Here is a 56,131-nt window from a genome sequence, read left to right on the forward strand (position 1 = left end):
GTATCCGCACGGTGCTGCGGCGCAGCGGGCGCGCCGATGCCCGACGCGAGGACCCCGTCGTACGGGCCGCCGGGATCGCCGTCGACCCCGAGCGGCACGAGGTGCGGTGCGACGGGGCGGCGGTGGAGTGCACACCGGCCGAGTTCGAGATCCTCCTCGCCATGGTGGCCGAGCCCGAACGGGTCTTCTCCCGGCGGCAGTTGCTGGAGTGCACCCGGGGCACCGACCGGGCGTCCACCGAGCGGGCCGTCGACGTCCACATCATGAACCTGCGCAAGAAGATCGAGGCCGATCCGCGCAGCCCCGCCCGGCTCCTGACCGTGTTCGGCGTCGGCTACAAGCTCAGCGGAGGACGCGGATGACCCGGCGGATACCCCTGCGCAAGCGCCTGCTGGTCCGGCTGCTGATCGCCTCGGTGCTGATCGCCGTGTGCTCGGTGGCGGCGACGGCCTGGCTTGCGGTGGAGACCACCACCCGGGCGCTGCGCGAGGAACAGGGCCAGGTCCTCGCCGAGGACATGGACGTCCTCGCCCGGCTCAGCGGATACGCCGCGACCCACCCGGACTGGCGGGGCGTCGAGAAGACGGTTCGCGAGCTGTCCGCGCGCACCGGCCGCCGTATCGCCCTCACCACCACCGACCGCCGGACCATCGCCGACTCGGCCCCGCCCGGCACCTCCCTGCCGCCACGCGCCGCCGCCACCGTCGACCCCCTGCACATCGACACCTACACGGAGCGCGGAGCGCAGCGCGGCGGCGTCGACCCCCGGGTCGTCGGGCCGTACCGGGTGACCGACGAGGAGCGCGCCAAGCTGGAGAAGCTCGCCTCGACGCGGCAGCGGTGCTTCGCCCGCAACGGCTACGACGCCGTCGTCGTGCAGACGCCGAGCGGCCGGCCGGTCGTCACCGACCACGACGGGCCCGTAGCGGGCGGGGTCGTGCCCGACGAGTGCGCCGACGGCCTGCTCAACACCACGACACCGACCGAGAACAAGGCGCTGGCCGACCTGTCGGAGCGGGCCGGGAAGTGTCTCGACCGGCGCGGACTGAACCCCGGTTCGCAGCCTTTCGGCACGGTCGACGTGACCGAGAAGCGGCTCGGCACCCGCTACCTCCTGGGGAAGGCCGAGGGGATCGACGACCGCACGGCCCTGCGGGACGCGGACCGCTGCGTCGACGACGCTCGACGCGCCCAACTCGATCCGTACGTCGCCCCCGTGGCCGAACTCTTCCTGGGCGGCGGCGACACGACCGCCGTCCGCTTCGACATGTCCCCGGCGAACAAGGCCAAGGTCGTCGGCGTCGCCGGACTCGTCCTCGCGGTCACGGTGGCCGTGACGGCGGCCGTCGCCACCCGGCTCGTACGGCCGCTGCGGGCGCTGACCGAGGCCGCCCAGCAGCCGCCCGAGCTGCATGCGCGAGTCCCCGTCACCACCCGGGACGAGACCGGCATCCTCGCCGCGGCCTTCAACGAACTCGCCGAGCGCCGCGAGCGGCTGGAGGCCCAGCGCAAGGCGATGGTCAGCGATGTCGCCCATGAGCTGCGCACCCCGCTCACCAACATCCGCGGCTGGCTGGAGGTCACCCGCGACGGCGTCGTCGACCCCGACCCGGCCCTGCTCGCCTCCCTGCACGACGAGTCCCTCGTCCTCCAGCGCGTCATCGACGACCTCCAGGACCTCGCCGCCGCCGACGCGGGCACCCTGCGCCTGCACCGCGAGCCGATCCCCGTCGACGAGCTGCTCGACCAGGTCGCCGCCGCCCACCGCGTCGCCGCCGACACGGCCGGCGTCACCCTGCACACCACGGCCGACGGCACCCCGTGGCTCGACGCCGACCCCGTGCGCATGCGTCAGGCACTCGGCAACCTCGTCTCCAACGCCCTGCGGCACACACCGGCCGACGGCACCGTCACCCTCGCCGCCCGGCGCGACGGCGACGACGTCGTCCTCACGGTCACCGACACCGGGACCGGCATCGCGCCCGAGGATCTGCCGTACGTCTTCGACCGGTTCTGGCGGGCCGAGAAGTCCCGCAGCCGACGGACCGGAGGCAGCGGGCTCGGCCTGCCGATCGTCCGGCATCTCGTCGCCGCGCACGGCGGTACGGCGGAGGCGGCGAGCGAGCCCGGCGCCGGATCGGTGTTCACCTTGCGACTGCCCGCGGCCTCGGCACCGGAGTGACGCCGGCCCGTCGGTCACCCGGCCCGCTGCCGCAACGCCCTTCGCTCGGCCTCGCTCGTGCCGCCCCAGATCCCGATGTACTGGTCCATCTCCAGGGCCCAGCGCAGACACTGCTCCCGGACCGAGCAGCGCCGGCAGACGGCCTTCGCCTGCTCCGTCTGCAGCACGGTCGGTCCGGATGTGCCGATCGGGTAGAAGAGGTCGGGGTCCTCATGGCGGCAGGCGGCGCTCTCTCGCCAGTCGTCCATCAAAGTCACCTGCGATCGTCGAACGTGCCCTCGGTGGTTGCATTTACTCGTTTTCGAGTCGCCTGTCGATGCGCAAGTGAAACCCGGTCGGATCCCGGCGGATCCGGTCACTGTTCGCGCATGCCCCACGGGGAGCCGTACTCGGTCAGCAGATCCAGGAAGGGCCGGGCCGGGAACGCCTCCGGGCCGAGCACGCCGGAGCCCGACCAGGCGCCGCCGGCGAGGAGTTCGAGGGCGACGACCGGGTTGACGGCGGTCTGCCACACCACGGCCTGGGAGCCGTACTCCTTCATGGACCACTGGTTGTCGACCACGTGGTACAGATACACCTCGCGCGGCTCGCCGTCCTTCACGCCCCGCACCCAGGTGCCCGCACAGGTCTTGCCGTGCATCCGCTCGCCCAGCGTCGCCGGGTCGGGCAGACACGCGGCGACGACGTCCCGGGGCGAGACCCGCACCGGCCCGTCGGCACCCGGCACGGTCACCGGCTCCGTGCGGTCCAGGCCCAGCAGGTGCAGAGTCTTCAGCGTGCCGATGAACTCCTCGCCCAGGCCGTACTTGAAGGTGACCCGGTGCGCGTCCACCCAGCGCGGCATCAGCAGCACCTCCTCGTGCTCCACGTTCACGCACTCGACCGGGCCGATGCCCTCGGGGAAGTCGAACACCTCGGGCTCACTGAACGGCTCGGTGGTGAACCAGCCGCGGTCGTTCTCATAGACGACCGGCGGGTTGAGGCACTCCTCGATCGTCGTCCAGATGCTGAAGGACGGGGCGAAGTCATAGCCGTCGACGGTGAGATTCGCGCCGTCGCGGACCCCGATCTCCTCGATCTCGTCGAAGAGCTCGTCGGCCGCGTACCGGGCGAACACGTCCGACAGCCCCGGCTCCACACCCATCCCGACAAGGGCCAGCGCCCCGGCCTTCTCCCACTCGTCCGCCTGCTCGAACTGCGCGTCGCCCAGCTTGACCCCGCACTCCTCGTACGGCCGCTCAGGGTGCGGGTGCGACAGCGACATCGCCATGTCGACATAGGTGGCCCCGGCGGCGCGCGCCGCCCGGAACAGCGGCATCACGAAACGCGGGTCGGTGGCATTGAGCAGCACATCGCACGCGTGCCGCTCCAGCAGCGCGGTGACGGCCGCCTCGTCACTGGCGTCGACACGCTCGGCCCTGAACCGTGCGTCACCGCCGAGCGCCGCCACGGCCGCCTCGGCGCGGGCGGGGTCGTAGTCGGCGACCACCATCGCCTCGAAGAACGGACGGCGGGCCGCGATCCGGGTGATGGCGGTACCCACCCCGCCGGCACCCACGAGCAGTACACGCATGGCAAGACTCCCTCGACTGAAGGTCTACGACGTGGTGGGGCCCCGCCGGAGATACAACGCGGCCCGGTCCCTTAAGGTCAATGGCGTTGGCATAAGGATGGAGGATCTCGTGCCGAAACCGGTCATACCGGAGGAGAAGCGGCGCCGACGACGCCCCACGAAAAGCGGCACGGTGCTGTCGGAGCGGCTGATCGTCGACGCGGCGCTACGCCTGCTCCGCGAACACGGCAGCGCCGGCCTCACCGCCCGCCGCCTCGGCCTCGCCCTCGACGCCGACCCGAGCACGCTCTACCGCTACTTCCGCGGCATGGACGACCTGACCCTCGCCATCGGCGACGCACTGATCGGCCAGGCACTGGAGGGCTGGACGCCGACGGGGGAGTGGTGCGAGGACCTGCGCACGGTCGGCCTGCGCATCCACGCCGCGTATGTGGCTCACCCTCAGGCGGCCGTCCTGACCACGAGCAGGGTCACGGGCCGGGCGAATGAACTGGCCGCCGACGAGACGGTGCTGGAGATCCTGCGCGGGGCTGGCTTCCCGCTCGCGGACATCGTCCGCATCTACCACGCCTTCATCGACCAGACGCTGGCGTTCGCGGCGCTGGACGCGGCGTCGTTGGCGTTGCCGAGCGCGGCGCTACAGGCCGACGAGGAGATGTGGCGCAAGACGTACGCAAGGCTCCCGATGGCGACCTATCCACGGATCGCCGAGGCGGCCCCACTGCTGGCGACCCGGATGGTGACGAGCGCATATCCGACGGCACTGGAGATGCTGCTGGACAGTGCATGCCGGTACCTGGACGTGCCCCTCAGGGGCGCGGGGAACTGCGCGACCAGCCACAACGAACCCGCACCCGCCAATGGGCCGATCGCCCCCCTCTCATAGGCGCAACGCTTCCCCCGCCGCACCCACCACCGCCTCCGTCACCACCACCAAAGCCGGCGAATCCAACTTCCACTGCTGCCAGTACAACGGAACATCAACCGGCCGATCCGGAGCCAACGACGCAAGCCGGCCCTCCCTCAGCAGCGGCCCCGCCTGCGCCTCGGGAATCAGCCCCCACCCCAGCCCGGCCACCACACAGGACAAGAACCCCTCGGACGTCGGCACATAGTGCCGCACCGCCCCGGCCGAACCACGCCGCAGCCCCCGCACGAACCGGTCCTGCAGATCATCGCTCCGGTCGAACGACATCACCGGCGCCCGCCCGAGCCCATCCCCCAACGGCCCCCCGAGATACCGCTCGACAAACCCCGGACTCGCCGCAGCCACATACCGCATCCGCCCCAACGCCCGCACGGAACACCCCGCCACGGCATCGGAGGACGACGTCACCGCGGCCATCACCGCCCCCTCCCGCAGCAGCGAAGCCGTACGGCTCTCGTCCTCCCGCCGCAGCTCGAAGCACATCCGAGCCTCCGCGGGCACCCGCGTGAGCGCCCCCAGGAACCACGTCGCCAGCGAGTCCGCGTTGACGGCGATCGACACCCGGGTAGGCTCCCCGGCCGCGCTCATCCCCAGCTCGGCCCGCGCGTCCAGCTCCAGCCGGGCCAGCTGCCGGGCGAACCGCACGACGACCTCGCCGGACTCGGTGGGCCGTACCGGTTTGGTCCGCACGAGCAGCACCCGCCCCGTGCGCTGCTCCAGCGCCTTCACCCGCTGGCTCACCGCGGGCGGCGTCACATGCAGGGCCGCGGCGGCGGCGTCGAAGGTGCCCTCGTCCACCACCGCGAGCAGCGTCCGCACCTGGTCGAGGGGAAGCTCGGTCAGCTCGGTCTTCATATCTGCTAAAGATACGTAAGAATCTTTAGCTGTACGCCAGGAGATCGCTTCCCTAGCGTCAATGGCATGACAACCGCCTTGACCACGGCCGCCGCCGGCTTCGGCACCGGCCTCTCGCTGATCGTCGCGATCGGCGCCCAGAACGCCTTCGTCCTGCGCCAGGGGATCCGCCGCGACGCCGTCCTCGCCGTCGTCGGCATCTGCGCCCTGTCGGACGCGCTGCTGATCACCCTGGGCGTGGCCGGTGTCGGCGCGGTGGTCGTGGCGTGGCCGGGGGTGCTGACGGCGGTGGCGTGGGTCGGCGGGGCGTTCCTGCTCGGTTACGGCGCGCTCGCCGCCCGCCGGGTGTTCAAGCCGGGCGGCGCCCTGCTGACCGAGGGCGACGTGGCGGGGTCACGGCGGCGGGCGGTGCTGACCTGTCTCGCGATGACCTGGCTCAATCCGCACGTCTACCTCGACACCGTCTTCCTGCTCGGCACGATCGCCGCCGACCGGGGCCCGCTGCGCTGGACGTTCGGCATCGGTGCCGCCCTCGCCAGCCTGTGCTGGTTCGCCGCGCTCGGCTTCGGCGCGCGGCTGCTGAGCCGCCACCTCGCCAAGCCGGTCGCCTGGCGGGTACTGGACGGGGTGATCGCCGCGACGATGATCGCCCTCGGCGCCTCCCTGATAGCCGGAAGCTGAGACGCCCGTCCGAACACCCGGCCGGTGCTGCCATAGTGATCTCCGGACGAGAAAGATGTAACGAGCATCCAGGGATCGCGTGGACACCAGCGAGAGCAGTACCGAACCCCAGGAGAAGGACCCCTCCCCGGTGCCGCCCGCGCGGCGCGGCTGGCGGCGCTGGGCCATGGACACCCGGCCGCTGCGCCGCCCCGCCTACCGTCGCCTGTGGTCCTCGACCGCCGTCACGGCCGTCGGCAGCCAGCTCACTGCGGTCGCCGTGCCCAAGCAGATCTTCGACATCACCGGGTCCTCGGCCTGGGTGGGCGTGGCCAGTGTCGCCGGACTGCTGCCGCTGGTGGTGTTCGCGCTGTGGGGCGGGGCGATCGCCGACAGCATGGACCGCCGCAAGCTGCTGCTGATCACCAACATCGGCATAGCCGTCACCTCGGTGCTGTTCTGGCTCCAGGCCCTCACCGGCCTCGACTCGGTGGCCGCGCTCATGGTGCTGCTCGCCGTGCAGCAGGCCTTCTGGGGACTCAACGCCCCCGCCCGCAACGCCTCCATCGCCCGTCTCGTCCCGGCCGATGAACTGCCCGCCGCGAACGCCCTCGGCTCGACCGTCATGCAGATCGGCCAGGTGGTGGGACCGCTGCTGGCCGGCGTGCTGATACCGGTCATCGGCCTGGCCGAGCTGTATCTCCTCGACGCCGTCGCCCTGTGCGTCACGGTGTGGGCCGTCGTACGGCTGCCCGCGCTGCCGCCGGTGAAGGCCGCGGCCGAACGCCGCGCGGGCGTACGGGAGATCGCGGAGGGCTTCCGCTATATCGCCCTGCACAAGGTGCTGTTGCTGTCGTTCCTGGCCGACATCATCGCGATGGTCTTCGGCATGCCCCGCGCGCTGTTCCCCCAACTGTCGAGCCAGACCTACGGGTCGTACGGCGAAGGGCTCGCCCTCGGCCTGCTGTTCGCGGCGATCCCGATCGGCGCGGTGGCCGGCGGGCTGTTCTCCGGCACGTTCTCCCGGGCCCGTCGGCACGGCTGGATGGTGATCGGCGCGGTCGTCGCCTGGGGCGCCGCCATCACCGCTTTCGGGCTGAGCGGCAGTCTGTGGCTCGCGGTGCTGTTCCTGGTGCTGGCCGGGGTCGCCGACATGGTCTCGATGGTCTTCCGCGGGGCGATCCTGCTGTCCGCCGCCAGCGACGAGATGCGCGGCCGGATGCAGGGTGTGTTCACGGTCGTCGTCGCGGGCGGCCCGCGCCTCGCCGACGTCCTGCACGGCACGGCCGGCTCGGCCTTCGGCGCCCGCACGGCCACCGTGGGCGGCGGCCTGCTGGTAGTCGTCCTGATGCTGGGCCTGGCCGCCGCGCTGCCCGCCCTGCGCCGCTACCGCGTCTGAGGCTCAGAGCACGCTGCGCCGGTGCTGCCCGTACTGCTCCATCAGCTTGCCCCGGGTCATCTCCAGCCGGTGCGCGAGGATCTCGGCGACGTACCGCACCAGCAGCATCCCGAGCTGCGTGTCCTCCTCGCACAGCCGCAGCACCGGCTCCGCCTCGAACTCGTAGGCGCGCACCGGGCTGAAGGCCTCCGCGCCGAAGTCCCACTGGTACGGCGGGAACAGCCAGGACCAGCCGAGCAGATCGCCGGAGCCGAGGCTGGCGACGGTGACCCGCTGCACGGACGTCACGCGCTGGTCGAGGGAGACGGCGCCCGAGCGGATCACCCAGAAGCGGTCGGCCGTGCCGCCCGCCTCGAAGATCCGGGCGTCCTCCGGGAAGGCGACCTCCCGGGCCAGCGACATCAGGCGCTGACGCTGAGGCGGCGGAAGGGCGGTCAGCAGTTTGATCGCTTTGGTCATGACACTGGGCTCCTCGCCGAGGACTGAGGTTCCGGTGCTTTCCCTGCGTCCATTTCAGCCGCTGCCGCCGCGCTGAGCACCTCGGCGGAGGGCGGTTTCGGCGGGGAATCCCGGGCGGCCGGTCGACGAGGGCATGAAAAAGCCCTGGCTGGACGGGGGAGACCAGCCAGGGCCGTATGCGGTGGCGCACGGAGGACGAGATCTGTCCACCCCGTGACCACGTATGTATGAACCGTAAACCATTTTGGGGGATGGTGCGAAATCAGAACCCTGCTACGTGACCGGTTTCACTTCGATCCAGGTTTCAGATCGGTTCGGACCTGTCGGTGGCATGCCTGCCCGGGGTCAGGATCTCGTCCAGCACCGTGAGCACGCTCTCGTACGCCAGCGTCCGTACGGCGGCCTCCCGCGCCCCCTCGGGGTCGGTCGACCGCAGCCTCTCGCTCCGTGCCCGCCACGTCCGCTCCTCCTGCCGGGCACAGGTCCTGGCACGCTGCATCCGCCGCAGCAGTTCGTCTGAGTCCACGACATCGGTCATGAGGTCCGCGTACCCGGTATCCACGGGATGAGCCGTCACCGTTCCGGCGCCTTCACGGGCACGCCCAACGGACGGGCCAGACCGGACACCCCCTCGTCCAGACGCTGCAGATGCCGCAGGACACGGTCGGTGACCCGGCCGTAGCGCGAGGTGCCGGGGACGGCCGGGCCGAGCAGCGAGGCGATGCTCGGCCCGGTCTCGATCTCGACCGCGGCGTGTTCGTCGCTCACCCGGGCGGCTATCGCCCCGATGTTGTGGTCGATGCGCGCGGCGGCCCGGCGCAGCCGCGGGTCCGCCGCGATCGAGGGATGCGTGGGCAGCAGCTCGGCGGTCGCGGCCAGCGAACGCGCGTGGTACGCGCAGGTCTCCAGCAGCGCGACGACATAGCGCGCGGTCTCCCGCCGGGCCCGTAGCGGCGTCACCGGATGCGTGAGGGGCTGGACGGCGGCGCGCAGGTCGGCCAGCGCCTGGTCCAGGTCGCGCGCCTCGTCCATCAGATCCACGGGCGGTCCGCCGCTGAGCTGGTCGACGGCACTGCGGGTGACGCCGCCGAGCCGCTCCAGCACGGTGACGAGGAGTTCGTTCGTACGGCGGTCCGTGCGCACCGGCAGCACGAACGCGGCCGCGATCACCCCGCAGGCCGCGCCGAGCGCGGTCTCCTCGATGCGCAGGACGAGCACCGAGAGGCTGTAGGTGTGCAGCAGGGTGTAGAGCAGCCCGAGCGCCGCGGTGACGAAGAAGGACATCAGCGTGTAGGACAGCGGCGCCGAGTAGAACATCGCGAACACGAACAGCAGCACCAGCGCGAACGCCGTCCAGGTGTGCTGCCCGACCGCGCCCGCCAGCACGATGCCGGCCAGGACACCGAGGACGGTGCCCAGCAGCCGGCGGTAGCCCTTGACCAGGATCTCGCCCGTGGAAGCGGTGTTGAGGAACACGATCCAGCAGGTCAGCACCGCCCAGTACCAGCGGTCGCGGGACAGCAGCTCACCGCCGACCATGGCCAGCGCCGACCCCACGGCCACCTGCACGGCGGCACGCGTGGTGGGCCGCCGCAGCCCGGTCTCCGCCTCCGCGGGCGCCTCCTCCTCGGCGTCGAGCACGGCGTCCTCGGCGTCAAGCTCCTCGCGGGACCTGGCCGTGGCCGGGGAGTCGTCCGACTCGTCCTGGGCCCCGCCCAGCGCGATCCGCAGCCCCAGTACGGCACGGGCGGCCTCGCCGACGGCACGGAAGACGTCCTGCACGGCGGGAGACGCCACCGGCAGGTTCTCCTCGTCGCGGTACCCGAGGAGCCGGTTGCGCAGATGGGACACGGAGCTTCCGGCGGCCTGCTCGACGGGCCGCAGCACCAGCAGGCGCAGCGCCTCCAGATCCCGGCGCAGGGTGTCGGTCGCCGCGTCCCGCACGGGTTGCCGCCCGCCGGAGGGGACGGGTGCGCCCGGCAGATGCAGGGCCAGCGTGTCGACCCGCTCGGCGCCGCGGGCGCGCAGCAACGACAGCCCCAGACGTTCGGCGGCGATCTCGGCGTCCGCCACCCGCCGCTGGACGAGCCCGGCCACCGCTTCGTCCGCCGTGCCCTCCTCCAGCCGGCCCTGGATCAGCAGCGCCGTCTCGTGCAGCCGCGCCGTACCCTCCCGCACATGCTCCAGCGCCCGGTCCGCGTCCTCGGGACCGGCGTCGAGCAGATCGATCTGCGCGGACAACAACTGGGCCAGCCGGGCGCGGAAGGCGTCGCGCAGCCGCTGCAGCACTCCCGTCGGAGTCTCGGGGACGAGGACGAACCGCATCAGCGCGCTGCACCCGAAGCCCACGGCCACCACGCCGCACAGTTCGGGCAGTTCGCCGACCGAGGCGCCGACGAAGAGGGAGACGAAGTAGATCTGAAAGCCGATGAGACCGAGCGCGGTGCCCCGGTCACCGAACCGGCGGCCGTAGACGGCACCGAAGATCAGCGCGACGAAGAACACGTCGCCCGCCACGACACTGCTGTGCAGAACCGCCGCCAGCGACATCGACGCCAGCGCCACCGGCAGACCCAGCGCGAGCGTGACCGCCTGCGGCCCGCGCTGCTTCTCCCGGATGGCGAAGGTGGCGACCATCGCCGCGAGGGCCCCCGCCACCAGGTGGCGCACATCGGTCCCCAGCAGAGCGAGCAGGGCGACCGCGAGGGCGATCGAGCCCGCCGTGCGCAGCCCGGCCGACAGCCTCAGCAGCCCCGGGTCCGAGGCCGCGACACGGTCACGCAACCTTGCGCGGACCGGACCTCCCGCTGCGCTCACGCTCCCGCGCTCTCCCCGTGCTCCGCGCCGCGACCGTCACCCCTCAGCCGTCCCCCTCGGCCGCCGCGCCCACCTGGGCACGCAGCTGCTCCGGCGTCAGATACGCGTGCACGAACTCGGAGTCCTTGAGCTTGGCCGGGCTGCGGGACTGGAAGCCGGTACGTACGAAGTCGTCCCCGGCGACCGCGTTGAGCAGCCAGTTCGTCATGACGCGGGTCTTGGCGACGTTGGTGCGCAGCGCCGACCAGTGGTAGCCGCGGGCGACGGCCATCGCGGGCAGGCCCTTCAGCTCGATGCCGATGGGCTTGGACACGGCGTCGCGTCCGCCGAGGTCGACGACCAGGCCGAGGTCCTTGTGCTTGTACGGCCGCAGCGGCTGCTCGCGCAGCGCGGCGATGACGTTGTCGGCGACGACCTTGCCCTGGCGCATCGCGTGCTGGGCGGTGGGCGGACAGACGGCGCCCTCCTCGTCCTTGGCCACATCGGGCACCGCGGCGGCGTCGCCGAGCGCGAACACCCCGTCGTGCCCGGGCAGGTTCATCTCCGCGTTGACCGCGAGCCGCCCCCGCACCGTCTCCGCGCCCAGGGTGCCGATCAGCGGACTGGCGACCACGCCGGCCGTCCAGATCAGGGTGCGGGTCGGGACGACCCGGCCGTCGGTGAAGGTGACCTCCTCGGGTCCCGCCTTCGCGATGGACACCCCGAGCGAGATCTCGATACCGCGCCGGCCCAGGATCTTCTGGGCGTCCGAGCCCAGCTTCTCGCCCAGCTCGGGCATCAGCCTCGGCGCGATGTCGATCAGATGCCACTTGATCAGACGCGGGTCGAGCCGCGGATAGCGCTTGACCGCGTTGTGCGTCAGCATCTGCAGACACGCTGCGGTCTCGGTGCCCGCGTAGCCGCCGCCGACCACCACGAACTGCAGCCGTGCCGCGCGCTCGTCGGGGTCCTGGCTGGCGTCGGCCAGGTCCAGCTGGGAGATGACGTGGTCGCGCAGATACGCGGCCTCCGCGAGCGTCTTCATGCCGAACGCGTTGTCGGTCAGCCCCGGGATGTCGAAGGTGCGGGTGACGCTGCCGGGGGCCAGCACGATGTAGTCGTACGGCTCGTTGACGGTGCGGTCGGTGATGGTGCGGACGACGCAGACCTTGGCCGCGAGGTCCACGCCGATGGCACCGCCCGGGATGATCCGGGTGCGGTACCTGCGGCTGCGGCGCAGGGACACGGCGATCGACTGCGGGGTGAGGACGCCGGAGGCGACCTGGGGCAGAAGCGGCAGATAGAGCTGGTAGGAGGACGGCGTCACCAAGGTGATCTCGGCCTCGTCGGGCGAGAGCCTGCGCTCCAGCCGGCGCACACAGCCGACTCCGGCGAAGCCTGCGCCAACCACCAGGATCCTGGGTCGTGTCACGGTGATCATCCCTTCTGCGGCTCCGGGCGGTTCTGCCTCGATCCCACCCCGGCGCCGGTCGTTCCGCCAGCCGGGTGCGGCAGGCAGCTGAACCCGACGAGAGCCACCCTGCCCCAACCTGCGCGGGGGCACACCGGTTCGGGAGTGAAAGAGATGTCCGCGCGATCTCTTGACGGGTCATTGGTCCGGACCTAACTTCCGTAAAGCTCATCCATGTAAGAGTCCACAGTTCATGGATATGAATCACCACGGTTCCCCCACACCCGACAGGAGGCAGGATGCTCCCACGCCTGCGCACCCTCACCACCGTCACCACGGCGCTGTGCGCCACATCCCTGCTCGCCGCCCCGAACGCGTTCGCCGAAGTCGAGCCAGGCGGCTGGCAGTCGGTGTCGCCCAGCTTCACCGAGCAGGAGCGCGGCTGCGGCCAGATCGACGGCCTGACCTTCCGGCTCACCTGCTCCACCGCCAGCGGCGACCAACGGGCTGAACGCCGCTATGCCACCTACACCGGCGGAACCCGCCAGTTCGAGGGCTACTTCCGCATCACCGGCCTCAGCGGCACCAGGATCAGCCTCAAGCAGACCTTCCACGAATCGGGTTCGGGACCGTACTTCATGCTCGCCGTAGAGCGCGGCGGCAGGCTCTACGCGGTGCACGGCGGCACCACCCTCTCCAACGCCGGGACCGTCGGCGCGACCGTCCGCGTCAACACCGTCCACCAGGTCGGCAACGAGCACCGCACCTACATCAACGGTTCGCTCAAGCACACCTACGACAGCCCCGGCGGCAGCTTCTACGACAAGTTCGGCGCCTACCGCACCAACAGCGGCAACGGCACGGCCACCGTGGAGTGGAGCAACGTCCGCTTCTGGCGCAAGTAGCGGCCGCCGTATGCGAGGAAAGGCGCTCATCGCGGCGTCGGCGGCGCTGATCCTGGCGCTGCCGGCCTGCTCGGCCGAGCCGGAGCGGCCACTGCGCGGTGTCCTGACGACACCCACCGACATCGACCTCGACTGGCGGGACACGCGGCCCGGGATCGCGGGCCACGTCCTGGAGTTCGCGACCGAGGAGGACGGCCCGTACACCGTCCTGCAATACCTCGCACCGCAGGTGACGAGCTACCGCCACCCCGACCTCATGCCGCACACCACCTTCTACTACCGCCTCACGTCCTACCGGGGCCCCACCGTCCGCCCCCACCGGACCGCCCGCGCCGACGGCATCCACCTCACCTGGAGGGACACCTCCTCCGACGAGGACGGCTTCCTGCTCGAACTGCGCAAGCGGGACGGCGACCGCTACGACCCCGTCGCGGTCCTCGCCCCGGACACCGAGGCCACCGACTTCGCCCCGCTGCCCGAGGAAGCGCACGCCGCCTACCGCGTCCGCGCCTTCGTCCTCGGGGAGCGCTCGAACGTCGTAAGGCTCACCTCGGGCGCATAGCCGCGCTCAGCGGAAGACGTTGTCCGCGTCGTCCCAGTGCGCGAACTCGTCCGACAACTGCTCCCGGGGGGCGCGCGAGCGGGCCTGGTACATCGCGTCGATCTGCAGCGCGTAGTGCCGCACGATCGCGTCCCGCCGCAGCTTCATCGACGGCGTCAGCAGACCGCTGGCCACGTCGAACGGCTCCGGCAGCACCCGGAACACCCGGATCGACTCCGCGCGCGACACCGCGCTGTTGGCGGCGGCCACGGCCCGGGCGATCTCCTCCCGCAGCGTGTTCTCCTCCCGCGCCAACCGCATCCGCGCATCGCTGCGCGCGGCGATCGAGTCCCGCCAGAACGCCAGGAAATCGGGGTCCAGGGTGATCAGCGCCCCGACACAGGGCCGGTTGTCACCCACCACCACCGCCTGATGCACCAGCGGATGCATCCGCAGCCGCTGCTCCAGGAGCGCCGGTGAGACGTTCTTGCCGCTGCTGGTGACGATGACGTCCTTCTTGCGCCCCGTGATCGTCAGATAGCCGTCGGAGTCCAGCCGCCCCAGATCCCCGGTGGCGAGCCAGCCGCCGCGCAGCGCGGCCCGCGTCGAGGCATCGTCGTTGACGTATCCCTGGAACACCGACGGCCCGCGCACCAGGATCTCCCCGTCGTCCGCGACCCGGATGTCCATGCCGGGCAGCGCCTGCCCGACCGTCCCCGACATCTCCCGCCCCAGCGGCTGCGCCGTGACACCGCCGCTGGTCTCCGTGAGCCCGTACCCGTCGTGCACGAAGATGCCGACGCCCTCGTAGAACAGGGCGAGCTCACGGTTGAGGGACGAGCCGCCGGACGACGCCAGCAGCACCCTGCCGCCCAGCGCGGCCCGGAACCTGCGGTACACCGTCCGCTCGTACAGGGCGTGTTGCAGCCGCAGATCGAAACCGGGCCCGGGACCGCCGCCCAGCCGATGCCGTTCCAGGGCCGCCGCGAAGTCCCGCGCGGTGTCGGCGGCCCGCTCGAACAGCGCACCCCGGCCGGCCTGCTGGGCCGTGCGCAGGGCGTTCTTGTAGATCTTCTCGAAGATCGACGGTACGGCGCAGAAATAGGTGGGCTTGAAGGTCTGCACGGCACTCGCCAGCGCCTCCGCCTGCAACTCGGCCTCGTGGCCCATGAGGATGCCGCCGCGGATGCACAGGGTCTGCACCAGAAGGCCGTACACATGGGAGAACGGCAGGAAGGCGAGGACGGACGCCTGCCCTCCCGGCGGCACCACCTTGTGACCCCAGCCGGCGAGCATCGTGTCGCAGGGGCTCGCCAGATTCCGGTGGCTCAGCGCGCAGCCCAGGGGCCGGCCCGTCGTGCCGGAGGTGTAGGCGACCACCGCGGTGGAGTCCGGCAGCACGATCCGGCGCAGCGACTCGACCGTGGCCAGCGGCACGAACTCGCCGCGCTCCACGAGCTGCTGGAGCCCGCCCGTGTCGAGCTGCCAGACATTGCGCAGCCGCGGCAGCGATCCGCACACCGAGCCGACGGTCATGATCGCCTGCTCGTCCTCGACCACCACGGCCACGCACTCGGCGTCCCGCAGGATCCACTCGACCTGGTCGCGCGACGACGTCGGATAGATCGGCACCACCTCGGCGCCCACCGCCCACAGCGCGTAGCTGAGCACCGTCCACTCGTACCGGGTGCGCGCCATGATGGCCACGCGGTGCCCCGGTGAGATACCGGAAGCGATCAGTCCCTTGGCGAGATCGGTCACTTCGTCGCGCACTTCGACGGCGGTGACCTCCTCCCAGATGGGGGAGGAGGGTTCCGGACGGCGCGCGAGCATCGGCAGAGTGGGGTTGATCGCCGCCGTTTCGAAGACGCTGTCGGCGAGGCCGCCGATCAGGGGCGTGACGGTCGGGGGAGCGAGGCCGAGGTCGCGCATGCGCTGCTCCAGATGTGTACCGGGTGTGACGTCACCGATGAGTTCCGTTATCGGCGCTGCCCGAATCTAGCCCAGCTGGGACCGGATGGTGTCCGGAACGGAGAACTCGTCAGTCACATAGAGGTCACATCCCGTACGGCAGCAGCCAGACCGTCGCCAGCGGAGGCAGCGTCAGCCGGATGTGCCCGTCCTCCGGTTTCACCGCGTCATGGTTGGTGACGTCGCTGCCGCCGTAGCGCGCCGCATCGGTGTTGAGGGCCTCCTGCCAGGCGATCACCGAGTCCGGCACGGCGAGGCGGTAGTCATGGCGGACCACCGGTGAGAAGTTGCTGACGGCGAGCAGCGGGGTGCCGTCGGCGCCGAACCGCAGGAACGCGAATACGTTGTCGTCGGCCGCGTCCCCCAGCACCCACCTGAATCCGCCCGGGTCGGTGTCCCGCTCCCACAGGGCCGGGGTCGCCCGGTACAGCATGTTGAGATCACCGACCAGGTCCTGCACCCCCCGATGGTCGCCCGCCGACGCGTACCCGGCATCTAGCAGCCACCACTCCGGACCATGCTCCTGCGACCACTCGGCGCCCTGCGCGAACTCCTGCCCCATGAAGAGGAGCTGCTTGCCCGGGTGGGCCCACATGAAGCCCAGGTAGGCACGGTGGTTGGCGCGTCGCTGCCACCAGTCGCCCGGCATCTTCGACACCAGCGCCTGCTTGCCGTGCACGACCTCGTCGTGCGAGATGGGGAGCACGTAGTTCTCGCTGTAGGCGTACACCATCGAGAACGTCATCTCGTTGTGGTGGTACTTGCGATGCACCGGCTCCTTGGCGATGTATTCCAGCGAGTCGTGCATCCACCCCATGTTCCACTTCAGACCGAACCCCAGGCCGCCACTGTCGGTCGGCTTCGTCACCCCGTCCCATGCGGTCGACTCCTCCGCGATGGTGACGACCCCCGGGTTGCGCCGGTAGACGGTCGCGTTCATCTCCTGGAGGAACCGCATCGCCTCCAGGTCCTCCCGCCCGCCGAACACATTCGGCGCCCACTGCCCGGAGTCCCGCGAGTAGTCGAGATAGAGCATGGAGGCGACGGCGTCCACCCGCAGCCCGTCGATGTGGAACTCCTCGCACCAGTAAGTGGCGTTGGCGACAAGGAAGTTGCGCACCTCGGTACGCCCGTAGTCGAACTCGAACGTGCCCCAGTCCGGATGCTCGGCCCGCCGCGAGTCCCCGGGCTCGTACAGCGGCTCCCCGTCGAACCGGGCCAGCGCCCAGTCGTCCTTGGGGAAATGCGCCGGCACCCAGTCCACGATCACCCCGACACCGGCCCGGTGCAGGGCGTCCACCAGGTACTTGAAGTCGTCGGGTGTCCCGAGCCGCGAGGTCGGCGCGTAGAAACCGGTGACCTGGTAGCCCCAGGAACCGGCGAAGGGATGCTGGGCGACCGGCATCAGCTCGACGTGGGTGAAGCCGAGTTCATTGACGTAGGCGGGCAGCTCCTCGGCGAGTTGACGGTACGTCAGCCCCGGGCGCCAGGACGGAAGATGGACCTCGTAGACCGAGAAGGGGGCCCGGTGCACGGGGACGTCACCCCGGTGCGCCATCCAGTGCTCGTCGCCCCACTCGTAGTGCGAGGCGTGCACGATCGACGCCGTGTCCGGCGGGACCTCCGACCGGCGTGCCATCGGGTCCGCCTTGAGGAAGCGGTGGCCGTGCCGGGAGGTGATCTCGAACTTGTACCGGGTGCCCTCGCCGATGCCGGGCAGGAACAGCTCCCACACCCCGGACGCCCCGAGCGAGCGCATCGGGAACGCCGTCCCGTCCCAGCAGGTGAAGTCCCCGGCGACCCGCACACCCCGCGCGTTGGGCGCCCACACCGTGAACCGGGTGCCGGCCACGCCCTCATGGATCATCGGCTCGGCCCCGAGCGCCTTCCACAGCTCCTCGTGCCGGCCCTCGCGGATCAGGTGCAGATCGAACTCGCCGAGGGCGGGCAGGAAGCGGTACGGGTCATGGACCTCACGCTCGTCCGACCCGTCCTCGGCGTACGACACCAGCAGCGTGTACGCGGGGATCGCGTCCAGCGGCAGCACGGCGGAGAACAGACCGCCGCCCTCCGAGACCAGCGCGGTGCGCTCGCCGCCGACCACGACGCTCACCGCGCGCGCGAACGGGCGCAGCGCCCGCACCGCGATCCCGCCGGGGACCGGATGCGCCCCCAGCAGTGCGTGCGGATCGTGGTGGGCGCCCGACAGCAGGCGCTCACGCTCGGCCGGATCGAGGGCGGGAGCGGTGGCGAGCCGGCCGGGTCCGGCCGACTCGGGCCGCGAGGTCTCGTGCAGGGCCATGGGGTCAGGCTCCTCTCACGGCGAGGCGTTCGATCGCCGCCATCGGTACGGGCAACCAGTCGGGTCGGTGCCGGGCCTCGTACAGCACCTCGTACACGGCGCGGTCGGTCTCATAGGCACGGAGCAGCCCGTGCTTCTTGCGCGGGTCCCACCCGGCGCGCAGGGCATAGCCCGCGCAGTAGGCCTCCCGGCAGCGGCGCGCCCACTCCGGGCGCCATGGACGGCGCTGCCGGGCGGCGTAGTCGAAGGAGCGCAGCATGCCGGCGATGTCCCGCACCGGCGAGTGCACACCGCGCCGCTCGGCCAGCGGACGGGACGGCTCGCCCTCGAAGTCGATCACGAACCACTCCCGGCCTGCCCGCAGCACCTGACCCAGGTGCAGATCGCCGTGGATGCGCTGGGCGGGCGGCCCGGGATCGCAGGCGGCGAGGGTGCCGAAGGCGGTGCGCAGCCCCGGGACATGCGGCTGGAGCGCGGGGACGAAGTGCGCGGCGAGCTCCAGGCGTTCGGTCATCGCCGCCGCCGTACGGCCGTTCTCGGCGTGGGCGCCGGACGGGAAGGCCGACGCCAGCGCCAGATGCACCTCCGCCGTCGCCATACCCAGCTGATGGGCCTGAGCGGTGAAGTCGTCACCGGAGGCCAGCGCGTCCAGCGCCAGTGTCCAGCCGTCGGAGGCGTCCCGCAGGAACGGCTGGAGCACGCCCAGCGTCGCCTCCCAGGGATGCATCGTACGGAACCAGGCCACCGGTGCCGGCACCCGGCCGCAGCCCTGCCGGGCCAGCGCGCCGGACAGCTCCAGATCGGGATTGACGCCGGGCTGGATGCGCCGGAACAGCTTCAGGATGAACGCGTCGCCGTACACCAGCGAGGAGTTGGACTGCTCCGCGTCGAGGAGCCGGGGCACCAGACCGGCCGGCAGCGACACGGACGGATCCGCCTCGAAGCGCAGCGGCCCCGCCGTGCCCGGGTGCCGCAGCCGGTCCAGGAGCAGCTGGGCCGAACGCGGGTCCTGAAGGGCGTCGAAGACCGTCAGACCGGCCAGCGGACCTTCCTCCGCACGGCCGATGAGCGCCTTGCCGAGACGCGGCGACAGATGCTGCCGTACACCGAGCAGGAGCTGGTAGCAGTCGCCGGCCGGGGGCGCGCCGCCGGGCGAGGGCACCGCCGAGTGACCGGCGTGCACCAGCAGATGCAGACAGCCCGGGAACAGCTCCGTCATCGACAGCAGCGCGAGGTCGGTGACGGGCCGGTCCTTGCCCGCGAACCAGCGCTGCCGTGGCAGCCACTCGCGCAGCAGCCCGGCCAGCGAGGCCATCAGGCCGGCGTCGACCGTACGGGTGGGTCGGGGAGATGCGGTCTTCTGCATGGTGACGCGTCCTTTCCTCGGCACACGCTCGAAGCTCACGCTCAAAGTCGTCTGCCGATGCGGGATGCGACTCGGGTGAGCCGGAACCAGTAGAAGCCGTGGCCCCCGAGGGTCAGCAGATACGGCAGTTCGCCGATGGCCGGGAAGCGCACCCCGCCGAACAGCTCGACCGGGTGGCGTCCGCTGAACTCGCGCAGGTCGAGTTCGGTGGGCTGCGCGAAACGCGCGAAGTTGTTCACGCACAGCACCAGGTCGTCCTCGTATTCGCGCAGAAAGGCGAGGACCGCCGGATTCGACGACTGGAGTTCGGTGTAGGTGCCGAGTCCGAACGCCGGGTTCTGCTTACGGATCTCGATCATTCGGCGGGTCCAGTGCAGCAGCGACGATGGTGAGGCCATGGACGCCTCGACATTCGTCACCTGATAGCCGTAGACCGGGTCCATGATGGTCGGCAGGCAGAGCCGTCCGGGGTCGCAGGTGGAGAAGCCGGCATTACGGTCCGGGGTCCACTGCATGGGCGTGCGGACGGCGTCGCGGTCGCCGAGCCAGATGTTGTCGCCCATGCCGATCTCGTCGCCGTAGTAGAGGATCGGCGAGCCGGGGAGGGCGAGAAGCAGGGCGGTGAAGAGTTCGATCGAGTGCCGGTCGTTGTCCAACAGGGGTGCCAGCCTGCGGCGGATGCCGATATTGGCGCGCATGCGGGGGTCCTTGGCGTACTCCGCCCACATGTAGTCGCGTTCCTCGTCGGTGACCATCTCCAGGGTCAGCTCGTCGTGGTTGCGCAGGAAGACGCCCCACTGGCAGCCGGAGGGAATCGCCGGGGTCTTCGCGAGGATTTCGGAGACGGGATAACGGGATTCCCGCCGTACGGCCATGAAGATCCTCGGCATGACCGGAAAATGGAACGCCATATGGCACTCGTCGCCACCCGAGGCGTAGTCACCGAAGTAGTCGACGACGTCCTCCGGCCACTGGTTCGCCTCCGCCAGCAGCACCGTGTCCGGATACATCGCGTCGATCTCCCGGCGGACCCGCTTGAGGAACTCATGCGCGGCGGGAAGGTTCTCGCAGTTCGTGCCCTCCTCCGCGTACAGATAGGGCACGGCGTCGAGACGATAGCCGTCGATTCCCAGGTCCAGCCAGAAACGCAGGGCGGCCAGGATCTCCTCCTGCACGGCCGGGTTCTCATAGTTCAGGTCCGGCTGGTGGGAGAAGAAGCGATGGAAGAAGTACTGCCCCCGGACCGGGTCGTAGGTCCAGTTGGAGGGCTCCGTGTCGACGAAGATGATGCGGGCGTCGGCGTACTGCTTGTCGTCGTCGGCCCACATGTAGTAGTCGCCGTACGGGCCGTCCGGGTCCTTCCTCGACTCCTGGAACCACGGGTGCTGATCACTCGTGTGGTTCATGACGAAGTCGATGATGACGCGCATGCCGCGCTGGTGGGCGGAGTCGACGAATTCCACGAAGTCGGCGAGGTCACCGAATTCGGGAAGGACCGAGGTGTAGTCGGATACGTCGTAGCCGCCGTCGCGCAGGGGTGATTTGAAGAAGGGCGGCAGCCACAGACAGTCGACGCCGAGCCATTGCAGATAGTCGAGTTTGGCGGTCAGGCCTTTGAGGTCGCCGACGCCGTCGCCGTTGGAGTCCTGGAAGGAGCGGACCAGGACCTCGTAGAAGACGGCGCGTTTGAACCAGTCCGGGTCACGGTCCTTGGCAGGAGTGTCCTCGAACGTGTCCAGCACGGGTTCGTTGACGGTCATGACGCTCAGGACCCTCCGATCTGCGGTGGCGATGCCTGGACGTGGAACACGTGCGCGGGCGCCGTGCCGGGTTCGAGGCGTACGTAGTTGGTCCTGCCCCAGCGGTAGGACTCACCCGTCAGTTCGTCATGCACGGACAGAGAGGCGTCCCGGTCCAGGCCGAGTTGCGGCATGTCCAACGAGACCGTGGCCTCCTGGGTGTGGTGCGGATCAAGGTTGGCGACCACCAGAACCGTGTCCGGACCAGTCCGTTTGCTGTACGCGATGAGCGCGTCGTTGTCGGTGTGGTGGAAGCGGAGGTTACGCAGCCGGTGCAGCGCCGGGTGGCACCTGCGGATCGCGTTGAGGCGGGTGATGAGGGGGGCGATGGTGTCGGGGGTGTCCCAGTCGCGGGTGCGGATCTGGTACTTCTCCGAGTCGAGGTATTCCTCGCTGCCGGGGCGCAGGGGTGTGTTCTCGCAGAGTTCGTAGCCGCTGTAGATGCCCCAGGTGGGGGAGAGGGTGGCGGCGAGGACGGCGCGGACCTCGAAGGCGGGGCGGCCGCCGTGCTGGAGGAATTCGTGGAGGATGTCGGGGGTGTTGGCGAAGAAGTTCGGCCGCATGTAGGCCGCCGCCTCGCCCGACAGTTCCGTCAGGTACTCGGTCAGCTCCTGCTTGGTGTTGCGCCAGGTGAAGTAGGTGTAGGACTGCTGGAAGCCGGTCTGGGCCAGGGTGTGCATCATCGCGGGGCGGGTGAAGGCCTCGGCGAGGAAGATCACGTCGGGGTCGGTGCGGTTGATGTCCGCGATCACCTTCTGCCAGAACAGCACCGGCTTGGTGTGCGGGTTGTCGACCCGGAAGATCCGCACCCCGTGGTCCATCCAGTGCCGCAGCACCCGCAGCGTCTCGGCGATCAGGCCGTCCATGTCGGCGTCGAAGGCGATGGGGTAGATGTCCTGGTACTTCTTCGGCGGGTTCTCCGCGTAGGCGATCGTCCCGTCGGTCCGGTGGTGGAACCACTCGGGGTGCTTGTCCACCCAGGGGTGGTCGGGGGAGCACTGCAGGGCGAAGTCGAGGGCCACCTCCAGGCCCAGCTCACCGGCGCGTGCGACGAAGCGGTCGAAGTCCTCGATCGTGCCCAGGTCGGGGTGGACGGCGTCGTGGCCGCCCTCGGGGGAGCCGATCGCCCACGGGACCCCGACGTCCTGCGGGCCGGCGGAGAGGGTGTTGTTGCGGCCCTTGCGGAAGGTGGTGCCGATCGGGTGGATCGGCGGGAGGTAGACCACGTCGAAGCCCATCGCGGCGATCCCGGGCAGCCGCAGCGCGGCCGTCTCGAACGTGCCGTGCGGCCGGTCGGCCGTGCCCTCGCTGCGGGGGAAGAACTCGTACCAGGAGCCGTACAGGGCCCGTTCCCGCTCGACCAGCAGCGGCAGCGGGTCCGAGGCGGTGACCAGATCCCGTAGCGGATACCGCCCCAGCACCGCGTCGACATTTGCCGCGAACGCCGCCGCGAGCCGTGACACGGGTGGCAGTGAGTCGTCCCGCAACGCCTCCGAGGCGGCCAGCACGGTCGCCCGCTCCGTCTCGTCGGGGACACCGGCGGCGGCGCGCTCGTACAGTTCGCCGCCCTCCTCCAGGACCAGCCCGACGTCGATCCCGGCCGGCACCTTGATGCGGGCCGTGTGGCGCCAGGTGGCCACCGGGTCGCTCCAGGCCTCCACATGGAACGTCCAGCGGCCCACCGCGGACGGTGTCACCTTGGCGCCCCAGCGGTCGGTGCCGGGGGACAGTTCGTGCATCGGCGTCCACGGGCCCGGACGGCCGTCCGGGTCGGTCAGCACGACATTGGCGGCCACGGCGTCATGGCCCTCGCGGAACACGGTGGCGGTGACCTCGAAGGTCTCACCCGTGACGGCCTTCGCCGGATGCCTGCCGCACTCCACGGCCGGCTGTACGTCCCGTACCGGGATGCGGCCGATGGTCCCGGCACCGGCACCGGCGCCGGTCCTGCTCTTGGTCCTGCCCATGGTTCACCTCCACCGTGCTCGAGGCCGGGCACCAGGCCCGGCCGGGGATTCGATCTGCGCCGGGAGCTGGCTACCTCCCGGCATGGAAACGTCGCCGCCGCGATCTCGGCGGTCCCCGCCGTGCGGAGACGCTCGCCGTGCGGGGCCGTTCGTCCTGCTCCCGGAGATAGGCGGCCGGGGTGATCCGCAAGTAGCGCTCGGCGGCGTCCGCGGCCTCACGGGCGCAGCGCTTCCCCATCAGCACACAGAGGGTGTAACCGGTGTTCTCGAAGGTCGCGCGCACGGTGAGGTCGGCCGGGGCCGCGAGCATGGCTCGTTCCCAGGCCCGGTAGCGCCGCAGTTGCCGGGCGACTTCGGCTTTGGCCGGTAGCAGCATGGGCCCCGTTCACCTTCCGGGCTCGATGAGCGTTTCCCGACCGTCGGGCGGAAACGCGTGCGCGCATACGCACGGGTTCCGTTACGGGCATCGAGGTCTTCACACATGGTGCACGGTCGGCGACTCTCCGTCCTGTTGGATCTTCAACCACCTCAGGTGTCTGCTCCTGTTGCACGAATGGCGTACCGCCCCCACCCTGGAGTGACTCAGAAGCGATCAGCGCTCACGCTCCGTGCTCGGGGCCCGTCCCGCAGGGGCGAGGAGGGCGGGAGCTTTCGCGGTGAGGAGGTAACGACGGTGAAGACCGCAGTGCCCTGCTACTACCACCTCGACGTGGAAGTCAGCCCCGAACGGGTGGGTCAGGTCAGCCGAATTCTGGCCGCCCACCTCCGGTACTGGGACCTGGAGACCCTTGTCGAACCCGTCCGCCACGGCACGGAGATGCTGCTGCGGGCCATCGACGAGCATGCGACGGACAAGAACACCTCCATCGAGATGTGGTGGAACGGCCAGCACCTCATCACGGCCGTCGGCGACAACGACCGCGCCCTGCGCCCCGACCATCAGCTGCGCGCCTGCCTTCAGCATCTCGCCGCGACGAGCGACGGCTGGGGCTGCTGTGCCACGGAGTCCGGTAGCAAAGTCATCTGGTTCTCGCAGCGCGCCCGCGCGGGCGAACGTGCCCCGCTCGTGCCGATCGCTCCCGCGCCCCACCTCCGCGAGGCGCTTCAGGTGCCCCGCGAGCTGCCGGCCACGGCCGTCGCCGACGCGGCGGGCATCCGGGACGGCGTCCTCCAGGAGGCCCTGTGACAGCGCGAAAGCGCGACAAAGGGGTGCTCGCCTGGAGCGGGCACCCCTATCCATTGGGAGCCGCCTTCGACGGACAGGGCACCAACTTCGCCCTGTTCAGCGAGGTCGCCGAACGCGTCGAGCTCGTGCTGGTCGACGACAAGGGACGGCACCGGGCCGTCGCGCTGACCGAGGTCGACGGCTTCGTCTGGCACGGCTATCTGCCCGGCGTCGGCCCCGGACAACGCTACGGCTACCGGGTGCACGGCCCCTGGGACCCCGGCCTCGGCCACCGGTGCAATCCGGCGAAGCTGCTGCTGGACCCGTACAGCCGGGCCGTCGACGGCCAGGTGGACAACCACACCTCCCTGTTCGAGCGCACCCCCGGCGCCCCGTCCCCGTCGGACAGCGCCGGCCACACCATGCTCGGCGTGGTGACCGAGCCGTACTTCGACTGGGGCGACGACCAGCCCCTCAGACGGCCGTACGCCGACACCGTCATCTACGAGGCCCACGTACGCGGCCTCACCCGCAGCCACCCCGACATCCCTCCGGAGCTGCGCGGCACCTACGCCGGACTCGCCCACCCCGCGATCGTCGAGCACCTCACCTCCCTCGGCGTGACCGCCGTGGAGCTGATGCCGGTGCACCAGTACGTCCAGGACGGCGTCCTGCTCGACCGCGGCCTGTCCAACTACTGGGGCTACAACACCATCGGCTTCTTCGCGCCGCACAACTCCTACGCCGCCCACGGCACCCGCGGTCAGCAGGTCGACGAGTTCAAGGCGATGGTGAAGGCCCTGCACGCGGCCGGCCTCGAAGTGATCCTGGACGTGGTCTACAACCACACCGCCGAGGGCAACGAACGCGGCCCGACCCTGTCCTTCCGCGGCATCGACAACGCCTCGTACTACCGCCTGGTGGACGGCGACTGGGCGCACTACTACGACACCACCGGCACAGGCAACAGCCTGCTGATGCGTCACCCGTACGTGCTCCAGCTGATCATGGACTCGCTGCGCTACTGGGTCACCGAGATGCATGTCGACGGCTTCCGCTTCGACCTCGCGGCCACCCTGGCCCGCCAGTTCCACGAGGTGGACCGCCTCTCGGCGTTCTTCGACCTGATCCAGCAGGACCCGGTGATCAGCCGTGTCAAGCTGATCGCCGAGCCCTGGGACGTGGGGGAGGGCGGCTACCAGGTCGGCAACTTCCCGCCGCTGTGGTCGGAGTGGAACGGCAAGTACCGGGACGCAGTACGGGACTTCTGGCGCGCCGAGCCCGGTTCGCTCGCCGAGTTCGCCTCCCGGCTGACCGGCTCCTCCGACCTGTACGCGCACAGTCGGCGCCGCCCGCGCGCCAGCGTCAACTTCGTGACCGCGCACGACGGTTTCACCCTGCGCGACCTCGTCTCCTACAACGACAAGCACAACGAGGCCAACGGCGAGAACAACCGCGACGGCGAGAGCCACAACCGCTCCTGGAACTGCGGCACCGAGGGCGAGACCGACGACCCCGCCGTGCTCGCGCTGCGCTCCCGCCAGCAGCGCAACCTCCTCGCCACCCTGCTGCTGTCCCAGGGCATCCCGATGCTCTGCCACGGCGATGAACTCGGCCGCACCCAGGGCGGCAACAACAACGCCTACTGCCAGGACAACGAAGTCTCCTGGATCGACTGGCGGCTCACCGACGACCAGGACGCCCTCGCCGACTTCACCCGCTACGTCATCGCGCTGCGCGCCGCCCACCCCGTCCTGCGCCGCCGCCGCTTCTTCCAGGGCGAGACTCCCACCCACCCCGACCAGCCGCTGCCCGACCTGGTCTGGTTCCTCCCAGACGGCCGCGAGATGGCCCCGGACGACTGGCGCCGCGCCGACGCCCACTCGGTCGCCGCGTTCCTGAACGGCGACGCGATCGCCGAACCGGACTGGTGCGGGCGGCCCGTCGTGGACGACTCGTTCCTGATGCTGCTCAACAGCTACTGGGAGCCGGTGGAGTTCCAGCTGCCGGACGGGACGTACGGCGAACGCTGGACGACGCTGATCGACACGTCAGAGCAGCAGAGCCCCCCGGACGAGGTGGAGCACAAGGCGGGCACGGCACTGCTGATCGAACGCCGAAGCCTGGTCCTCCTGTCGAGACCCTCGCGCAAACGCCCCTGAAGAACCGTCACCTCTCACGGCGCGACGTCACCGTGAACTGCGCCCCGTCCGGATCCCGCAACACCGCCTCATCGCTGACCTTCGACAGCACACTCCCCCCATTGACCTCCGCGGCCCGCGCACACTCCGCCACGTCCGCGACAGCGAAGTGCACCTGCCAGTGCGGCCGGATCGTGGGATCCGGCGCCGCCCCCAGCGCCCCCGACTCGATGCGCGCCACGACATCACCCCCGCTGCGCAGCACGACCTCGCCGCCCTCGTACTGGACCTCGATGTAACCGGGCCCCTCGGTGGCCCAGTCGAGGACCTCGCCGTAGAACATGGCGGCGTCGAACGCGTCGCGGGTGTGCAGCCGGATGAAGGTCGGCGTGGCCCGCCGCCAGGTCTCCCAGTTGGAGATGAGCTCCCCCTCCCAGATGCCGAACGTCGCACCGTCACGGTCCGCCAGCAGCGCCGCCCGCCCCGGCGGCAGCGACAGCGGCCCGACCGCGGCGGTGCCGCCGCGTTCCTGGACCCGGGCGACGGCCTCGTCCGCGCTCGGCACGGCGAAGTACGGAGTCCAGGCCACGGCCATCTGCCACATCGAGGCGACCGCGGCGATCCCGGCCACCGGCACGTTCTGCACCAGCGCGACACGGAAGCGGTCGCCCAGCTTGGCCGGCCGCCAGCGCCACCCCAGCACGGCCGTGTAGAACGCCTGGGTGGCCTCCAGATCGCGGCTGGTCAGGCTCACCCAGCAGGGTGCGCCGAACACGGAGTGTGTGGACACCACGTCGGCCGTGCTCCTGGGAGTTTTCGTGTCGTTCATGGCAGTCGCGTCCTGATCTCGCCCCACCGGCGGCCACCGGTCTGCTCCCAGTGTCCGGCCCGAACCGCGTCCGGGCCTGTCGAGTACCCCCGCCGGAGTGCCGAAACGGCCGATGTCCGTCCACGCGTTCACTGGCACCCGACGGGCGAAGAGACGACGATGGAGGCGTGGTACCGGTGCCGAGCGAGCCCGCCGACGAGACCGACCGGATTCTCGAGCTGGAGGAAGAGATCGACCAGCTCAAGGAGGCGGTGGTCTCGCACGCCGTCGTGGACCAGGCGATCGGCATGGTCGTGGCGCTCGGCCGGGTGGCCCCGGACGCGGGATGGGCGGTGCTGAAGGACGTCTCCCAGCACACCAACATCAAGCTCCGCCGGGTCGCGGAGCTGATCGTCATCTGGGGCAGGGAGGGCGAGATGCCGCCCGAGATCAGCGCCGAACTCGAGGAAGCCCTCGAACGGCACGGGCCGACGCAGATCCCGGGGTCGGCACAGGGGGAGTGAGCCACCCACCCCAAGCCACTCGCTCCGAGCCGGGGCTCAGTGCACCTCGGCGAGCAGCTCCTCGCGCAGCTGGGCGAAGCAGCCACTCAGCAGCCGTGACACATGCATCTGCGAGATCCCCAGCTGACGTGCGATGCGGCTCTGCGTCATCCCGCCGAAGAAGCGGAGGTACAGGATCGTGCGCTCCCGTTCCGGGAGTCGTTGAAGGCACGGGGTGACGGACACCCGGTCGACGACGACTTCGTACGCCGGATCCGGATCGCCGATCGCGTCGCCCAGGGCGTAGCCGTCCGTGCCGGGCATCTCCGCCTCCAGCGACAGCGCGGAGAAACACTCCAGGGCCTCCATCCCGGTGCGCACCTCGGCCTCGCTGAGCTGGGCGTGCTCGGCTATCTCGGCAATCGTCGGGGCGCGTCCCGGGGTGCGCTGCGCCAGCTCCTTGGAGGAGTTGCGCACCCGGTTGCGCAGGTCCTGGACCCGGCGCGGCACATGCAGCGTCCACATGTGGTCGCGGAAGTGCCGCTTGATCTCGCCGGTGATGGTGGGCACCGCATACGCCTCGAAGGCATGGCCGCGGTCCGGGTCGTAGTGGTCGACGGCCTTCACCAGGCCCAGCGCGGCCACCTGATACAGGTCCTCAAGGGACTCGCCGCGGCCCTTGAACCGTACGGCGATCCGCTCGGCCATCGGCAGCCAGGCCTGAACCAGTTCGTCCTTGAGCGCCTTGCGCTCCGGCCCCTCGGGGAGATCCACGAGCCGGTCGAAGGCCTCGGCCGTGTCGGGGGCGTCGTCATGCGGGTGCTGCTTCGTTCTGGCGGTGGCACACATCCGTGTGCACCTCCCTCAAGCAGGTGCTCGGGTTCCCACGGACGTGCCTCCGGTCCGAAGCACATAAGAGCGTATTCCCGGGTAAACAGGACCCGAAACGCCGTGCTGGTCCGGCGGTCGCAGTGGCAGGGCCTTGACCCTGTCTTGGTTCATTACCTCTGCTACAGAGGTAATGTCGACGTTGTGGAACAGGAGACCCTTCCGGAGGAGCTGGCCGACGCGCTGGTCGGCGTCCAGCGGCTGATCCGGCGCAGGCTGCGCCGGGAGATGCCCGTCCCGCCACTGCGCAGCGCCGAGGTGGAGCTGCTGCGGCTGGTCGTGGAGCGGCCCGGTATCGGGATCTCGGAGGCGGCCAAGGAGCTGTATCTGGCGGGCAATTCGGTGTCGACGCTGGTCAACCAACTGGCCCGGCAGGGCTATCTGGTCCGCGAGACCGACCCGGCCGACCGGCGCGCCGCCCGGCTGCTGCCCACCCCCGCGGCCGGGGCCCGCCTCGGCGAATGGCGCAGACGACGCGCCGATCTCGTACGGCACCAGGTGTCCGGCCTCGACGAGGCGGACCGCGAGACGCTGCTCGCGGCGGTCCCGGCGCTGCGCCGGCTGGCGGACTCACTGCGCGAGGAGGCGGGGCGACCATGACGGCCACGACACGGGACACCGGCGACGCCGTGGCCTGCACCGGGCTCGCCTACGCCTTCGGCGAGACCAACGCGGTCGACGGCCTCGATCTGACGGTGCGCGAGGGTGAGGTCTTCGGGCTGCTCGGCCCCAACGGCGCCGGGAAGACCACGGCCATCCGCTGCATCACCACCCTGCTGCCGGTGCCCGCCGGCATGGTCCGCGTCTTCGGGCAGGACGCCGCGGGCGACCGTATGGCCGTACGCCGTCTGCTCGGCTACGTCCCGCAGCAGCTGTCCGCCGACGCGAGCCTCACCGGCCGCGAGAACGTCTCCCTGTTCGCCCGCGTCTTCGACGTGCCCCGCCGTGAACGCGCCGCACGCGTCGGCCAGGCCCTCGGCGCCGTCGGCCTCACCGACGCCGCCGACCGGCTCGCCGGCACCTACTCCGGCGGCATGGTGCGCCGGCTCGAACTCGCCCAGGCCCTGGTCAGCGCGCCCCGGCTGCTGATCCTCGACGAGCCGACCATCGGCCTGGACCCGATCGCCCGCACCGGAGTGTGGGAGCACATCGGTGCCGTCCGCGCGGCCACGGGCATGACGGTCCTGGTCACCACCCACTACATGGACGAGGCCGACCAGTACTGCGACCGGGTCGGCCTGATGCACCACGGCCGTATCCGCGCCCTCGGAACCCCGGCCGAGCTGCGCCAGGGGCTCTCCGAACGCCGGGGCGCCGAGGCTACGGACCCGCTGCCCACGCTGGAGGACGTCTTCCGCGACATCGCCGGCAGTGGACTCGAGACGAGTTCAGGAGACTTCCGCGATGTCCGAAGCACCCGCCGCACCGCCCGCCGCGTCGGCTGAGCGGCCCCACCCCGACGGCATCGACCTGCTGCTGCGGCCGCCCGAGCCCCGCGCCGGCTGGCGGCTGCTGCCCGCCCGCGTGGTGGCCATGTGCGCCGTCGAACTCCAGAAGCTGCGCCACGACCGTACCGAGCTGTACACCCGCGCCGTCCAGCCCGCCCTCTGGCTGCTGATCTTCGGCCAGACCTTCACCCGGCTCAAGGCGATCCCCACCGACGGCATCCCCTACATCGACTATCTGGCGCCCGGCATCATCGCCCAGTCCGCGATGTTCATCGCCATCTTCTACGGCATCCAGATCATCTGGGAGCGCGACGCCGGCGTCCTCAACAAACTGCTGGTCACCCCCACCCCACGCTCGGCCCTCATCACGGGCAAGGCGTTCGCGGCCGGGGTGAAGTCCCTGATCCAGGCCGTCGTCGTGATCGTCATCGCCGCACTGCTCGGCGTCGCCCTGACCTGGAACCCGCTGAAGCTGCTCGGGGTCGGAGCGGTCGTCGTCCTCGGCTCCGCCTTCTTCGCCTGTCTGTCGATGACCATCGCCGGCATCGTCCTCAACCGGGACCGGCTGATGGGCTTCGGACAGGCCATCACCATGCCGCTGTTCTTCGGCTCCAACGCCCTGTACCCGCTGTCCGTGATGCCGGGCTGGCTCCAGGCGGTCAGCAAGGCCAACCCGCTGAGCTATCAGGTCGACGCCCTGCGCGGCCTCCTCCTCGGCACCCCCGCCCACCTCGCGCTCGACTTCGCCGTCCTGCTCGTGGCCGCCGCCCTCGGCATCACCGCGGCCTCCTCCGTGCTGGGCCGGCTGGCCCGCTGATCTTGGCGGGGAACGTGATGTGCGGCACGTGGGTGAACAGGGCCGCGCGGCCCTGCGGCGGATTCCCGCTGCCCACGGCTTGATCGGTGATCAAGGGGGCGAATGGGCTGGCCACAGCGCATTCTGCTCATTTGACAGTGCACTGAACGCAAAGATAGGAAGCAGCTCTCTGGGTCGAGAGGTGGACTGTGTACGAGCCGAACGTGGTCGGGGACTGGCACGAGTACGACGAGCATGCCGGTCTGCGTGTCCGCGTCCACCGTCTGGAGGCCGCCGAGCCGCCGCGCGGACGCGACGACGCCGCCGAGGGGCTGACGTACTTCAGGGTCCGCGTCACCGTCGAGAACCGCGGCGAGCGGCACCTCGGCATCCATCTGGAGGACGGCCAGATCGATGTGCGGATCGGCGGCGACGGCGAGGCCGCGTTCATCGACTGGCGCAACTCACAGTTCATCGAGGGCTTCGACGTCTACCCGCTGCGCCGGGCCACCGCCGTGTTGTACGCGGCGGGCCCGGAGGCGAGCCTGAGCCAGGTCGACGTGCAGATCCAGCTGCGGGTCGAGGAGGAGTGGGCCGACCGCCGCCTGTGGACCGGCGGCCTGGGTCTGCACGACGCCTCCGTCGGCGCCCATGCCGCCACCCTGCGCGACGGCCTCGCCCTCCAGGTCAGCAACTTCCTGCGGGAACAGGCCGAAGAGGGCACTGCCTGAGGCGCGTCGCCCTCAGTGCGGGATGCCGTCGATGATCTCCCGCGCCCCCTGACGCAGCAGCGCCACGGCGACGGACGTACCCAGCGTCGCCGGGTCCAGCCGTCCCGCCCACTCATGGGCGTTGAGCCGCGTCTTGCCGTCCGGGGTGAACACACACGCCCGCAGCGACAGTTCGCCACTGCCATCCACGCGTGCGTACCCGGCGATCGGGCTGTTGCAGTGCCCCTGGAGCACATGCAGGAACATCCGCTCGGCGGTGGCCTCACGGTAGGTGTCCGGGTCGCCGAGGCCGCTGACGGCGTCGATGAGCTCGCTGTCGCCCTCCCGGCACTGCAGCGCGAGGATGCCCGCGCCGATGGGCGGCATCAGCGTCTCGGGGGAGAGGATCTCGCTGATCACATCGGCGCGCCCGATGCGCTCCAGACCGGCCACGGCCAGCAGCAGCGCGTCCGCCTCACCGGCCTCCAGCTTCGCGAGGCGCCGGTTGGCGTTGCCGCGGAACGGCACGCACTGAAGGTGCGGGTGGGTCGCGGCCAGCTGGGCGACGCGGCGCACCGAGGAGGTGCCGATCCGGGTACCGGCCGGCAGCTCGTCCAGCGTGAGCCCGCCCGGGTGCACCAGGGCGTCGCGGATGTCGTCCCGCTTCAGGAACGCGGCGAACGTGGTCCCCGCGGGCAGCGGCCGGTCGGCCGGGATGTCCTTCACGCAGTGCACGGCGAGATCGGCCTCGCCCGCCAGCAGCGCCGCGTCGACCTCCTTGGTGAACGCGCCCTTGCCCTCGACCTGGGACAGATCGCCCATCCACTTGTCACCGGTCGTCTTCACCGGCACGACCTCGGTGCGCACACCGGGGTACAGCTCCGCCAACTCGGCGCGGACACGCTCCACCTGGGCGAGCGCCATCGGCGAGTCGCGGGAGACGATACGGATCAGTTCAGGCACGGACATGCGGACACGATAGACCGTCACAACCGCGCCTTCGCACGCCACCGCCCGATTCCCACGATGCCCGGTGTGCGCACCGACCAGGTCAGTACCATCAGCGCGCCGACCGTGAACAGGCCTCCGACCAGGAACGTCCCACGCACCCCGACCACGGGCAGCAGCGCGCCCCCGAGCAGCGCCCCGGCGGCGATGCCCACGTTGTAGGCGGCCGAGTTGGCCGCGAGGGCGGTCTCGGTGCGGCCCGGCGCCACCTGGAGCACCCGGCTCTGCGTCGCCATGAACGCGGTCGCGACCGACGCGCCCAGCAGCATCAGCAGCGCGACGCTCGCCACCGGGACATGCCCTGTCGCCCAGAGCCCGAGCAGCGCCACCGCCTGGCCCGCCACCGGCACGGTCAGCGTGGCACGCGGGAAGCGGTCGAGGAGCGGCCCGGCCACGGTGACCCCCGCGAGCGCCGCCCCGCCGAACGCGAGCAGTACGGCACCCACCGCGTCCTCGCCGAACCCGCTGACCTCGTCGAGGAAGGCGACGACATAGGTGAACCCGGCGAAGGCACCGGTCACCGACAGCACGGTCACCGTGAGCACGACGCGGAACGCACGCCGGTCGGGGGTGGCGCCGTAGGCGGAATGGCCGTCCTGTGGACGGGACGACGGCAGCAGGACGGCGATGGTCGCGAGGGAGAGCAGGGCCAGAAGTCCGAGCAGGGCGAAGGGCGTGCGCCAGCCGGTGTGCGCGCCCAGCCAGGTCCCGGCGGGGACCCCGGCCACCGTGGCCAGGGAACCGCCCACGGACAGCAGCCCGATGATCCGCCCCCGGCGCTCCGGCGGGAACAGCCCGACCGCGACCGGCCCCATGACCGCCCAGAACAAGGCCTGCCCCAGCGCCGTCGCCACCCGCGCCGCCAGCAGCACCCCGTACGACACCCCGCCCAGCGCCGACACCCAGCTGGCCACGGCGAGCAGCCCCAGGATGCCCGTGAGCAGATACCGGCGCGGCACCGAGCGGGTGCCATGGGCGAGGGGCAGTGACGCGACGGCCACCGTCAGGCCGTACCCGGTGACCAGGGCGCCCACGGCTGTGAGGGACACCCGCAGATCGTCCGCCATCAGTGCGAGCAGGCCGACCGGCAGGTTCTCGGTGGTGTTGAAGGTGAACGCCGCCAGCATGAGCGCCGCGACGACGCAGCCGCGCCGCCAGAGTGCCGGACCATCGCTGCCCATCCAAGCGCCTTTCCGCAAGGGAGATTTGAGGGCAAGGCTGCTGGTCGAGGACGGCGGGGCTCTACTCTTTCGGTCCAGGACGAATCACCGCTCACGACGGGGGCGCCATGCCGCTCGCCCTGCACCTCGGCACCGACGACCTCACGCGGTGCCGGTTCGCGATCTCGCCGCTGTGCCAGACGCACGAGGCGCTGCGGATGCTCCGCCGGCCCGCCCGGCACGGCTACCACCAGGGCTGGCTGCGCCGCGTACGCCGTACGGTCGCCGGGCTCGATCTGGGGCTTTTGTGGCTGTTCATCCCGCCGTCCGGCGGTTACACCCCGGACTTCCTGGGCCCGCCCCCGCAGGAGCCGTATCCGTCCATCGAGGACGAGCTGGCCCGGATGCGCGCCACCGACCCCGCGCTGGCCCACACGGAGATGACCCGCTCCCTGTCCTGCACCCCGGGCCTCGCCGAGTCACCCCGGGGGCGTGCCGCGCTCGACGACCCCGCCGCCACCGTCCGACGCCTGGCCGACCTCACCGAACGGGCCTGGCACGCGCTGCTCGTCCCGGACTGGCCGCGCCACCGCGCCGTACTGGAGGCCGACATCGCGCACCGCTCGCGCCGGGCGGCCGACGGCGGCCTCGACGCCCTGCTCACCGGCCTGCACCCGGCGGTCGACTGGGCCGACCACACCCTCGTCCTGCGCCGGTACGCCGACGCCCCGGATGCCCAACCGCCCGATGGCCGGGGCGTGTTGCTGATGCCGAGCGTGTTCGTGTGGCCGGACGTGGTGAGCGGGTTCGCCCGGCCCTGGCAGCCGACCGTCATCTACCCCGCCCGGGGCATGGGCCGGCTGCACGCCGCCCCGCGCCCGCCACAGGCACTCGCCCGCCTCGTCGGCCACCAGCGCGCGGCCGTCCTCACCGGTCTCACCGCGCCCGCCTCGACCACGGAACTGGCCCGCCGCCACGCCCTGGCACCCTCGACCGTGTCCGCCCACCTCTCGGTCCTGCGGGAGTCCGGCCTGCTGGAGTCACGGCGCCAGGGCCATTACGTCCTTTACACGCGAACGGCCCTGGGGGACGCCCTCGCACGGGAGGGCGCCGCGCCCAGGGCCGACTGACGCCGGAGGGATCAGGCGTTCGGGTCGAAGGAGATGCCGGACGGCTTCGCCGACGCCAGGTGGGACGCGAAGTTGCCGTCCTTCAGACCGAAGTTGGCGCTGCCGAAGTCGTAGGCGACGAGCTTGTCGCGGATGCCGGCCGGGTAGCCGTTCCAGCCGACCAGCGGCGGGTACTGCCAGGTGCCCTTGTGGTTCTCCGGCGGCTCGTCATTGGAGCCCGCGAGCCGGAAGCAGTGCGTGCTGACGCCGTCCTTGTGGTACACGATCTTGGCGTGGGTGCCGTCGAAGCGGACCGAGGACGCCGGGCTGACGGTGAACGAACCGTGGTTGGACGTCGACACGTACTGCACCGCGTTGTTCTGCACCCACACCACGACGTGCTCCCAGTCGTGCCGGTGCCCGCCGATGCTGCTGCCCGCGATCGCCTGGTCCTTCTCGAAGTACAGGCCGTACATATAGGCGCACCAGCCGTTGTTGCACTTGTAGCGCGAGTACCCGTTGGTGTTGTCCAGGTCCGACGCGTCACGGCAGTTGCCGTTCAGGGCGCCGGTCGGGTTCAGGCCGCCGTTGACGGTGCCGTCCGGGCCGATGGCCGGGGTGGAGTAGCAGCCGTCGGTGTCGTAGTCGTAGGCCGGCTGGTACGTCTGCTCGCCGGACTCGGCGTTGGCGGGCAGCGCCCCGGGCGGGGCGGCGAGGGCGACGCTGGGGAAGGCGATGACGAGCGCGGCGGCACCGGCCAGACCGGTGAGCCATCGGTTGCGGTGCGTGCGGAACGTCTGTGACGGCACAGCGTCTCCTCAGGGATCCTGGCGCAGCCCAACGGCTGTGTGGGGGAAGGGGAGTTCAGGATCCCGGGAATTCACTTACGCGCCAAGAGTCACGGGCGTACCAATGGTGAAGCGCAGCGCAACAATTTCCGCCGGAGCTGTGCGTCAGACGTCGTCAGGGAGTTGGGCCGCCGAGTCGTGCGGTGTCAGGTCCGGCCTGAGCCGCAGCCAGGACGGTTGGCGCAGGAGGCCGGAGCGGGTGCGGACGCTGTAGCGGACCTCGCCGACCAGGCGGGGCAGCACCCAGTGCGCGCCCGCCACTTGAGGGACGGGCTCGAAGGGGCACGCGTCCGTCGCCGCCGCCCGCAGCAGTTCGGCCAGTTCCGTGCGCTCGGCCTCGCTCCAGCCGGTGCCCACACCGCCGACGTACCGCAGCCGCCGGTCGGCCGCGAACTGCCCGACCAGCAGCGCGCCCGGCAGCCCCGTGAGCCGTCCCTTGCCGGGCAGCCAGCCGCCGACGATCACGTCCTCGCTGTGCATATTGCGGATCTTGATCCAGGAACGGGAGCGCACCCCGGGCTCGTACAGCGAGTCCAGCCGCTTGCACACCAGCCCCTCAAGGCCGTGCTCCCGAGTCGCTGCCAGCGCCTCCGCGCCGCGTCCCACCAGGGCGCGTGGCGTCGACCAGAACGGCCCCTCCAGGCCCAGCTCCTCCAGCCGCCCGCGCCGCCGGGAGTAGGGGACCTTGAGAAGGGAGCGGCCGGCGAGATGCATCACGTCGAACAGCACCAGATGGACCGGGGTCTGAGCGGCCATCCGGGCGGCCTTCGCGGGCGCGTGCGCCAGACCCATACGGGACTGGAGCAACTGGAAGTCGGCACGCCCCCGTTCGTCCAGGGCCAGGATCTCCCCGTCCAGTACGGCGGCGGTGGCGCCGAGCGCCTCGCCGAGCGGCCCCAGTTCGGGGTAGGCGGCCGTGATGTCCTCGCCGGAGCGGGCGCGCAGCAGCAGGGTGCCGTCGCCCGCCAGATAGACCACCGCGCGCTGGCCGTCCTGCTTGGTCTCGTACGCCCAGCGCGCGTCCTGAGCGGCGGGCGGCAGGGCGCCGGGCGTGGCGAGCATCGGGGGGATCAGCGGCAGACTCACGGGTCAGTCTTCGACGGCCCCGCCCGTCGCCACGCGCCCTTACGCCCGATTTCCCCTGAACGGAGGCCCGGACCTCACTGCTCCCCACCCGGCGGCACGGCCCGCACCAGGCCCGACTGATAGGCCATCACCACCAGTTGGGCACGGTCACGGGCGCCCAGCTTCGTCATGGCGCGGTGCACATGGGTGCGCACGGTCAGCGGGCTGACGTACAGCTTCTCGGCGATCTCCTCGTTCGAGTGGCCCTCGGCGACCCACGCCATGACCTCCCGCTCCCGGGCGGTGAGGGCGGCGAGGTGCTCCGGCGCAGGGGACTGCGAGCTCTCGGCGGGGGACGCCAGGAACCGGGTGATCAGGGTGCGGGTCGCGGTGGGGGAGAGCAGCGACTCACCGGCGGCCACGGTACGGATGCCGTCCAGCAGGACATCCGCCGTGACGTCCTTGCCGAGGAAGCCGCTCGCCCCGGCCCGCAGCGCCTGCGCCACATACTCGTCGATCTCGAACGTCGTCAGTATCAGCACCCGCACCGCAGTGAGCTCCGAATCGGCGACGATCGCCGACGTGGCGGCGAGGCCGTCGGTGCCGGGCATACGGATGTCCATCAGCACCAGATCGGGGCGGTGGGTCCGGGCGAGGTCGACGGTCTCGGCGCCGTCGGTGGCCTCGGCGACCACCTCCATGTCCGGGCAGGAGTCGATCAGGATCCGGAAGGTGGCCCGCAGCAGGGCCTGGTCGTCGGCGAGCAGTACACGGATGGTCATGAGCGGGGTTCTTCCGGTTCCGGGACGGTCGGCTACAGCTTCCAGGGAACGGCCGGCGATGTCGTCATGCCTCCGCCGACAAGCCGCTACTCGGTACGCAGTACGTCCGATGCGGCAGGTCATCCCCCAGGGGGAGTGGGGGCCCGGCGCTCACCACACGCACGGCAGGTCCACCTCGATCACCGTCGGCCCACCGGCCGGGCTCGACACCCGTACGGTCCCGTCGAGCGCCGCGACCCGCCGCCGCACCCCGAGCAGGCCCGACCCGCCCGACTCGTCCACCCCGCCCCGGCCCTCGTCGGCGACGGTGACCCGCAGCCCACGCCTGGTGCGCGCGAGCCGGACGGTGGCCGTCGGGGAGCCGCTGTGCTTGGCCGCATTGGTGAGCGCCTCGGCCACCACGAAGTAGCCGGCCGCCTCCACCGCGGCGGGCGCCCGCGGACCGTCCTCCGCCAGCCCGTCCACATCCACCGTGACCCGCAGTCCGCTGCCCGCCGTCAGTGCCCGCACCGCACCTGTCAGACCCCGGTCGGTCAGGATCGGCGGATGGATGCCGCGCACCACCTGCCGCAGCTCGACCAGCGCCTCCTCGGCCTGCGCCTGGGCGTCGTCCAGCAGCTTGCGGGCGGCGTCCGGATCACGGTCGTAGGCACGCTTGGCCAGCCCGATCCGCATCGACAGCGACACCAGCCGGGCCTGCGCCCCGTCGTGCAGGTCCCGCTCGATCCGGCGCAGCTCGGCGCCGTGCGCGGCGATCGCGTCGGCCCGGGTCGCGGTCAGCTGCTCGACCCGCGCGGTCAGCAGCGCGTTCGGCGACGGCCTGAGCAGCGCCGTCGACCAGCCGGCCTCCAGATCCGCCAACCGCACGATCCAGGGCAGGACGACGGCCCGCCGGCGCAGCAGCCCGCACCCCACGCCGTCCACGACCAGCCCGATCGGCCACAGCGGCAGGGCGAGGAACACCAGCGCGCCGTACACGTAATAGGCGGCCATCCAGCGCAGATCCAGCAGCGTCCCAGGATCGCGCACCGCCGTGCGCAGCCGCTCGGTCAGCGTCCCGTCGATGGTCCGGTACGCCTCGGGGATCTCGCGCCCGGTCCACGCGGTGGTCAGCCGCCGCTTCGCCCCGGCGATACGCCGGACGAGGATCACCGTCTCCGGCAGCAGCCAGCAGCCGACGACCGTGACCGTGCCGACCGCCGTGATCAGCAGCACCGTGATGAAGAGGTAGAGCAAGAAGGCCATCGCGGCGGCGAGCAGCAGATGCACCGTCGCGCGTCCGGCCCTGCCCATCGTCGCCCGCATGCCCCTCACGCTAGGCGCCCCGAGCCCGGCGCGCGGGGGTGCGGGCACCCGGGGTGCGGGTGTAGCCCGCTCCACCATGCGCACGTCCCGCCCTACGTCCTGTTCAATCAAGTGACTTAGATTGTAGGGACGTGAAGCCGTGGCGGCTCGACGGGACCGGCCGCCGACGCGCGGTGTGAGGTCCCGGTGCGGTGGTGAACATGGCAAGCAGGACGCTGCGCGAGGAACAGTCCGGCGCGACCCGGGAGCTGCTCCTGACCGCGGCCGAGCGGCTCTTCGCCGAACACGGCGTGTACGCGGTGTCCAACCGCCAGGTCAGCGAAGCCGCGGGCCAGGGCAACAACACCGCGGTCGGCTATCACTTCGGCACCAAGACCGACCTCGTACGCGCCATCGTCCGCAGGCACTCGACCCGCATCGAGGAGATCCGCGCCCGCCTGGTCGCCGACCTCGCGGACCCGGACGACGTACGCGGCTGGGTGGACTGCCTGGTCCGCCCCTCCCTCGAACACCTCGCCGCACTCGGCAGCCCCACCTGGTACGCACGCTTCTGCGCCCAGGTCGTGGCCGATCCCGCGCTGCACCGGATCATGGTCGAGGAGGCCCTCACCTCCCCCTCCCTCCAGACGATCATCGACGGCCTGAACCGCTGCCTGCCGGATCTTCCGGCCGAGGTTCGTGTCGAGCGCGGCGAGATGGTCCGCCATCTGATCGTCCATGTGGCGGCGGAGCGGGAGCGGGCTCTCGCCGAGCACACACCGACGCCACGGTCCACGTGGGACGCGGCTGCCACGGGCCTGACGGATGCGGTGATCGGCATGTGGCTGGCACCGGTGAGTGCGTGAAGGAGGGCCACTGTGAAAGCGGCATTCGGCGGACGAGGGCGGTTATGAGCACATGGCAGCCGACCCCGGCACTCAAGGCGGCCCGCCTCGCCAGGGGCGCCGGCCAGCACATCCTCCTCGTCGCAGCGGAGCCAATCCTCACCGAACTCCTCTCCACCACCCTGGAGCTGGCCGGCTACCGCATCAGCCTCACCCCCTCCGGCACCGACGCCCTCGCCCAGGTCGTGAGTCGCCGCATCGACCTGGTCGTCTACGACACCGACATCCCCGACCAGGCCGACTTCGGCCGGGACCGCCGCCCCGAACTCCCGTACCGCCCGCCCGTCCTGCTGCTCACCGAGTGCGACTCCCTGCCCCGGCTCGTGCCCGAACTCGGCCTGGGGAAGCGGGACTACGTCACCAAGCCCTTCCGGGTGGCCGAGGTGCTCGCCAGGATCCAGGTCCTGCTCCGCGACACCCGTCCCGGCCCGTCCCGCAGCGACCCGATGCACTACGGCGACCTCGTCCTGGACGACACCGTGTGCCGGGTCCGACGTGGGGCGCGGCCCCTCGACCTCACGCCCGCCGAGTACCGGTTACTGCGCCATCTCCTGGTCAACGCGCACCGCGTGCTGTCCAAGGAGCAGATCGGCCGCTATGTCTGGGGCGACCATCGCTGTGACAACGCCATCGAGCAACTCGTCTCGCGTCTGCGCCGCAAGGTGGACCGGGAGACCCCGGTGCTGATCCACACCCGCCGTGGCTTCGGGTACTGGCTGGGCCGGGCAGACTCCGCAAATTAGTTGAGTTACGCAATGAGACGGTAAAGTGGCCTGCATGTCCACACCACCGCTCCCCGAACTCCCCGCCACGCCCGCGTCCCCGGAAGTGGTCGAGATCGAGCGCGCGCTCACCCGCATCACCTATCTGAGCACGCGCGCCCGGCAGCACGAACGGCTGATGGCGCTTGCCGGTGTGCCGCTGGACCGGGCGGCCGTGGCGCTGCTGCGGCAGATCGCCGACTCGGAGCCGCTGCGGCCCGGGGAACTGGCGGCGCGGTTGGGTGTGGAGGCGTCGCACGTCACGCGTACGGTGCAGCAGCTTCAGCGGTCCGGGTATGTGACCCGGGTCCCGGACCCGCAGGACCGTCGCGCTCAGCGCATCGAGCTGACCTCGGCCGGGCAGGAGGCGATCGCTCGGGTGCGGGATGCGGGTGCTCGGGGGATGCAGCTTGCCTTGGCCGACTGGAAGCCGGAGGAGTTGGGGCAGTTGGCCACGCTGTTTCATCGCATGGTGGATGACTTCCTGGCCCATGCGATCGACGATGACGGTGAGCCGGCGAGGCAGGCTGTGACCTAGGTCGTTGTATGGCTGCGGGGCCGTTGTGGCTGGTCGCGCAATGCCCCGCGCCCCTAGACGGCGCTGCCGACACCGGCGTGTACAGGCTGAGGTGTGATCGGCTCCCGTAGACCACACAGCAGCAGCCGCCCCACCACCGGCAGCGCGATCAGCGGCACCAGCGCCGTCCGCAGCGACGTCGCGTCGGCCAGCGCCCCGATCGCCGGTGCCGCCAGACCCCCCACGCTCACCGCCAACCCCAGCGTCACCCCGCTCGCCGTGCCCACCCGCCGAGGCAGATAGTCCTGGCCGAGCGTGACGTGCAGGGAGAAGGGGACGTACAGGCCGGCCGACGTCAGCGCGACGAACAGATACACCGCGGGCCCGGGAACCAGCACCACCCCGGCCACCGCAGGCACCGACAGCGCATACGCCTGCCGTACGACCGTGAGCCGCCCGTACCGTTCGGCGAGCCGGCCCCCGGCCACGGTGCCGACCGCGCCGCCCGCGTAGAGCACGCACAACGCGACCGTGCCGGCCACCTCTCCACCGCCGGCCCGCTCACGCACGTACAGCGAGACGAAGGCGCTCAGGCCGACGAACACGATCGAGCGGCACATGATCGCGCCGGACAGCCGTAGGAACGACGGCCAGTCGTCGGAGCCGAGAGCTTCCGAGCCCCTCTCCGCCGTCGTGCCGCCGCCCGCCGTCGCGCGCACCGCCGCCGCGCACAGGGCCGCCCCGACGACGGCCGGAACGAACAGCAGGGGAGAGGCCCCCAGGCCCCCGGTCGCGATCACCGCCGCCACCAGCAGCGGGGCCAGGGCGAAACCGACGTTGCCGCCCAAGGCGAACCAGCCCATCGCCGTATGGCTGCCCCGCGAGGCGACGCGGGCCGTACGGGCTGCCTCCGGGTGGTACGCGGCGACCCCGATCCCGGACACCGCCACCACCGCCAGCGTGAGCGCGTAGGAACCCGTCACGCCGCTCAGCGCCACCCCCGCGCCGCCCGTCAACGCGCTCAGCGGGAGCAGCCACGGCATGGCCCAGCGGTCGGTGAGCGCACCGAACAGCGGCTGCACCACCGATGACAGCAGGGACGCGGCGAGGACGACGCCGGAGGCGGCGGCGTAGGTGCAGGCGCGCTCGGCGACGAAGAAGGGGACGAGGGCGGCGACGGCGCCCTGGTACACGTCCACGCAGGCGTGGCCCAGGGACATCAGCGGGATGGCTCGATTGCGTTTCTCGGACACTCGGCGATCGTCCCCGCCCGCGTCCTTGGCTCGCTTCCGATAATCTGCCGATGTATGTCGAACATCCGCCATGCGCCCACCGCGCCCACTCGCGCCAAGGTCCTGGCCGCCGGGGAACGCATCGACGCGCACCGGCACGACGACCACCAGATCGTCTACGCCGGTTCCGGCGTCCTCGCCGTCACCACGGACGCGGGGACCTGGTTCGCGCCCGGCAACCGCGCCATCTGGGTCCCGGCGGGAACGGCGCATGCGCACCGCGCCCACGGTCATCTCGATCTGTACCTCGTCGGTCTGCCCGCCGACGACAACCCCCTCGGGCTGGACGCCCCCACCGTCCTCGCCGTCGGCCCGCTCCTGCGCGAGCTGATCCTCGCCTACACCCGGGACCCCGACGACGACAGCCCCGAGCGGCTGCGGCTGCTCGCCGTCCTGCGCGACCAGCTGCGGGCCTCGCCCCAGCAGCCCCTGCGGCTGCCCACCGCCACGGATCCCCGGCTGGCCGAGGTCTGCGCGCTCGTCCACGCCGATCCCGCCGACCCGCGCACCCTCGCCTCACTGGGCGCCGCGACCGGCGTCGGTGAGCGCACTCTCAGTCGGCTGTTCCGGAGTGAGTTCGGCATGACCTTCCCGCAGTGGCGCACCCAGTCGCGCCTCTATCACGCGCTGCGTCTGCTGGCCGAGGACGTCCCCGTCACGACCGTCGCCCACCGCTGCGGCTGGTCCTCCGCGAGCGCCTTCATCGACGTGTTCCGCCGCTCCTTCGGGTACACGCCGGGAACCCACAACCGCCGTACGTAGAGCCGCCGATGAGCGGGGAAGGGGCGGGTGCACCCGGGGATCTACCCTCCGGTAGCATCCGGCGGCAGGCCATCCAAGGAGGATCTGTGCCCCGGTCCCAACGCTCGCCCTTGCTGCTCGCCGGCCTCCTGGCCACCGCGGGCATCACTCACTTCGCCTCCCCACGCCAGTACGACGCGCTGGTGCCGAGCTCCCTGCCGGGATCGCCCCGGACATGGACGTACGCCAGCGGTGTCGCCGAGCTGGCGCTGGCGGCCGGGGTGGCTCTGCCGCGTACCCGCAAGGCCGCCGCGCTCGCCGCGGCCGCTTTCTTCGTCGGGGTGTTCCCCGCGAACGTGAAGATGGCCCTCGACTGGCGCGACCGGCCCGCCCCGCAGAAGGCCGCGGCCTTCGGGCGGCTGCCGTTGCAGATCCCGCTCGTGCTGTGGGCACGCGGCGTCGCCAAGAGCACGGAGGGCCGGGCATGAGCGCGACTGTGCAGGTCGGCGACAAGATCGAGGACTTCACGCTGCCGGACGAGACCGGCACCGACCGCAGCCTCACCGAGCTGCTCGCCGAGGGGCCGGTGGTGCTGTTCTTCTACCCGGCCGCCCTCAGCCCCGGCTGCACCGCGGAGGCCTGCCACTTCCGTGATCTCGCCGCCGAGTTCGCCGCCGTCGGCGCCCGGCCCGTCGGCATCAGCGGGGACGCGGTCGAACGGCAGCAGCAGTTCGCCGACCGTCACACCCTCGGCATGCCGCTGCTGTCCGACGCCGACGGGGCCGTACGGGAGCTGTTCGGGGTGGCACGCGGCTTCTCGCTGGCCCCCACCAAGCGGGCCACCTTCGTCATCGGCCAGGACCGTACCGTCCTGGAGGTCGTCCGCAGCGAACTGCGGATGAACACCCACGCCGACCGGGCCCTCGCCGCGCTGCGCAAATAAGCGGCACCGGGGCAACCGCCCCGGCTTCCCGGCGTCGCGGTTGATGCGGTGCGGCCGAGGACTCATGCTGGACGTCATGGAGCGCGTCTTGGCCGTGGCGATCCTCGATGCCCAGGGTGTGGTCAAGGGGTGGACCGAGGGTGCCCGGCGACTGACGGGCCGCACCGCCGAGGAGGTCGTGGGACGGCCCGCGCGGGACCTGCTCGCCGAGGAACCCCCACCCGGGGCCGTGGCCGCCCTGACCGGCACCGCCGTCCTGCGCCACCGCGACGGCTCACCGGTACCCCTGGTCCTGCGGGCGCACGCCCTGCTCGGCGCCGACGGCACCCCCGACGGCTACACGGTCACCGGCGAAGCACCGGCAGGACCGCAGTCCGACCTGGGCGAGCGGGCCTTCCAGCAGGCGTCCATGTCGATGTCCGTCTTCGACACCCAGCAGCGCTATGTACGGGTCAACGACGTCGCCTGCCAGGTGATGGGCGTACCCGAGGACGTCCTGATCGGCCGGCACTTCCCGGAGACCGTCGAGGACGCCGAGCACAGCCGCGGCTTCCACTGGCATCTGCGCCAGGTCGCCGAGACCGGCCGACCGAGCCGTTACGAGAGCTTCACCGGCGCCCCGGCCCTGAACCGGGAGCACGCCTGGAGCATCGAGATGTGGCCGGTGCGGGGCGTCGGCGGCGATGTCGTGGGCACCGCCCTCGCGGCGTTCGACAGCTCCGACCAGTACTGGGCGCGCCAGCGCCTCGCCCTGCTGAACGAGGCCGCCGCTGCCATCGGCACCACCCTGGACGTGGTGCGCACCGCCGAGGAACTGGTCGGCATCGTGGTGCCCCGGTTCGCCGACTTCGCCAGCGTCGACCTGTTCGACTGGGTCCTGGGCTCCGAGGAACCGCCCGCGCTGGCCGGCACGGACATCGCCCTGCGCCGCGTCGCCCACGCCTCCGGCACCGAGGGCACCCCGGAGGCGGCCGTCCACCTGGGCGAGGTGGACTACTACCCGCCGTTCTCCCCGCCGGCCCGCGCGATCCTCGACAGCCGCGTGATGCAGGGCCAGGCGGGCGAACCGGCGTTCATGCGGTGGGTCGCCGAACGCAACGCCCGTGCCCCGGCCGGCCGCCGGCACCGCGTCGGCGCCCACTCGATGATGGCCGTACCGCTGCGGGCCCGCGGCACCACGCTCGGCGTCGCCGTCGCCGTGCGCATCCGGCAGTCCGACGACTACGGCGCCGACGACGCCGTGTTCGCCGAGGAACTCGCCAGCCGGGCCGCCGTCTGCATCGACAACGCCCGCCGCTTCGCTCGCGAACGCACCACGGCGCTCGCCCTCCAGCACAACCTGCTGCCCCGGGGACTGTCCGGACAGGCGGCCGTCGAGGTGGCCCACCGCTACCGGCCCTCCGGCTCCCAGGCCGGCATCGGCGGCGACTGGTTCGATGTGATCCCGCTGTCCGGCAGCCGGGTCGCCCTCGTCGTCGGTGACGTCGTCGGACACGGCATCCCGTCCTCGGCCACGATGGGCCGCCTCTGCACGGCCGTACGCACCCTCGCCGACGTCGACCTGCCGCCGGACGAACTCCTCACCCACCTCGACGACCTGGTCACGCACCTGGCCGGTGACGACTCCGACGAGGTCGCCGAACTCGGCGCCACCTGCCTCTACTCCGTCTACGACCCCGTCTCGCGCTGCCTCACCCTGGCCGCCGCCGGGCACCCGCCACCGGTCCTCGTCCTGCCCGACGGCAGCACCCAGGTCGTCGAGATGAACGCGGGACCTCCGCTCGGCGTCGGCGGGCTGCCCTTCGAGGCGATGGAGGTGCAGCTGCCCGAGGGTGCCCTGGTCGCCCTGTACACGGACGGTCTGATCGAGGACCGCGACCGCGATATCGACCACGCCACCGCCGAGCTGTGCCGAGCCCTGACCGCGCCCGCCGAATCCCTCGACGCGCTGTGCGACAGCGTGCTCAAGGCCGTACTGCCGGAGGACCCCAGCGACGACGTGGCCCTGCTCCTCGCCCGCACCCGGGCCCTCGGCGCGGACCGCATAGCCACCTGGGACGTACAGCCCGATCCCGAGCAGGTGGCGGCCACCCGGCAGGCGGCCACGGACCAGCTGACCGCATGGGGACTGGACGAGGCGGCCTTCGTCACCGAACTCGTCGTCAGCGAACTCGTCACCAACGCCATCCGGTACGGCGCCCCGCCCATCCAGCTACGCCTCATCCGCGATCGCACCCTCATCTGCGAGGTCTCCGACGGCAGCTCCACCTCGCCGCATCTGCGCCGCGCCCACGCCTACGACGAGGGCGGCCGCGGACTGCTCCTCGTGGCCCAGCTCACCCAGCGCTGGGGCAGCCGGCAGACCGGCGGCAGCGGCAAGACGATCTGGGCGGAACAGCCGCTGCCACCGGTGTGATCACTCGAACGGGCAGCCGGGGTTCGGCGCGTCCTCGGAGAACGGCGAGCCGTGCGGCAGGACGTAGAGCACATCGAGGACGACCGGAGTGTCCCCCTCGTTGCGGCCTATGTGCACATTGCCCGGCCCGGCCGGCTCCTGGATGAAACTGCCCTTCGGATACACGCCGTCCGAGGCGCAGGTGGAGTCGTAGTGGCTCAGTGTGCCCTGCTGCGTGAAGGCGTACAGCGGCCCGTCGTGGTAGTGCCAGCCGGTGGCCTGACCCGGCGGGATGGTGATCTCCCGGATGATGTAGTCGGTGTCACCTACGGTCTTCTGGCTGATCGTCCGGCCACTGACACCCGGCCCGGGCGGAGTGGCCTGGGCGGCGGGCCCGGCGACGAGGACGGTGGCGGCGGCCACGGCGCCGGTGACGGCGATGCGGAGCACGGGACGCATACGAGGAGCCTCCTGAGGCGGAAACAATCGTCGCCGTGAACATAGAGGCAGAGACGGGTAGTTGAGGCCGGAACCACAACATCCGCTGCCCGTGTGCGCCCCGCCGCCTCAGAACTCCTCGTGCACCTCCGGGTCCCCGCCGAGCCGCCGAGGGGCCCGGTCGGCGATCGCGGCCATCTGAGTGGCGTCCAGGGTGAAGCCGAAGATGTCGAGGTTGGCGCGCTGTCGCTCCGGGTCCGCCGACTTCGGGATGGGCAGGGCGCCCAGCTGGGTGTGCCAGCGCAGGACGACCTGGCCGGGAGTCACCTTCAGTGTGTCGGCGATGCCCTTGATCACGGGGTCGTCCAGGAGGCTGCTGCCGCGCCCGAGCGGGCTCCAGCTCTCGGTGACGATGCCCTTGTCGGCGTGGAAGGCACGCAGCTCGTCCTGCGGGAACAACGGATGCAGCTCGATCTGGTTGACGGAGGGCAGCACGCCCGTCTCCCGCTGCAGCCGCTCGATGTGCGTCGGCGTGAAGTTGGAGACGCCGATCGAACGGACCAGACCGTCCTCACGGAGCTTGATCATGGCCCGCCAGGAGTCGACGAACTTGTCGACGCGGGGGAGCGGCCAGTGGATCAGATACAGGTCGACGTACGCGACGTCCAGGCGCCGCCGGGACTCCTCGAAGGAGGCGAGGGTCTCCTCGTAGCCGTGGTGCCGGCCCGGGAGCTTCGTCGTCACCACCACCTCCTCGCGCGGGACGCCGCTCGCGGCGATGCCCCGGCCGACCCCCGTCTCGTTGCGGTAGTTCGTCGCGGTGTCGACCAGGCGGTAGCCCAGCGCGAGGGCGTCGGCCACCGCCTGTTCCGCCTGTGCGTCGTCCATCGGCCAGGTGCCCAGACCGATGCCGGGGATCGTCGTACCGTCATTGAGCGTGTGCAGCGGAATGCTGATCACTGTCGGACCTTCCCTCGACTGTGCCGTACACCCAGCGTCACGGATAGGGTGAGGATTGATCAACCGGACGGGCGGGGACGAGGGTGGGCGACCAGATGGGCGGCACCGAGGAGAAGCAGGCGTCGGGGTCCGGGCGTCCGACGTCACGGGACGTCGCCCGGCTCGCCGGGGTGTCCCACACCGCCGTCTCCTTCGTCTTCAACGGCCGCGCCGAGGGCAACCTCTCGCCCGCCACCCAGGAACGCATCCGCCGCGCCGCCGCCGAGCTCGGCTACCGCCCCGACCCCGTCGCCCGCGGCCTGCGCCGCCGCCGTACGGCCGTGATCGGCCTGGTCACCGACGAGATCGCCTCCTCGCCCTTCGCGGGCCGGTTGCTGCGCGGCGCCATGGAGACCGCCTGGGACAGCGAGCACCTCGTCCTGACCATCGACTCGGGCGGTGACGCGGCCAAGGAGGACGCGGCCGTCGCCGAGCTCCTCGACCGGCGCGTCGACGGCATCATCTACGCCGCCATGTCACTCCGCCGCGTCCGCGTCCCCGAGGGCCTGCACCGCACCCACTCCGTCCTCGCCAACTGCCTCCCCGAGGACGACTCCCTGCCCGCCGTCATCCCCGCCGAGCGCGCGGGCGGCCGTACGGCGGCCCGGCTGTTGCTGGAGGAGGGGCACCGCAGGGTCGCCATGGTCGGCGGCCAGGACGACATCGCCTCCGTCGACCGGCTCCGCGGCTTCAGGGACGCGCTGCGCGCCGAGGGGATCACCGTCCCCAAGGAGTGGGTCGTCAGAAGCGGCGGCGAGATCAGCGGCGGATACGAGGGCGCGATGCGCATCCTCGAAGGCGTCCCCGCCGACCAGCGCCCCACCGGGCTCTTCTGCTACAACGACCGGGTCGCCGCGGGCACCCTGCACGCCGCGACCCGACTCGGCATCACCGTCCCCGCCGAGTTGTCGGTGGTCGGCTACGACGATCAGGAACACATGGCCGAGTTCCTGACTCCGCCCCTGACCAGCGTCGCGCTGCCGCACCGGGCGATGGGCGACGCGGCGGCGAGGCTCCTCCTCGACGCGATCGAGACCGGCCGGACGCCGCCCGCGACGGTACGGCGTCTGGCCTGTCCGGTGATCAGTCGTGCGTCGGTGGGACCAGCTCCCAGCCGGTGACGGCCGTCGCTGAACCGGTGACGGCCAGCTCGGGCACATCGCCCGGCCGCCGGTAGACCCGCTCGGTGACCGTCGCCCGATCGTCGACGAACAGCTCCAACAGCGAGCCGTCGACCAGGATCCGCACCTCACCGGCCGGCGCCCGCACGACGATCGGCGCCGATCCCTCGGGCCCTGTCCGGGGCCAGTCACCCCGGTCGAGCGTGACGGTGCCCTCGTCCGGGTCCAGCAGCACCGTCAGCTCCGCGCCCGAGGCGGACCGCAGCAGACTCACGGTCGTGCGGCCGGACGCGGTGACATTCAGGTCGTACGCCTCCGGCAGCAGGGCTCCACGACCCGCCGCCGTGACGAACGGCTCGGCCGCGCGCAGCAGTTCCAGCTCCGGAGCCGGTACGACCCGAAGCGCGCCGTCGGCATGGACGTCCACCACGCGCGGCGCGGTCAGAACCCCGGCCCATCCGGCGCGATCGACCTCGCTCTGCTCCCGTGCCTCCCAGGACCAGCCCCACATCAACGCCCGGTCCGGCTCCTGCAACACGGCGGGCGCGTAGAAGTCCCGCCCATGGTCCAGCTGTCCGCCGGTGCGGGGCGAGAAGCGCAACCCTCCCTCGCCGTAGGGCTCCAGACGCCCCGTCAGATATCCGGTGGAGCTTGGGTCCCCGTCCCACAGCGACACCACCAGCACCCAGTCACCGCCGCCCGGCGTCACGTACAGCTGCGGGCACTCCCAGCCCACCGCCTTGTCGCCGAACACGTCCATCGCGACCGGGTCGTTGCCGTCGAGGAACACCCCGGCGAACCGCCAGTCGGCCAGGTCGTCGCAGTCGTACAGCAGCACCGACGCGGTCCCGTCCGCGTGCCCCGCACCGACCAGTGCCCAGCGCCGGCCGCCGCTCCTGAACACGAACGGGTCGCGGAACATCACCACGTCCAGTTCGGCGGGCGGGCCGGTCACCACCGGGGTGGGCAGCGGACGCCAGTCGGTGAGCGTCTCGTCCTCCGGCATCAGCGCCCGGGCCAGGCAGATCGAGCCGAGACCGGTGTGCCCCCGGTCGACGCCGGTGTAGACGGCCGTGGGCACACCGTTGTCGTCCACCACACACCCCGACCAGCAGCCCGCCTCGTCGGGGCCGCCGGGTGTCGGGGTGAGCGCGAGCGGATGGTGCTCCCAGGTGACGAGATCGGCGCTGGAGACATGACCCCAGTGGACGTTCGTGTGCACGGGAGCGTCGGGATTGTGCTGGTAGAAGAGGTGGTGGCGGCCCCGCCAACGGAACGGGCCGTTCGGGTCGTTGATCCAGTTGGCGGGCGGACGGACCCTAAAGCGCGGGGCGTTCGGGTCCGTCGACTGAGCGGCGAGGCTCAACGGTTGACTCCTGCGGACGTGATGCCCTCACGCAGAGGGCGCTGACCGACGACGAACACGGCGACGGCGGGGATCATGGAGAGGACGACACCGGCGAGCACCACCGAGATGGAGCCGGTGCCGAGGTTGCCCTGGAGGGAGACCAGGCCCAGCGGCAACGTGTAGTTCTGGCCGGAGGTCTCCAGGATCAGGGGCCGGAAGAACTCGTTCCAGTGGTAGTTGAAGGCCAGCACGCCGACGATCGCCAGGCCGGGCGCGGCCAGCGGGGCGTACACGGACCGGAAGATCCGCCAGGGCCCGCAGCCGTCCAGCATCGCCGCCTCGCCCAGGTCCTTGGGCATGCCCAGGAAGTACTGGCGCATCAGGAAGGTCCCGAAGGCGGTCGGGAAGGCGGGGATGATCAGACCGAGCAGGGTGTCGGTCAGGCCCATCGACTTCAGCACCAGGAACACCGGCACGATGGTGACCTGCAGCGGCACCATCATGGTCGCCAGGACCAGCCCGAACAGCGGCTTCTTGAACCGGAATTCGAGGCGCGCGAAGGCGTACCCGGCGAGACCGGCCGTGATCATCTGGCCCACCGCGATCAGCGCCGTCACCAGGGTGGAGTTGAGGGCGAGCAGCCAGACGTCGAGCTGGTCGAAGACCCCGCGGTACGCCTCCGTCGACGGGTTCGTCGGGATGATGCTCGGTGGCAGGTCGAAGGCCTCGGCGGGCGTGCGCAGCGAGGTGGAGACGGTCCAGATGACCGGACCCAGGGTCAGCAGCGCGCACACGGCCAGCGCGGCGATGCGGGCCCATGGTGCGAGGGAGTGCCGGGTACGGCTGAGGGAGAGTGTCGCTTGGCTCATGAGTGGGTCACCGGCTCACTGGTAGTGGACGAAACGCCGGCTGAGCCGGAACTGGAGGGCGGTGACCGCCATGATCAGCACGAACAGCAGCACACCCACCGCCGAGGCCTCACCGAACCGGAGCTGCTCGAACGCGCTCTCGTAGATGACCATCACGACCGTGCGAGTGGCGTCACCGGGCCCGCCGTTGGTGAGGACGTACGGCTGCTCGAAGACCTGGAGCGCGTTGATGATGCCGACCACCGACGCCACCAGCAGCGTGGGGGACAGCAGCGGCAGCGTGATGTTCAGGTGCTTGCGCAGCCCGGTCGCGCCGTCGAGCGAGGCGGCCTCGTGGATCTCCTTGGGGATGTTGTTCAGACCGCCCACGAAGAGCAGGAACGAGAACCCGAACTGCTGCCAGACATAGACCAGGACCACGGTCGCCATCGCCGCGTTCTCCGACGTCAGCCAGGGCACCGGAGCGACACCGACCAGACCGAGCCCCCAGTTCACGACTCCGAAGTCCTGGTTGAACAGGTACTTCATCACCACCGAGATCGACGCGGCGGACAGCACCAGCGGGAAGAAGAACGCCGACCGGAACACCGATCGCAGCCACACCGGCATCCGCCCGTTCACCGCCAGGGCGAGCACGAGCGCGATCAGCAGTTGCAGCGCCACCGCGAACACCATGAACACCAGCGTGTTGCCGAAGGACACCAGCACCGTCGAATCGGTGAAGACCTCACGGTAGTTGGCGCCCCCGGCGAACGTCGGGTCGTCGATGACGTTCCAGTGGAACAGGCTGAGCACCACGGAGCCGACGATCGGGACGACCGTGAAGACGACGATCCCCACGATCGTCGGCGCCAGGAAGAAGGTGGCCAGCAGCCGGGCACCACGGTCACGGACGGAGGTCCGGGGCGTGGCGGCCGGAGGAGCGGTGGGCTGCTTCGGCCGTACGGCGGAAACCTGGGTGTTCGTCATACGTCACGCTCCATGGCCTTCTCCAGGTCGCTCTGCATCCGGCGCAGCGCGGGGGCCACCGAGCGTCGCGAGGCCAGAGCCGTACCGGTGTGCTTGAGCAGCACCTGCTCGACCTCGGCGACCTGCGGCGGAGCCGGGATCGGCCCGGTGTCGGGGAACTTGTCGAGGGTGTCGTAGAAGACCTGCCAGTGGTTCGGGCCGGTCTCCCGGTAGCGGTCGGCGGTGAGCATCGAGCGGCGGGCGGGGGTGGTCTGGTTGGTCTCGAACAGTCGCATCAGGGTGTCCCTGCGCGCCGCGTACTTGATGAACTCCCAGGCCTCCTGCTGCCGCTTCGAGGTGCGCAGCAGCGCGTAGCCGGCGGCGCCGAACTGCATGCGCTGGGTGCGCCAGCGCGGGAAGTACTGCGCGTCGAAGGAGCCCGCCTTCATCCCGGCCAGATGCAGACCGCCCGCCCAGAAGCCGCCGGCGGGAGTGACGCCGACCCGGCCGGTCGAGAACACGCCGATGAGGTTCTGGCCGTTGCCGCCCTCGGGCCGGGTGCACAGGCCCTCCTGGACGAGGGAGGCGAGATAGTCGTACGCCTCCTCCACGCGCTCGTGCGTGGCCTGCGGGGTCGTCCAGCGGAAGCCGCCCCCGCGCCCCTCGCGCACGGCGGCCGGATAGAAGGAGTCCCACAGCCAGGACCCGCCCGGCGCCTTGGACTCGGTGAGCAGATTGGTGTCGTTGGCGAACAGCCACGGCACGACGCCGCCCCAGAGACGGTTGGTCCAGAAGTACGGGGTGAACTGGGAGCCGCTGGACTTCTTCATGTCCCGCAGCAGCGCGGTGAAGTCGTCGCGAGTCCAGTCGGCGGCCGGGAAGTCGGCGCCCGCCCGCTTCAGCACCTGGTCGTTGAGGTACATGTCGGCCGCGTTGAACTCGACCGGCAGCTGGTAGAGGGAGCCCTCGTACATCATCGACTCCACCAGCGACGGGTGGACGTCGGCGAAGTACTCGCGCAACTCCTCGGCGTCCCGCTTCACCCAGTCGTCCAGCGGGACTCCGAGGCGCTGCGCGAACAGCTGGACGCCCTCGGTGGCGACGTACACCAGATCGGGCGCCGTGCCCGCCGCGATCTGGGTGAGGATCTTCGCGAAGAAGTCGGACCAGTCGACGGCCTGTACGGCGTTGATCCGAAGCTTGATGTCGGGGTGGACCTTTTTGAAGCCCTCGGTGAGGGTGCGGATCGCCTCGGGGCCATAGGCGGGGCCGAGGGTGGCGACGACGAGGGAGCCGTCGTCACGGCCGGGGATGTCGGCTCCGGTGAGCCGGTCCCAGCTGGCGGCGGTACCGGCGAGCGCGGCGGCTCCCGCGCCATAGGCGCCGTACCGCAGCAAGGTGCGGCGGGTGGGTTGCGAGTCGGTCATGCAGCGGGCCTAACTCGTGTTAGTCGAGTAGTGATGCCCCAGATGATGGGAAGCCCGTCACGACCCTGTCAATAGTCCGGAACCACTTGACCTTTAACGAGTTAGGTCCCAGAGTCCTGGTCCACGAGCCGCATCCCGACGACGGCGTCGGGGAAAGGAGTCCCATCGTGCGTGGCGCATTGGGCAGGTCCGCAATATCCCGCAGATCGCTGTTGGCGGCCTCGGCCGGCGCATTAGCGGTGGTCGGTTCGCGGCCGGCGGTGGCGGCCTCGGAGACGGCCGCCGCGTGTACGGGCAGCTACCGTGCCGAGTACCACTTCACCGTCCCCGACCAGTGGATGAACGACCCGCAGCGCCCGGTGTGGATCGACGGCGAGTACCACTACTACTACCTCTACAACCCCGACTACACGACGGGCGGCACGACCGCCGGCACCGCCTGGCGCCTGGCCACCAGCACCGACCTGGTCTCCTTCACCGACCGTGGGATCGCCGTCCCCAAGGACACCACCCCCAACGGTGACGTCTGGTCCGGCTCGGCGGTGATCGACACCGACAACACGGCGGGCTTCGGTGCGGGCGCGGTGATCGTCCTCGCGACGATGGCGCCGGACGATGTCACACAGGCGCAGTACCTGTACTACTCGACCGACGGCGGCCGTACGTTCACGCCGTATGGCACTGGACCGGTCCTGCCGAACCCCGGCGTACGGGACTTCCGCGACCCCAAGGTGATCCGCGACGAGGAGCGCGGACGCTGGGTGATGGCGCTCGCGGAGAACGACAAGGTGGGCTTCTACCACTCGGCCGACCTGAAGTCGTGGGCGTACGTCGGCGGCTTCATCAAGGGGGGCATCGGTGTCCTGGAATGCCCCGACCTGTTCCGCATCCGGGCGGCGGACGGCACCTGGAAGTGGGTGCTGGGCGTGAGCGCCAACGGGAAGGGATCCGGGCTGCCGAGCACCTACGCCTACTGGACGGGGTCCTTCGACGGCACCGACTTCACCGCCGATGCCGCCGATCCGCAGTGGCTGGACCATGGGTGGGACTGGTACGCCGCCGTCACCTTCGAGAAGCGGGCGGCGGACGGCACGCTCGACCCGGCGGCACGGTACGCGATCGGCTGGCTGAACCACTGGGACTACGCCAACACCACGCCCACCCTCGAGTGCGACGGCTTCAACGGCACCGACTCCATCGTCCGCGAGGTCACCCTGAAGCGGGCCGCGAACGGCACGTACTATCTCGCCTCCCAGCCGGTCGCCGCTCTCGACGCCCACGTCTCCCGCACGGTCGACCTCGGCGACCTGGCGGTCGACGGGACCCTCCTGCTCGACTACACGGGCACCGCGTACGAGTTGTCCACGGAGATCACCTGGGACCAACTGACCGGCGCCGGGCTCCAGTTGCGGCGCTCCTCCGACGGCGGACGCCACATCGACGCCGGAATCTACGGCGACTACGCCTTCGTCAACCGCGGCTACACCGTGAGCCCCGACAGCACCGGCCGGTGGCAGGAGAGCAGGAGCCCCTTCGACACGTCCGCCGGCACGGTACGGCTGCGGATTCTGATCGACCGCACGTCCATCGAGATGTTCGTGGACGACGGCCGGTACGTGCACTCGACCGAGGTCTTCCCGGATCCGGCCGACACTGGGCTCGCGCTGTTCACGATCGGCGGTACGGCGGTGTTCCGGAACACGGTGATACGGGAGTTCACGGTCTGAGGCCCTGTCGCCACGGCTGCCGAGCACTGTCACGATCTTTCTGGGACCGGCTCGGACCGGAGCCGGAGCGGACATGACGACGGACAGGGCGGACGGTGTCGAGCGGGTCGCGGGGATCGAGGTGAAGCCAGTCGCCGGGCACATCGGGGCGGAGATCACGGGCGTCGACCTGGCAGGCGAGCTGGACGACGCCGTGGTCGCCGCGATCCGGGCGGCGGTGCCGCGCTGGAAGGTGGCGTTCTTCCGGGGGCAGCGGCTGGATCATGCCGGGCATGTGGCGTTCGCGCGTCGGTTCGGCGAGCCGGTGGTGCTGCGCAAGCGCGGGAGTGCCTCCCCGGTGGACTTCCCCGAGGTCGAGACGACCGCCGACCGGCTGGAACTGGGCGGGAGGTTCTGCGATTCCACGCGCTTGAAGTGGCCGCTCACAACCCTGGACTGTTTCATGAGGGTGTTTCAGACCTCCAGTCGTTTGCGACAACTCATGAAACATGATCGCCACAGGTGGACGGCTGCGCGGCCGGGTGTTTCACGAGCGACCACCTATGAAACGCGCGCGCATCACCACTGGGTGATGAGCGGCGTTTCCGGTTCGTACTGCCGCCAGGCTTCGGTGAGGCGGGTGAGGCGGGTGGGGGCGGCGATGCCGCGCACGGTCACGATCTTGCCGTTGGTCATGTCGAACGTCACGGCGCCGACGACCTGGTCGCCGACCATGAAGAGGATGGCGGGGGCGCCGTTGACGAGCGCGTAGTGGGCGGTCATCGTGCCGCCGGCGAAGCGCCGTTTCGCGGTTGTGGGTTTGAAGCCGGCCCGTGCGATGGCGGCGATGCGCTGCGGGGTGTCGTACTGCAGCAGCTTCTCGGTCAGGCCG

53 protein-coding genes and 1 pseudogene (2 of these 54 cut by a window edge) are annotated in these 56,131 nt (G+C 71.0%); 25 read left to right on the top strand and 29 right to left on the bottom strand.

Going from position 1 to position 56,131, the window contains the following annotated elements; genetic code table 11:
- Both IE325_RS27455 and IE325_RS27460 read left to right on the top strand, forming a co-directional pair.
- Positions 1–362, top strand: partial view of a response regulator transcription factor gene (locus tag IE325_RS27455; RefSeq protein WP_190072756.1) — the 3' portion only. The gene continues 334 nt to the left of window position 1, outside the view; the window shows 362 of its 696 coding nt (coding positions 335–696); the start codon falls outside the window, past its left edge; the stop codon is at positions 360–362.
- Positions 359–2,182 (top strand): sensor histidine kinase, encoded by a 1,824-nt coding sequence (locus IE325_RS27460; protein WP_190072757.1) that lies wholly within the window; start codon positions 359–361, stop codon positions 2,180–2,182. The genes IE325_RS27455 and IE325_RS27460 overlap by 4 nt, the downstream gene beginning before the upstream one ends.
- A gap of 14 nt (positions 2,183–2,196) precedes the next feature.
- Here IE325_RS27460 and IE325_RS27465 read toward each other — a convergent pair whose 3' ends face one another.
- Both IE325_RS27465 and IE325_RS27470 read right to left on the bottom strand, forming a co-directional pair.
- A complete protein-coding gene (locus tag IE325_RS27465; RefSeq protein WP_190072758.1) occupies positions 2,197–2,430 on the bottom strand; it encodes a WhiB family transcriptional regulator in 234 nt (77 codons plus the stop codon).
- 107 nt (positions 2,431–2,537) lie between these two features.
- On the bottom strand, positions 2,538–3,755 hold the full coding sequence (locus IE325_RS27470) for a saccharopine dehydrogenase family protein (protein ID WP_190072759.1): 1,218 nt from the start codon (positions 3,753–3,755) through the stop codon (positions 2,538–2,540).
- A gap of 109 nt (positions 3,756–3,864) precedes the next feature.
- Here IE325_RS27470 and IE325_RS27475 point away from each other — a divergent pair, with 109 nt between their 5' ends.
- Positions 3,865–4,641 carry a TetR/AcrR family transcriptional regulator gene (locus IE325_RS27475; protein WP_190072760.1) on the top strand — a complete coding sequence of 259 codons (777 nt, stop codon included), beginning with the start codon at positions 3,865–3,867 and terminating at the stop codon, positions 4,639–4,641.
- Here the strand turns inward: IE325_RS27475 and IE325_RS27480 are convergent.
- On the bottom strand, positions 4,636–5,538 hold the full coding sequence (locus tag IE325_RS27480; protein ID WP_190072761.1) for a LysR family transcriptional regulator ArgP: 903 nt from the start codon (positions 5,536–5,538) through the stop codon (positions 4,636–4,638). The genes IE325_RS27475 and IE325_RS27480 overlap by 6 nt on opposite strands.
- A 66-nt stretch (positions 5,539–5,604) precedes the next feature.
- Here IE325_RS27480 and IE325_RS27485 point away from each other — a divergent pair, with 66 nt between their 5' ends.
- Both IE325_RS27485 and IE325_RS27490 read left to right on the top strand, forming a co-directional pair.
- Positions 5,605–6,219 carry a LysE/ArgO family amino acid transporter gene (locus IE325_RS27485; protein ID WP_190072762.1) on the top strand — a complete coding sequence of 205 codons (615 nt, stop codon included), beginning with the start codon at positions 5,605–5,607 and terminating at the stop codon, positions 6,217–6,219.
- A 79-nt stretch (positions 6,220–6,298) separates the two neighbouring features.
- The gene (locus IE325_RS27490; protein ID WP_190072763.1) at positions 6,299–7,597 is read left to right on the top strand and encodes an MFS transporter; all 1,299 of its coding nucleotides are present in this window, start codon (positions 6,299–6,301) and stop codon (positions 7,595–7,597) included.
- 3 nt (positions 7,598–7,600) lie between these two features.
- Here the strand turns inward: IE325_RS27490 and IE325_RS27495 are convergent, their stop codons facing one another.
- The 4 genes from IE325_RS27495 to IE325_RS27510 form a co-directional block, all read right to left on the bottom strand.
- Positions 7,601–8,056, bottom strand: coding sequence for a cyclic nucleotide-binding domain-containing protein (locus tag IE325_RS27495; protein ID WP_190072764.1), 456 nt, complete (start codon positions 8,054–8,056; stop codon positions 7,601–7,603).
- Between the two features lie 304 nt (positions 8,057–8,360).
- Positions 8,361–8,594 carry a hypothetical protein gene (locus tag IE325_RS27500; RefSeq protein WP_190072765.1) on the bottom strand — a complete coding sequence of 78 codons (234 nt, stop codon included), beginning with the start codon at positions 8,592–8,594 and terminating at the stop codon, positions 8,361–8,363.
- Between the two features lie 35 nt (positions 8,595–8,629).
- Positions 8,630–10,873 carry an FUSC family protein gene (locus IE325_RS27505; protein ID WP_190072766.1) on the bottom strand — a complete coding sequence of 748 codons (2,244 nt, stop codon included), beginning with the start codon at positions 10,871–10,873 and terminating at the stop codon, positions 8,630–8,632.
- A 43-nt stretch (positions 10,874–10,916) separates the two neighbouring features.
- Positions 10,917–12,293, bottom strand: a complete 1,377-nt coding sequence (locus IE325_RS27510; protein WP_190072767.1) for an NAD(P)/FAD-dependent oxidoreductase — start codon at positions 12,291–12,293, stop codon at positions 10,917–10,919.
- A 269-nt stretch (positions 12,294–12,562) separates the two neighbouring features.
- On the opposite strand from IE325_RS27510, the gene IE325_RS27515 reads away from it, so the two are divergent.
- Together IE325_RS27515 and IE325_RS27520 are read left to right on the top strand one after the other, a co-directional pair.
- Positions 12,563–13,168, top strand: coding sequence for a hypothetical protein (locus IE325_RS27515; protein ID WP_190072768.1), 606 nt, complete (start codon positions 12,563–12,565; stop codon positions 13,166–13,168).
- 10 nt (positions 13,169–13,178) lie between these two features.
- A complete protein-coding gene (locus IE325_RS27520) occupies positions 13,179–13,730 on the top strand; it encodes a fibronectin type III domain-containing protein (protein ID WP_229912071.1) in 552 nt (183 codons plus the stop codon).
- Between the two features lie 6 nt (positions 13,731–13,736).
- Here IE325_RS27520 and IE325_RS27525 read toward each other — a convergent pair whose 3' ends face one another.
- The 6 genes from IE325_RS27525 to IE325_RS27550 all read right to left on the bottom strand — a co-directional run bounded on the left by IE325_RS27525 (position 13,737) and on the right by IE325_RS27550 (position 23,490).
- The gene (locus tag IE325_RS27525; RefSeq protein ID WP_190072769.1) at positions 13,737–15,641 is read right to left on the bottom strand and encodes an AMP-dependent synthetase/ligase; all 1,905 of its coding nucleotides are present in this window, start codon (positions 15,639–15,641) and stop codon (positions 13,737–13,739) included.
- A 124-nt stretch (positions 15,642–15,765) separates the two neighbouring features.
- On the bottom strand, positions 15,766–17,982 hold the full coding sequence (glgB, locus tag IE325_RS27530) for a 1,4-alpha-glucan branching enzyme (protein ID WP_190072770.1): 2,217 nt from the start codon (positions 17,980–17,982) through the stop codon (positions 15,766–15,768).
- Between the two features lie 4 nt (positions 17,983–17,986).
- A complete protein-coding gene (locus IE325_RS27535; protein ID WP_190072771.1) occupies positions 17,987–19,348 on the bottom strand; it encodes a maltokinase N-terminal cap-like domain-containing protein in 1,362 nt (453 codons plus the stop codon).
- A 41-nt stretch (positions 19,349–19,389) separates the two neighbouring features.
- The gene (gene treS / locus IE325_RS27540; RefSeq protein WP_190072772.1) at positions 19,390–21,108 is read right to left on the bottom strand and encodes a maltose alpha-D-glucosyltransferase; all 1,719 of its coding nucleotides are present in this window, start codon (positions 21,106–21,108) and stop codon (positions 19,390–19,392) included.
- A 5-nt stretch (positions 21,109–21,113) separates the two neighbouring features.
- Positions 21,114–23,114, bottom strand: a complete 2,001-nt coding sequence (locus IE325_RS27545) for an alpha-1,4-glucan--maltose-1-phosphate maltosyltransferase (RefSeq protein ID WP_190072773.1) — start codon at positions 23,112–23,114, stop codon at positions 21,114–21,116.
- Positions 23,115–23,184: 70 nt separating this feature from the next.
- Positions 23,185–23,490: a DUF5133 domain-containing protein gene (locus IE325_RS27550; RefSeq protein ID WP_190072774.1), complete on the bottom strand. Its 306-nt coding sequence runs from the start codon at positions 23,488–23,490 to the stop codon at positions 23,185–23,187.
- 297 nt (positions 23,491–23,787) lie between these two features.
- Between IE325_RS27550 and IE325_RS27555 the strand changes: the two genes are divergently transcribed.
- Positions 23,788–24,300, top strand: a complete 513-nt coding sequence (locus tag IE325_RS27555) for a pep a2 (RefSeq protein ID WP_190072775.1) — start codon at positions 23,788–23,790, stop codon at positions 24,298–24,300.
- Positions 24,297–26,441, top strand: coding sequence for a glycogen debranching protein GlgX (gene glgX / locus IE325_RS27560; RefSeq protein WP_190072776.1), 2,145 nt, complete (start codon positions 24,297–24,299; stop codon positions 26,439–26,441). Before IE325_RS27555 ends, glgX begins: the two co-directional genes overlap by 4 nt.
- A gap of 7 nt (positions 26,442–26,448) precedes the next feature.
- On the opposite strand, the gene IE325_RS27565 is transcribed toward glgX, so the two are convergent.
- A complete protein-coding gene (locus IE325_RS27565; protein WP_190072777.1) occupies positions 26,449–27,249 on the bottom strand; it encodes a VOC family protein in 801 nt (266 codons plus the stop codon).
- A 167-nt stretch (positions 27,250–27,416) separates the two neighbouring features.
- Here IE325_RS27565 and IE325_RS27570 point away from each other — a divergent pair, with 167 nt between their 5' ends.
- Positions 27,417–27,752 carry an ANTAR domain-containing protein gene (locus IE325_RS27570; protein ID WP_190072778.1) on the top strand — a complete coding sequence of 112 codons (336 nt, stop codon included), beginning with the start codon at positions 27,417–27,419 and terminating at the stop codon, positions 27,750–27,752.
- Positions 27,753–27,788: 36 nt separating this feature from the next.
- On the opposite strand, the gene IE325_RS27575 is transcribed toward IE325_RS27570, so the two are convergent.
- A complete protein-coding gene (locus tag IE325_RS27575; RefSeq protein ID WP_190072779.1) occupies positions 27,789–28,580 on the bottom strand; it encodes an RNA polymerase sigma factor SigF in 792 nt (263 codons plus the stop codon).
- Positions 28,581–28,763: 183 nt separating this feature from the next.
- Here IE325_RS27575 and IE325_RS27580 point away from each other — a divergent pair, with 183 nt between their 5' ends.
- From IE325_RS27580 to IE325_RS27595, 4 genes are all read left to right on the top strand, one after another.
- Entirely contained in the window at positions 28,764–29,219 is a 456-nt protein-coding gene (locus tag IE325_RS27580; protein WP_190072780.1) for a MarR family winged helix-turn-helix transcriptional regulator, read from the top strand.
- Positions 29,216–30,064, top strand: coding sequence for an ABC transporter ATP-binding protein (locus IE325_RS27585; RefSeq protein WP_190072781.1), 849 nt, complete (start codon positions 29,216–29,218; stop codon positions 30,062–30,064). The genes IE325_RS27580 and IE325_RS27585 overlap by 4 nt, the downstream gene beginning before the upstream one ends.
- Positions 30,024–30,884, top strand: coding sequence for an ABC transporter permease (locus IE325_RS27590; protein ID WP_190072782.1), 861 nt, complete (start codon positions 30,024–30,026; stop codon positions 30,882–30,884). The genes IE325_RS27585 and IE325_RS27590 overlap by 41 nt, the downstream gene beginning before the upstream one ends.
- 188 nt (positions 30,885–31,072) lie before the next feature.
- On the top strand, positions 31,073–31,594 hold the full coding sequence (locus IE325_RS27595) for a hypothetical protein (RefSeq protein ID WP_190072783.1): 522 nt from the start codon (positions 31,073–31,075) through the stop codon (positions 31,592–31,594).
- A 12-nt stretch (positions 31,595–31,606) separates the two neighbouring features.
- Here the strand turns inward: IE325_RS27595 and hemC are convergent, their stop codons facing one another.
- Positions 31,607–32,542 carry a hydroxymethylbilane synthase gene (hemC, locus tag IE325_RS27600; protein ID WP_190072784.1) on the bottom strand — a complete coding sequence of 312 codons (936 nt, stop codon included), beginning with the start codon at positions 32,540–32,542 and terminating at the stop codon, positions 31,607–31,609.
- A gap of 17 nt (positions 32,543–32,559) precedes the next feature.
- Entirely contained in the window at positions 32,560–33,762 is a 1,203-nt protein-coding gene (locus IE325_RS27605) for an MFS transporter (RefSeq protein ID WP_190072785.1), read from the bottom strand.
- A gap of 107 nt (positions 33,763–33,869) precedes the next feature.
- On the opposite strand from IE325_RS27605, the gene IE325_RS27610 reads away from it, so the two are divergent.
- The gene (locus IE325_RS27610; RefSeq protein ID WP_190072786.1) at positions 33,870–34,871 is read left to right on the top strand and encodes an ArsR/SmtB family transcription factor; all 1,002 of its coding nucleotides are present in this window, start codon (positions 33,870–33,872) and stop codon (positions 34,869–34,871) included.
- 11 nt (positions 34,872–34,882) lie between these two features.
- On the opposite strand, the gene IE325_RS27615 is transcribed toward IE325_RS27610, so the two are convergent.
- The 4 genes from IE325_RS27615 to IE325_RS27630 form a co-directional block, all read right to left on the bottom strand.
- Positions 34,883–35,659, bottom strand: coding sequence for an NPP1 family protein (locus tag IE325_RS27615; protein ID WP_190072787.1), 777 nt, complete (start codon positions 35,657–35,659; stop codon positions 34,883–34,885).
- 144 nt (positions 35,660–35,803) lie between these two features.
- Entirely contained in the window at positions 35,804–36,784 is a 981-nt protein-coding gene (locus IE325_RS27620; RefSeq protein ID WP_190072788.1) for an ATP-dependent DNA ligase, read from the bottom strand.
- Positions 36,785–36,858: 74 nt separating this feature from the next.
- On the bottom strand, positions 36,859–37,545 hold the full coding sequence (locus IE325_RS27625; RefSeq protein ID WP_190072789.1) for a response regulator: 687 nt from the start codon (positions 37,543–37,545) through the stop codon (positions 36,859–36,861).
- A gap of 150 nt (positions 37,546–37,695) precedes the next feature.
- Positions 37,696–38,850 (bottom strand): sensor histidine kinase, encoded by a 1,155-nt coding sequence (locus tag IE325_RS27630; RefSeq protein ID WP_190072790.1) that lies wholly within the window; start codon positions 38,848–38,850, stop codon positions 37,696–37,698.
- A gap of 200 nt (positions 38,851–39,050) precedes the next feature.
- Here IE325_RS27630 and IE325_RS27635 point away from each other — a divergent pair, with 200 nt between their 5' ends.
- The 3 genes from IE325_RS27635 to IE325_RS27645 are packed head-to-tail and all read left to right on the top strand — an operon-like array spanning position 39,051 to position 41,033.
- Positions 39,051–39,695: a TetR/AcrR family transcriptional regulator gene (locus IE325_RS27635; RefSeq protein WP_190072791.1), complete on the top strand. Its 645-nt coding sequence runs from the start codon at positions 39,051–39,053 to the stop codon at positions 39,693–39,695.
- A gap of 44 nt (positions 39,696–39,739) precedes the next feature.
- Complete coding sequence (locus tag IE325_RS27640; RefSeq protein ID WP_190072792.1) at positions 39,740–40,477, top strand: response regulator transcription factor; 738 nt, start codon at positions 39,740–39,742, stop codon at positions 40,475–40,477.
- A 34-nt stretch (positions 40,478–40,511) separates the two neighbouring features.
- A complete protein-coding gene (locus tag IE325_RS27645) occupies positions 40,512–41,033 on the top strand; it encodes a MarR family winged helix-turn-helix transcriptional regulator (RefSeq protein ID WP_190072793.1) in 522 nt (173 codons plus the stop codon).
- Between the two features lie 53 nt (positions 41,034–41,086).
- Here IE325_RS27645 and IE325_RS27650 read toward each other — a convergent pair whose 3' ends face one another.
- Positions 41,087–42,232 carry an MFS transporter gene (locus tag IE325_RS27650; RefSeq protein WP_190072870.1) on the bottom strand — a complete coding sequence of 382 codons (1,146 nt, stop codon included), beginning with the start codon at positions 42,230–42,232 and terminating at the stop codon, positions 41,087–41,089.
- Between the two features lie 87 nt (positions 42,233–42,319).
- On the opposite strand from IE325_RS27650, the gene IE325_RS27655 reads away from it, so the two are divergent.
- The 4 genes from IE325_RS27655 to IE325_RS27670 all read left to right on the top strand — a co-directional run bounded on the left by IE325_RS27655 (position 42,320) and on the right by IE325_RS27670 (position 46,404).
- Positions 42,320–43,066, top strand: coding sequence for an AraC family transcriptional regulator (locus IE325_RS27655; protein WP_190072794.1), 747 nt, complete (start codon positions 42,320–42,322; stop codon positions 43,064–43,066).
- An 86-nt stretch (positions 43,067–43,152) separates the two neighbouring features.
- Entirely contained in the window at positions 43,153–43,533 is a 381-nt protein-coding gene (locus IE325_RS27660) for a DoxX family protein (RefSeq protein WP_190072795.1), read from the top strand.
- On the top strand, positions 43,530–43,988 hold the full coding sequence (locus IE325_RS27665) for a peroxiredoxin (RefSeq protein ID WP_308437686.1): 459 nt from the start codon (positions 43,530–43,532) through the stop codon (positions 43,986–43,988). Before IE325_RS27660 ends, IE325_RS27665 begins: the two co-directional genes overlap by 4 nt.
- Before the next feature lie 76 nt (positions 43,989–44,064).
- On the top strand, positions 44,065–46,404 hold the full coding sequence (locus IE325_RS27670) for a SpoIIE family protein phosphatase (protein WP_190072796.1): 2,340 nt from the start codon (positions 44,065–44,067) through the stop codon (positions 46,402–46,404).
- Here IE325_RS27670 and IE325_RS27675 read toward each other — a convergent pair whose 3' ends face one another.
- A complete protein-coding gene (locus IE325_RS27675) occupies positions 46,405–46,842 on the bottom strand; it encodes a cupin domain-containing protein (protein WP_190072797.1) in 438 nt (145 codons plus the stop codon).
- A 108-nt stretch (positions 46,843–46,950) separates the two neighbouring features.
- Positions 46,951–47,781: an aldo/keto reductase gene (locus IE325_RS27680; RefSeq protein ID WP_190072798.1), complete on the bottom strand. Its 831-nt coding sequence runs from the start codon at positions 47,779–47,781 to the stop codon at positions 46,951–46,953.
- A gap of 95 nt (positions 47,782–47,876) precedes the next feature.
- On the opposite strand from IE325_RS27680, the gene IE325_RS27685 reads away from it, so the two are divergent.
- A complete protein-coding gene (locus IE325_RS27685; RefSeq protein ID WP_190072872.1) occupies positions 47,877–48,941 on the top strand; it encodes a LacI family DNA-binding transcriptional regulator in 1,065 nt (354 codons plus the stop codon).
- Here the strand turns inward: IE325_RS27685 and IE325_RS27690 are convergent.
- Genes IE325_RS27690 through IE325_RS27705 form a run of 4 tightly spaced genes read right to left on the bottom strand, consistent with a single transcriptional unit; the run spans position 48,904 to position 53,533 of the window.
- Complete coding sequence (locus IE325_RS27690) at positions 48,904–50,307, bottom strand: glycoside hydrolase family 32 protein (RefSeq protein WP_190072799.1); 1,404 nt, start codon at positions 50,305–50,307, stop codon at positions 48,904–48,906. The two genes, IE325_RS27685 and IE325_RS27690, sit on opposite strands and share 38 nt — an antisense overlap.
- Positions 50,304–51,158 (bottom strand): carbohydrate ABC transporter permease, encoded by an 855-nt coding sequence (locus tag IE325_RS27695; RefSeq protein WP_190072800.1) that lies wholly within the window; start codon positions 51,156–51,158, stop codon positions 50,304–50,306. Before IE325_RS27695 ends, IE325_RS27690 begins: the two co-directional genes overlap by 4 nt.
- A 15-nt stretch (positions 51,159–51,173) precedes the next feature.
- Positions 51,174–52,127, bottom strand: coding sequence for a carbohydrate ABC transporter permease (locus IE325_RS27700; RefSeq protein ID WP_190072801.1), 954 nt, complete (start codon positions 52,125–52,127; stop codon positions 51,174–51,176).
- On the bottom strand, positions 52,124–53,533 hold the full coding sequence (locus tag IE325_RS27705) for an extracellular solute-binding protein (protein ID WP_190072802.1): 1,410 nt from the start codon (positions 53,531–53,533) through the stop codon (positions 52,124–52,126). The genes IE325_RS27700 and IE325_RS27705 overlap by 4 nt, the downstream gene beginning before the upstream one ends.
- Positions 53,534–53,727: 194 nt before the next feature.
- Between IE325_RS27705 and IE325_RS27710 the strand changes: the two genes are divergently transcribed.
- Positions 53,728–55,260, top strand: a complete 1,533-nt coding sequence (locus IE325_RS27710; RefSeq protein WP_373315231.1) for a glycoside hydrolase family 32 protein — start codon at positions 53,728–53,730, stop codon at positions 55,258–55,260.
- A 73-nt stretch (positions 55,261–55,333) separates the two neighbouring features.
- Positions 55,334–55,654 (top strand): annotated as a pseudogene (locus IE325_RS27715) (TauD/TfdA dioxygenase family protein); the annotation flags it as partial.
- Positions 55,655–55,818: 164 nt separating this feature from the next.
- Here IE325_RS27715 and IE325_RS27720 read toward each other — a convergent pair.
- A protein-coding gene (locus IE325_RS27720) for a sigma-70 family RNA polymerase sigma factor (protein WP_190072803.1) crosses the window boundary here: on the bottom strand, positions 55,819–56,131 show its 3' end. 641 nt of this gene lie beyond the right edge of the window; the window shows 313 of its 954 coding nt (coding positions 642–954); the start codon falls outside the window, past its right edge — the gene reads right to left on this strand; it ends in the stop codon at positions 55,819–55,821.

Source organism: Streptomyces lanatus (assembly GCF_014655715.1).
Taxonomy (GTDB): Bacteria; Actinomycetota; Actinomycetes; order Streptomycetales; family Streptomycetaceae; genus Streptomyces; species Streptomyces lanatus.

What these genes read in the sequence shown, in the direction of transcription:
- IE325_RS27460 (WP_190072757.1), top strand. Translation starts at nt 359, where the DNA reads ATGACCCGGCGGATACCCCTGCGCAAGCGCCTGCTGGTCCGGCTGCTG.
- IE325_RS27465 (WP_190072758.1), bottom strand. Translation starts at nt 2,430, where the DNA reads ATGGACGACTGGCGAGAGAGCGCCGCCTGCCGCCATGAGGACCCCGAC.
- IE325_RS27470 (WP_190072759.1), bottom strand. Translation starts at nt 3,755, where the DNA reads ATGCGTGTACTGCTCGTGGGTGCCGGCGGGGTGGGTACCGCCATCACC.
- IE325_RS27480 (WP_190072761.1), bottom strand. Translation starts at nt 5,538, where the DNA reads ATGAAGACCGAGCTGACCGAGCTTCCCCTCGACCAGGTGCGGACGCTG.
- IE325_RS27485 (WP_190072762.1), top strand. Translation starts at nt 5,605, where the DNA reads ATGACAACCGCCTTGACCACGGCCGCCGCCGGCTTCGGCACCGGCCTC.
- IE325_RS27495 (WP_190072764.1), bottom strand. Translation starts at nt 8,056, where the DNA reads ATGACCAAAGCGATCAAACTGCTGACCGCCCTTCCGCCGCCTCAGCGT.
- IE325_RS27500 (WP_190072765.1), bottom strand. Translation starts at nt 8,594, where the DNA reads ATGACCGATGTCGTGGACTCAGACGAACTGCTGCGGCGGATGCAGCGT.
- IE325_RS27510 (WP_190072767.1), bottom strand. Translation starts at nt 12,293, where the DNA reads ATGATCACCGTGACACGACCCAGGATCCTGGTGGTTGGCGCAGGCTTC.
- IE325_RS27515 (WP_190072768.1), top strand. Translation starts at nt 12,563, where the DNA reads ATGCTCCCACGCCTGCGCACCCTCACCACCGTCACCACGGCGCTGTGC.
- IE325_RS27520 (WP_229912071.1), top strand. Translation starts at nt 13,179, where the DNA reads ATGCGAGGAAAGGCGCTCATCGCGGCGTCGGCGGCGCTGATCCTGGCG.
- IE325_RS27525 (WP_190072769.1), bottom strand. Translation starts at nt 15,641, where the DNA reads ATGCGCGACCTCGGCCTCGCTCCCCCGACCGTCACGCCCCTGATCGGC.
- glgB (WP_190072770.1), bottom strand. Translation starts at nt 17,982, where the DNA reads ATGGCCCTGCACGAGACCTCGCGGCCCGAGTCGGCCGGACCCGGCCGG.
- IE325_RS27535 (WP_190072771.1), bottom strand. Translation starts at nt 19,348, where the DNA reads ATGCAGAAGACCGCATCTCCCCGACCCACCCGTACGGTCGACGCCGGC.
- treS (WP_190072772.1), bottom strand. Translation starts at nt 21,108, where the DNA reads ATGACCGTCAACGAACCCGTGCTGGACACGTTCGAGGACACTCCTGCC.
- IE325_RS27545 (WP_190072773.1), bottom strand. Translation starts at nt 23,114, where the DNA reads ATGGGCAGGACCAAGAGCAGGACCGGCGCCGGTGCCGGTGCCGGGACC.
- IE325_RS27550 (WP_190072774.1), bottom strand. Translation starts at nt 23,490, where the DNA reads ATGCTGCTACCGGCCAAAGCCGAAGTCGCCCGGCAACTGCGGCGCTAC.
- IE325_RS27565 (WP_190072777.1), bottom strand. Translation starts at nt 27,249, where the DNA reads ATGAACGACACGAAAACTCCCAGGAGCACGGCCGACGTGGTGTCCACA.
- IE325_RS27575 (WP_190072779.1), bottom strand. Translation starts at nt 28,580, where the DNA reads ATGTGTGCCACCGCCAGAACGAAGCAGCACCCGCATGACGACGCCCCC.
- IE325_RS27585 (WP_190072781.1), top strand. Translation starts at nt 29,216, where the DNA reads ATGACGGCCACGACACGGGACACCGGCGACGCCGTGGCCTGCACCGGG.
- IE325_RS27590 (WP_190072782.1), top strand. Translation starts at nt 30,024, where the DNA reads ATGTCCGAAGCACCCGCCGCACCGCCCGCCGCGTCGGCTGAGCGGCCC.
- hemC (WP_190072784.1), bottom strand. Translation starts at nt 32,542, where the DNA reads ATGTCCGTGCCTGAACTGATCCGTATCGTCTCCCGCGACTCGCCGATG.
- IE325_RS27605 (WP_190072785.1), bottom strand. Translation starts at nt 33,762, where the DNA reads ATGGGCAGCGATGGTCCGGCACTCTGGCGGCGCGGCTGCGTCGTCGCG.
- IE325_RS27610 (WP_190072786.1), top strand. Translation starts at nt 33,870, where the DNA reads ATGCCGCTCGCCCTGCACCTCGGCACCGACGACCTCACGCGGTGCCGG.
- IE325_RS27625 (WP_190072789.1), bottom strand. Translation starts at nt 37,545, where the DNA reads ATGACCATCCGTGTACTGCTCGCCGACGACCAGGCCCTGCTGCGGGCC.
- IE325_RS27630 (WP_190072790.1), bottom strand. Translation starts at nt 38,850, where the DNA reads ATGCGGGCGACGATGGGCAGGGCCGGACGCGCGACGGTGCATCTGCTG.
- IE325_RS27635 (WP_190072791.1), top strand. Translation starts at nt 39,051, where the DNA reads ATGGCAAGCAGGACGCTGCGCGAGGAACAGTCCGGCGCGACCCGGGAG.
- IE325_RS27640 (WP_190072792.1), top strand. Translation starts at nt 39,740, where the DNA reads ATGAGCACATGGCAGCCGACCCCGGCACTCAAGGCGGCCCGCCTCGCC.
- IE325_RS27645 (WP_190072793.1), top strand. Translation starts at nt 40,512, where the DNA reads ATGTCCACACCACCGCTCCCCGAACTCCCCGCCACGCCCGCGTCCCCG.
- IE325_RS27650 (WP_190072870.1), bottom strand. Translation starts at nt 42,232, where the DNA reads ATGTCCCTGGGCCACGCCTGCGTGGACGTGTACCAGGGCGCCGTCGCC.
- IE325_RS27655 (WP_190072794.1), top strand. Translation starts at nt 42,320, where the DNA reads ATGTCGAACATCCGCCATGCGCCCACCGCGCCCACTCGCGCCAAGGTC.
- IE325_RS27665 (WP_308437686.1), top strand. Translation starts at nt 43,530, where the DNA reads ATGAGCGCGACTGTGCAGGTCGGCGACAAGATCGAGGACTTCACGCTG.
- IE325_RS27670 (WP_190072796.1), top strand. Translation starts at nt 44,065, where the DNA reads ATGGAGCGCGTCTTGGCCGTGGCGATCCTCGATGCCCAGGGTGTGGTC.
- IE325_RS27675 (WP_190072797.1), bottom strand. Translation starts at nt 46,842, where the DNA reads ATGCGTCCCGTGCTCCGCATCGCCGTCACCGGCGCCGTGGCCGCCGCC.
- IE325_RS27685 (WP_190072872.1), top strand. Translation starts at nt 47,877, where the DNA reads ATGGGCGGCACCGAGGAGAAGCAGGCGTCGGGGTCCGGGCGTCCGACG.
- IE325_RS27695 (WP_190072800.1), bottom strand. Translation starts at nt 51,158, where the DNA reads ATGAGCCAAGCGACACTCTCCCTCAGCCGTACCCGGCACTCCCTCGCA.
- IE325_RS27700 (WP_190072801.1), bottom strand. Translation starts at nt 52,127, where the DNA reads ATGACGAACACCCAGGTTTCCGCCGTACGGCCGAAGCAGCCCACCGCT.
- IE325_RS27705 (WP_190072802.1), bottom strand. Translation starts at nt 53,533, where the DNA reads ATGACCGACTCGCAACCCACCCGCCGCACCTTGCTGCGGTACGGCGCC.